Origin of the sequence: Bradyrhizobium murdochi (assembly GCF_000472965.1) — a bacterium.
GTDB lineage: Bacteria > Pseudomonadota > Alphaproteobacteria > Rhizobiales > Xanthobacteraceae > Bradyrhizobium > Bradyrhizobium murdochi.
Genome location: NZ_AXAU01000002.1, coordinates 400,320 through 453,913, shown reverse-complemented (window position 1 = coordinate 453,913; position 53,594 = coordinate 400,320). Strand labels below are relative to the sequence as shown.

Here is a 53,594-nt window from a genome sequence, read left to right as displayed (position 1 = left end):
TCATGATGGATTCAACTCTGCTCGATACTCTCAAGCCACCGCGTTTCGAAACTTCTAAGCCGTTGCTCATCGCCGGCATCAGCGAACGCTGCACGCACGAGAATGGCGGCGCCGGCATTCCGAACCAGTGGGAGCAATTTCACCAGAAAGTCGACGACATTCCGAACCGGGTCGGCAAGGTGGCCTACGGCGTCTGCTGCAATGGCGATGATTCCGGCTTCGATTACATCGCCGGCGTCGAGGTCGCCGACTTCTCCGACCTGCCGCGCGAGTTCGCCCGCGTGCGGATTCCGGAGCAGAAATATGCGGTGTTCACCCACACGGAGCACATCTCGACGATCCGCCGCACCGTCAACACGATCTGGAATCACTGGCTGCCGGCATCAGGCATGAAGGCGGCAGATGCGCCGAGCTTCGAGCGTTACGACGAGAATTTCGACCCCGCCACCGGCAATGGCGGGCTGGAGATCTGGATTCCAGTCAAGGAGTAGCGTCTTCGCAATGCTGCCCTGCGGCGCTTCAATGCCCGTGATTGCTTGGCAAGCCAAACCGACTTTGCCATAACAGCCGCAACGAATTGTTGCGCGTGCGGGGCCGAGCCAGAAATCCGCCTGCAGCCAAAAGCAAGCCGGGAGGATTCATGGCCGATATCCGCGTTCTCGCCACCGATCTGGAGTTTCCGGAAGGCCCGGTTGTCACGCCGGACGGATCGGTGGTGCTGGTCGAAATCCGCGGCAAGCGGCTGACGCGGGTTTATCCTGACGGGCGCAAGGAGGTTGTCGCGCAAATTCCCGGCGGCCCCAATGGCGCAGCGCTCGGCCCCGACGGCAAGATCTACATCTGCAACAATGGCGGCTTTAGCTGGATTCCGACCGGCAAGATGATCATGCCGGGGCCGCAACCCGATGATTATCAGGGCGGCTCGATCCAGCGCGTGGATCTGCAGAGCGGCAAGATCGAGACCGTCGTCGACAGATGCGGTGAGCACGCCCTGCGGGGGCCCAACGATCTCGTGTTCGACAAGCACGGCGGCCTCTGGTTCTCCGATCTCGGCAAGCGCCGCGCCCGCGAGATGGATGTCGGCGGGTTCTATTATCTCAAGCCGGACATGAAGGAGGTCGTCGAGGTCGTGCACGGCGTGCTGCCCGCCAACGGCATTGGCCTGTCGCCGGACGAAAAGACCGTCTACATCGCGGAGACGCCGACCGCGCGGCTGTGGGCCTATGAGATCTCCGAGCCCGGCACTATCAAGCCGCGCGACGTGATCTACCGCGGCGAGCGCGGCAAGCCAATCGCGGGGCTCGGCGGCTACCAGATGTTCGACTCCATGGCGGTGGAAGCAAACGGCAATGTCTGTGTGGCGACGCTGGTGTCGGGCTGCATCTCGGTGATCGCGCCCGACGGCACGCTGGTCGAGCAGGTGCCGACCGGCGACCGCGTCACCACCAATATCGCATTCGGCGGGCCGGAGTTGAAGACGGCGTACATCACGCTGTCGGGGAGGGGTGAGTTGATTGCGATGGATTGGGCGCGGCCGGGACTGGCACTGAATTTCTTGAACAAGTGACGATTGCGCGATAGCGCAATCGTCATTCCGGGGCGATGCGAAGCATCGAACCCGGAATCTCGAGATTCCGGGTCTGGTGCTAGCGCACCATCCCGGAATGACGGGGAGGATGGATCGCGACCGCTCCACAATGACGGCGTGACGACGGAGTTTTTAAATGGCCTTTCTTGAACCAGTAACCCTTCGCGGCGCGCATGCGCGGCTGGAGCCGTTGTCGCACGATCACGTCGACGGCCTGGTGGAAGCGGTAAAAGACGGCGAGCTGTGGAAGCTCTGGTACACCTTCATTCCGACCGCCGAGAACATGAAAACGGAAATCGATCGCCGGCTCGGCCTGCTCGCCGCGGGATCGATGCTGCCGTTCACGGTCTATGATGCCGAGGGCAAAATCGCGGGCATGACGACCTATATGAATGTCGATGCCGCCAACCGCCGCGTCGAGATCGGCTCGACCTGGTACGCCAAGCGCGTGCAGCGCAGCGCGCTCAATACGCAGTGCAAATTGCTGCTGCTGACGCACGCGTTCGAGAAGTTGAATTGCATTGCAGTGGAGTTCCGCACCCATTTCTTCAATCACCAGAGCCGGCGCGGCATCGAGCGCCTGGGCGCCAAGCTGGATGGCATCTTGCGCAGCCATCAGATCGCGCCGAACGGGACATTGCGCGACACCGTGGTTTACAGCATCATTGCCAGCGAATGGCCGACGGTGAAGGCGCATCTCACCTATCAACTCAACGATAAGCCGCGGTAACTAAGCCGCGCCAGAAAAGAGACGATGGAAACGTTCGATTATGTGATTATCGGCGCGGGCTCCGCAGGCAGCGTGCTCGCCAACCGGCTCAGCGAAGATTCTTCCAGCCGCGTCTGCGTGCTCGAAGCGGGTGGCAAGGACTGGCATCCCTATATCCACCTGCCCGCCGGCTTCATCAAGACGTTCCACATGAAGAGCGTCAACTGGGCCTATCAGCAGGAACCGGGGCCGTGGACCGGCGGGCGCAGCATCTACGCGCCGCGCGGCAAGACGCTGGGCGGTTCATCCTCGATCAACGGCCATATCTACAACCGCGGCCAGCGCCAGGATTTCGATACCTGGGCGCAGCTCGGCAATCGCGGCTGGGGCTATCCGGACGTGCTGCCCTATTTCAAGCGGCTGGAGTGCCGCGTCGGCGAATGCGACGAGACCTATCGCGGCCGTGAAGGCAGCCTCACCGTCACCACGATGGACTGGAAGGATCCGCTGTGCGAGGCCTTCATGGAGGGCGCTGTCAGCCTCGGCATCCCCAAAAATCCCGATTACAACGGCGCGATCCAGGAGGGCGTCTCCTATTGCCAGCGCACCATCCAGAACGGTCTGCGCATGAGCGCCGCGAAAGCGTTTTTGCATCCGGCGCGGAAACGGCCGAATGTCGATGTGCGCACGCATGCGCATGTCACCAACCTGATTTTCGAGGGCAAGCGCGCGGTCGGCGTGCGTTATCTCCGGGGCGGCAAGGGCGGCACGCCCGTCGAGGTGCGCGCCAACAAGGAAGTCATTCTTTCCGGCGGCGCCTATAACTCGCCGCAGGTGCTGCAATTGTCCGGCGTCGGCTCGCCCGAACTGCTGCAATCGCACGGCATCGAGGTCCGTCACGCGCTGCCGGGCGTCGGCGAAGGCCTGCAGGATCATTACGCGCCGCGCTCGGTCGCACGCGTCAAGAACATCAAGACCATCAATGAACTCAGGCGCGGCCTGAGCCTGTGGGTCGAGGCGCTGAAATGGGCGACGACGCGGCGCGGGTTGCTGTCGCTGTCGCCGACCATGGTCTATTGCTTCTGGCACTCCGGCGAGACCACCGAAAGCTCCGACCTGCAGCTTACCTTTACGCCGGCGAGCTACAAGGAAGGCGTGCAGGGCCAGCTCGAGGACGAGCCCGGCATGACGGTTGCCTCATGGCAGCAGCGCCCGGAGAGCCGCGGCTTTGTCCGCATCCGCTCGGCCGATCCGTTCGCGCCGCCGATTATCCAGACCAATTATCTGGTGGAAGAGATCGATCGCCGCGTCGTCGTCGCCGGCATGAAGCTGGCGCGCCGGCTGCTCGCGTCCAAGCCGCTCGCGCCATACTACGCCTATGAGGATTTTCCCGGACCAAAGGTGCAGAGCGACGACGAATTCCTGGCCGCCGCCACCGAGCGCGGCACCACCACATTCCATCCCGGCTGCACCTGCCGCATGGGCCCGGCGGATGCCAAATGGGCCGTGGTCGACGACCAGTTGCGCGTGCACGGACTGCAGGGCCTGCGCGTGGTCGACGCCTCGGTCATGCCACGCATGATCTCGGCCAATCTCAACGCCTCGACCTTGATGATCGCCGACAAGGCCTCTGACATGATCCGCGGCAAGACCGCGCTGGAAGCCGTCAGATTCCCGGTGTCGGCCTAGCATTGGCACGAGGAGCATGGCGTTCGCGATCAAGGCCGAGGTTTCCGATCTGCGGCCGAAGACGTTCGCGTTGACAGCGCAAAAGACCATGTATGGCGGCAAGCACATCGCCGAAGGCGACACGGTTTTCGTGTTCGCGAGCGAGAACGAGGGCGGGCAGGGCCTTATCGCGCGCGGCGTTGTTATTTCAGCCGAAGCGATCGCCAGGATGCGCGGCATCACCAGGCAAACACCACGTGTGAGCGTCACCATCAGACGCACCGCGCTCGCGAAGCGGTCGCTGGGGCGGAGCGAGCTCAAGCATTTCACCGAGTGGAAAGACGGCCGGCCCGAGACCGAGCTCAATTTCAAGTTCTATCGTCAGGCAACGAACAAGATCGCCGGCATCTCGGACGAAGCGGCGGCGTTCCTCGACGAATTCTTCTAGGGGCGTGGACTCATAAAGGCGTAGATGTCCGCTTCTGACGGAGAGGCGGAAATCTTACGATCAGTTGGAGTATTACCGCTCGTGACCCCAAAGCGGACTTCTGCGGAGGCTCTTCAGCGGTCCACCAAGGTAACAATTTCTTAATCGTGGCTTAGCGAGAGCACACGAAAAACATGCTCCGTTTACCGGACTTGACTACAAACGTCATTAGCTGGACTGAGGCCGGAACGTCTCCATGTTGCGCTCTTTCGTGATTTTGTCAGTGTACCTAGGCATCGCCTGCGTCAGCACGTTGCCGGCGATAACAGCGTTGAAATTCGGACGAGGACTTTTCAGAAACGGCGCGGTCTTATTTTCGGTGCTGGCGTTCTTGCCTCCGCTATGGTTTTTCTTGGTGCACCTAGTCGTGTTTGGCTGGCTGCTCGAAGATAAATTGTATCCGAAGCTCTTCCTCTTTGAGATCGTGCCGGTAGGTCTGGCATGGCTTTGTGCCTGGATCGCGATCGACAATCAGCGAAAATTTGATCGCGCTCGCGAACGTCCCTCATTGTCTGCAAGATAAGTCCGGTTGCTAAGACCATCCGTTCAACGGCCGATGTCGGCTTCTGGCCCATCTCCGGCATGAACGATCACGATCGGCAACGTCTGCTCTCGCGGGCCGAACGGAAGTGCCGGAGGTGAGCTGTAGGTTCAGCTAATGACCGCCGGTGGACATACCGATCCGATTGGTGTGTGCCCCCCGGGGGGTAGACCGGACATGGCGAAGTAAACCGCCACTTCCCCTCAGCTAACAAAAGGCTGAAATTTTTGAACCCAGCCGGCTCCGCTGGCGTTCGAAAATTACTAGCACGCAACAAATCCCGCACCTCGTGAACACAAAACATTTGACGCGCCGGATTTTCTCTGCGTTTAGATCATGACATTGTCGCGGGTGAAATTGCCTGCACTCTTGAGGACCGTAATGCGCAACGCACGCACACACATCGCAGAGACTGCCGTCCGCGTCCGGCCGCTTATTCGGCTGGCCGATTGGTCGTGCATGTCCGTGATGACGTGGGGCCCGAATTTTCAGCTCGAAGCGGGGCTGATCCGCAAAGCAAGAGTGTAACTCTCGGCGCAGGGCCGCTCCCTCCGCCGAACCGGCAGGAGGGCAAGATGAACGCCCGCAACGACGTCAAGAGACCATCCGATCAGAGCTTGGGCGCGAGGGCTGTGCTGGCAGCGGCTCAACGGCGATTTGCCGCGCGGGTTGATTTTCTCGTGGCTCGCTGGCTCGAGCGCTGCGCCACAAACGCCGAGGCCGCACAACGGTTGTTAAGGACCGATCGGAAGCCCACACGTGAGTTCGGGATGGGCGTGAGCCTTGGTGTTACATCTCCACGTTGGGATGAGTCTCCATGACGGGGGCAGGCGGCGGGGTGGGGATAGCTTCAAGATATGGAGAGAGGCTGCCCGCATGGCAGCCTCCGTTACTCTATTGCCGATCACCTCCGGACTTCCGAGTTTGCCCAAAGCCGAACAACGTGGGCCCGTCGTCAATATCGCCATGGCATCGCCATCGGATGGATTGGCGCGACAATGACGTTCGGCTATTGCACCATCGACCGAATAGGGCGTGAGGTTCCAACGTGTCTCATATCTGCCGCACTGCAGACCTATCCGTCGAACGTGTCTGATCTGCCGCACTGTAGACGTATTCCGACGGTCATGCTCACGGCGGGTCTGAGGGGAACGCGCAGCAGTTTGCTGCCTTGTTTCTTCTAACCTGGAGGAAAAGTACCGTGATGAAGACTGTGATTGTTGTCGGTGCAACGCTTGCCGTGGTGACTGCCGCTGGTGCTGCCGACATTCCGCGCCGACAGCCCGTCTATCAGACGGCCCAAATCGGCAAGATGCCGATTGGCAAGACCCCAATCGGGAAGACCCCAATCGGCAAGACGCCTGTCGCGCCGCCGCGGCCCTATACGCGGTATTGACTTAAGGTCTCGCTGAATCTGACCTTTATCGTCGACAGTTGAAGGGCGAAGCGTGGCAAATCGGCCGAAGGGGTTGGGAATATGCTTGCTTGCGGGATTCACACTCGCTGTCTTGCTCCAGTGCAACATCCAATCAGCTTCGGCACGCGAGATTGACAGTCGCGCTCGCTCGGAACGTTTCATTTCCCAGAAACGGGAGGTCCACAAGCGCACCGCCGCCGCGAGCGCGCTTGTTTCCAGTGAAGCGCCCATTGAATCGAAATCGACGCCACAGTCGACTCGAAAGCCGAGATCGGGATCAGCAAAGGGCCCGTATTACGTTGATTTCAGAGCCAGGACGGCGGCGAGCTGGGGACACGCTTTCGTCTGGTTTGGGAAGACAAGCGAGCGAGCAGTTGAAGTCGCGGGCCTTACCCCTGCGGGAGACACCGCGGCTTATGTACTTGGTCATTTGATGTGGGTGCCGTCCGAAACCGCGGCAAGCTATGGCGATCTTGATCCGCAGTACTTGACCGCTAGCTATCGCGTTTACTTGAATGAGCCGGACGCAAAAAGGGTTTTCGCATACATCAAGAAATTACAGGCGAGTTCACCGGTCTGGAACGCCGAAACAACCAATTGCACTGCGTTCATCGGTGACATCGCGGATTTCATGGGATTGAAAGTTCCTCACCGCTGGCAGCGCCCTGAGGAGTACGTCAACAATCTCAAGGCGATGAATAACGGGCGCCAGATAATCCGCCTGTCCGAGCGCTAAACTAGACAGCCTCAGCCCGGTACAGCGTATCGATCGTCACGACACCGATCGCGCGCGACACGCACGGGCAGATCTTGCGGTTGTCCTGCTTCTGCTGATCGCTGAAGAACACGTCGCGATGGTCGATCTCGCCCTCGACGGCGACGACGTCGAGGGCGCAGACGCCGCATTCGCCGCGCTGACAGTCCGATATCACCTCGAAGCCGGCGCCGTTCAGCGCATCCAGCATCGAGCTGTTTTGCGGCACGATCAATTCGATGTCGGTATCCTTCAGCCGCACGCGGAATTCCGCTGTCGGCTTCAACCCGCTGGAGCCGAAAGTCTCGTAGCGGAGATCGGCGGGCGCGCGGCCTAAGTCATTCCAGGCGCGCCGCGCAGCTTCGAGCATCCGCATCGGCCCGCAGATGACGGCGATGGCGTCGTCCGGCAGTGCACGGAAGGTGGTTTCGAGATCGAGCCGCGCGCCCTCATCGGAGGCGTAGACGTTCAGCCGGTCGCCGAGCAGCGTCGTCAGTTCGCCCAGGAAGGCCGCGTCGCCGCGCGATTTCACGGCATAATGCAGCGGGGCGTCGATATTTCTGCGGCGGAGTGCGGCTGCGATGCCTGTCATCGGCGTGATGCCGATGCCGCCGGCGATCAGGCAATAATTTCGCCGCGTCCAGTCGATCTCAAGCAGCGAGCTTGGGTTGCAGATTTCGATCCGCGCGCCAGCTCGCAAATTCCACATGCCGCGCGAGCCGCCGCGGCTGTCCGGCGCCAGCCGCACCGCGATGCGATAAGTGCCGGCGTCGCTGTTCTCCACCAGCGAATAGGAGCGGCGCGCCGGCTGTCCATCGATCAGCACGGAGACGCCGATATGGCTGCCTGCCGGGTAGGGCGTGACATGACCGCTCTCGGGGCGCAGGCGGAATTCGCGGATCGTCGGCGTCACGTCGCGGATCGATTCGACGGTGCACCAGCTCCACTGCTCGGCAAAACGCATGGGCTATCTCTATTCGACTGGCGATTTCAAAAGGGCGAGCGCGGGCAGCAAATCGAGATGCGTGCGGTTTCGGATCGCGAGCCGCAGGTTGCGCGCGGCGAGGCGGGAATGTTCGCGCATCACGGCTTCGGCGCGCGCGCCCTCGCGGTTCTCGATCGCATCGACCACGATGCGGTGATGATCCTGCCCGATCAGCAGGATCTGGTGCGCTTCGGGAAGCGCCGACTGCGCCATCACGAATGCGCTTGGCGAAGCGAACGGCAGCGCCGAGACGCGGTCGATCTCTCGGATCAGCGGCGCGCTGGCGGACAATTCGTTCAGCAGCGCGTGAAACCGCGCGTTCATCGTCACATAGGCGGAAAAGGCTTCGACCGAAATCGGGTCCTGCCGAACCAGTTGGTCGAGATCGGCAAGGCACTCCTTGAGCGGTTCAAGGCTGCGTGCGCTGACGCCACGCTCGGCCGCAAAGCGCGCGGCGAGGCCCTCCAGCGTGCCGCGCAGTTCGATCGAATCCAGAATGTCGCGCTCGGTGAAGGCTTTCACCATGAAGCCGCCGGACGGGATCGCCTGCAGCAGGCCTTCATCCTCCAGCCGGACCAGCGCCAGCCGTACCGGGGTCCGCGAAACGCCGGTGATGTCGACCGCCTGCAATTCGCTGATGCGCTCGCCCGGGCGCAGCCGCCCGGACAGGATCATGTCGCGCAGCGCGAGCTGCGCCCGCACGGTCTGCGACACGGAACGTTCGGCGTCGCGCTCGCTCATTTCCTCACTCCGCAGCTTGCATGGTCTGCGGTGCGCTCTCGCGCGCCACCATCCGGTCGATCACGCGCCGCGCCCACATCGCGCCGGCATCGATGTTGAGGTTGTAGAAGGTGCGGTCCGGATTCTCGTCCATCGCACGCTGCTGCGCTTCGAGGATGATTTCATCTTCGTGGAAGATGTTTGACACGCCTTCGCGAATTTCGGTGGTCAGCCGCTGCTCCGATGTCCGGTAGTTGCGCACGAAGGCCCAGAAATAATGACAGGTAGTCGCTGTCTCCGGCGTCATGGTGTTGAGCACAAAGCCGTTGACGCCCTGCGAGCGGTCGCCTTCCGGCGCGCCTGTGCCGGCGGGCGCCACGCCGACGTCGATGTTGACGGTGCCTGGCGCCTGGAAATGGATGATCTGCCAGCGGTCGACCGGGCCCGGCTTCTGCAACTGCGCGGCCCAGAACGGCGGCGCGTCGATACCCTTCATCCAGCGCGTCACGGTGACCGTCTTGTCGCCATGGGTGACGTCGAACGGGGCTTCGGCCACGTGATCATTGCCGATGCTGGAGCCGTGCACGAAGGTTTCGTGGGTGAGGTCCATCAGATTATCGACCACGAGGCGGTAATCGCATTTGACGTGAATGGTCTTGCCGTCGCCCGCCCAGGTCGGGTTGTCGTTCCAGTGCATGTCAGGCACCAGCGCAGGGTCAGCGAGTGCCGGATCGCCCATCCACAGCCAGATGAAGCGATGGCGCTCGACCACGGGGTAGGAACGCACGCAGGCGGAAGGATTGATGGTCTCCTGCGAGGGCATGTAGGTGCAGCGGCCCTGCGCATTGAATTTCAGCCCGTGATAGCCGCAGACGACTGTATCGCCGTCGAGCCGTCCCTTCGAGAGCGGCACCAGGCGGTGCCAGCAGGCGTCCTCCAGCGCGCAGACCCGCCCGTTGGACTGGCGGTACATCACGACATGCTTGCCGCAGATCGTGCGCGGAAACAGCGCGCGCCTGATGTCGACGTCCCAGGCGGCGGCGTACCAGGCATTGAGGGGAAATGAGGACGGCATGGCTGCACTCCTTCGGACTGAGTGCAGTTTGTATACATAGGACGCGATCCGATGGCAAATTGGCTCGATTTTGACATATTATAATACCGTAAAAGTATACATAGGTTTTGTGAATTGGTTCATTTCGCCTATCCCGCTTAGGCGCCACCCTTTACCGCGGGTCAAGCGCGCAAGCCGGATGGACATGCTTGCAGGCGTTGTCGGAGCGAATGGCTGCCGCCTCGCACTGGAGGTGGCCGGGCTAAAGCCGCAGCGCCGACTCAGTTTCCAAGCAGCGCTTGGCAATCCGCAGGGAGATCAACAATCACGACAACAGGAGGCGCGATGTCATCTCAAGTATCGGCCCTCAGGCTTTTCGATTTGATCCAGTCGCAACGTGTTACGGCGGTGATCTATGTCGCGGCCAAACTCGGGCTCGCCGAGTTGTTGAGCTACGGACCGCAGACGGTCGGCAAACTCGCCAAGGCAACCGGGGCAGATGAACGAGCGCTTGGCCGCCTGCTCACCGCGCTTTCCACCCTGGGCATCTGTTCGCGTAGCGGCGAAGATCGCTATGCGTTGACGGACATGGGTGCCTGCCTCGATAGCTCCGCGAAGCATTCGGTCAAGGGCTGGGCAATCCTTGAGACCGAACTGATCTCAAAATCCTGGAGCGGAATGCTTGAATCCATCATGACCGGCAAGACCGCAGCGCAACTGCAAGGCATCGATGACAGTTTCGAGCTGATGGGCCGGACGCCGGACATTGTGGACAAGTTCAACGTGGCGATGGTGGAGCTTACCCGTCTTGTCACACCGAATGTCCTTCAGTCCTATGACTTCAGCGGGATACGCCACTTGATGGACGTAGGCGGCGGATCCGGCGAATTGCTCGGCGCCATCGCGCAGCAAAACCGGAAACTGCGCGGAACTGTTTTCGACCTTCCGAGATGTGCCGAGGCCGCGAGCAAGCATCTCAGGCAAATCGGTGTCGATGACCGCGTGGAATTTGTGGCCGGCGATTTCTTCAAGGCCGTGCCGACGATCGCTGATGCGATCATTCTCAAGAGCATCATTCACGACTGGGATGATGCGCGCAGTGTCACGATCCTGCAAAGCTGTCGCAAGGCGCTCCCCGCCGAAGGCAAGCTGCTTCTGGTGGAACGGCTGATGCCGGAGAGGCCATCCATGGCTGACGACGACAAGGAGCAGGCGTTGAGCGATCTGAACATGCTTCGCGGGCCCGGAGGGCTCGAGCGCACCGAGCGACAGTACCGCGAATTGCTCGATCAGAGCGGCTTCGATCTGGTCATGAGCTATCCGGCCGGCCGCTTCAATCTGATTGAGGCGCGTCCTGCCTGAAGAAGCCGGGTGAGGGGATGCAGCCCTCACCCGGTGACCGGCTTCAGCCGTAAACGAATGCCTTGTCCTTGAGGTCGATGGCCGGAAATTCGTCCTTTTCCGCCCAGTAGTCCTGGTTGTGCTGCCATTCCGGCTTGTCGCCGCGCTTGGGCAGCAGGTGCATGCCGCGCATCATGTAGCCGGGATTGAAATTCTCCGGATCGATCCACGGCAATAGGGGCATGTTGTGGTCTTCGGCACGCAATTGCGGCGTCACCTTTTTCGCGCCGGTTTCTTTCATGTGCTTGAGCAGCCGGCAGACGAAGTCGGCAACGAGATCGACGCGCAGCGTCCAGCTCGCGCGGAAATAGCCGAACACCCAGACCAGGTTCGGTACACCGGTGAACATCATGCCGCGATAGGTCACGGTATCGGCGAAGTCGAGCGGCTTGCCATCGATGGCAAACTCGATGTCGCCGGTGGCGCAGAGGTTGAAGCCGGTCGCGGTGATGATGATGTCGGCCTCCAGCTCCTTGCCGGATTTCAAGAGAATGCCCTTTTCGGTGAAGCTCTCGATCTCGTCGGTGACGACGGAGGCCTCGCCGGACTTGATGCCCTGGAACAGGTCTCCATCAGGAATGAAGGCGATGCGCTGCCGCCACGGCCGGTATTTTGGCGTGAAGTGCGTTGCGATGTCGTAGTCTTTGCCGAGATAGGCTTCGACCGCCGACAACAAATCCTTCTTGGCCGCTTCCGGCTCATTGAACGTCTTGCGGGTGAAGGCGTCCTGGTCGAACAGGATTTTCCGTCGTGTGATTTCGTGAATCCAGGTCTCGTCGACCTGTAGTTTCCGCAGCTCCTCGGCGATTTCGATCGCGTTGCGCCCGGTGCGAAAATACGTCGGCGAACGCTGCAGCATGGTGACGTGCGCGCAATCGGGAGCCAGCGCCGGGATCAGCGTCGCTGCGGTAGCGCCCGAGCCGATCACGACGACGCGCTTGTTCTTGTAGTCGAGGTCTTCAGGCCATTTCTGTGGATGGACGATCGGGCCCTTGAACTTGGCCATGTCCTTCCATTCCGGCGTATAGCCCTCGGTGTGGCGATAATAGCCCTGGCACATCCAGAAGAAATTGGTGGTGAAGCGCAGCTGTTCGCCGGTATCGGTGCGCGTGGCCTCGATGGTCCAGAGGTTTTCCTCGTTCGACCATTTCGCTGAGGTGATGGTGTGCCGGTAGCGGATGTGGCGGGCGAGATCGTTCTCCTCGATCACTTCACCCATGTATTTGAGGATTTCGGCGGCGCTCGCGATCGGCGCTGTCGTCCACGGCTTGAAGCGGTAACCGAAGGTGTGGAGGTCGCTGTCGGAGCGGATGCCGGGATAGCGGTGGGTGGTCCAGGTGCCGCCGAAGGTTTTTTGCGCTTCGAGCGCCACGAACGTCGTTCCCGGGCACTGCGTGATGAGGTGATAGGCCGCTCCCACGCCGGAAATGCCGGCACCGGCGATCAGGACGTCGAAATGCTCGGTCGTGCGGGGTGACGTTGCGTCGATCTGGCTTTGAACGTTCATCTTCCCTGTTCTTTTTTCGTTGGTCGTGTTTACGAAAGCAAAACGCCAGAACCTCAGGTTCTGGCGTCGCGGTCGTCAGCGATTACACTTCGCGTCGGCTGAGAAACGCCAGCCGCTCGAACAGGTGCACGTCCTGCTCGTTCTTCAAAAGTGCGCCATGCAGCGGCGGGATCAACTTGCGCGGATCGCGCTCCCGCAGCATCTCCGGGGTAATGTCCTCGTTCAGCAAGAGCTTGAGCCAGTCGAGCAGCTCCGAGGTCGAGGGCTTCTTCTTCAGCCCCGGCACTTCGCGCACCTCGAAGAAGATACGCAAGGCTTCCTCCACCAGACGCTTCTTGATGCCGGGGAAGTGCACGTCGACGATCCGACCCATGGTGTCGCCGTCCGGAAACTTGATGTAGTGGAAGAAGCAGCGGCGCAGGAACGCGTCCGGCAGTTCCTTTTCGTTGTTCGAGGTGATCATCACGATCGGGCGCAGGCTCGCCTTGATGTTCTCGCCGGTCTCGTAGACGAAGAACTCCATGCGATCGAGTTCGAGCAACAGGTCGTTCGGAAACTCGATGTCGGCCTTGTCGATCTCGTCGATCAGGAGTACCGGGCGCTTGTCGTGGGTAAAGGCTTCCCACAATTTGCCGCGCTTGATGTAGTTGGAGATGTCAGAAACGCGGGGGTCGCCGAGCTGGCTGTCGCGCAGGCGCGACACTGCGTCGTATTCGTAAAGGCCCTGCTGCGCCTTGGTGGTCGACTTGATGTGCCAGGTCAGAAGCGGCGCGCCGAGCGCTTTCGCAACTTCTTCCGCCAGCACGGTCTTGCCGGTGCCGGGCTCGCCCTTGATCAGCAGCGGGCGCTCGAGCACGATCGAGGCGTTGACGGCGACCTTGAGGTCGTCGGTGGCGACATAGTCCTTGGTGCCGGTAAATTTCATCTATCCGTTTGCCTTGTTGTTCGTTCGTCAGCCGCTCGCGGCGTGAACAGTAAACGACCGCCGGTCCGGCGGTCGCGATTGCAATCGATGTGCTTATCCTCAGCGTCTGATCAGCGACAGGATCACCAGGATGATCACCGCGCCGATGGTGGCGTTGACGATATCGCGGATCCAGCCTGCGCCGAGGCTGACGCCGAGCTGCGGCAACAGCCAGCTCGCCAGCAGCGCGCCGATGATGCCGATCACGATATTGCCGATCAGCCCGAAGCCTGCGCCGCGCACGATCAACCCGGCAAGCCAGCCCGCAATACCGCCAATGACCAGCGCCGCTACGATTCCCATTGAATTTCCCCTGCTGGAATAAGCCTTTTACAGGTCGATTGTAATTGAAAAACCCACCCGGTCTAGGTCTGACAGCTATGCGCCGGACTTTGACACGCTCTGGCCCTTGACGTGTGCCGCCCGGCGGGCAATCTGTAACCCATGTTCCTGCAATTCTTCACATCGTTGCGCGACGCACAGGTCCCGGTGACGCTGCGCGAATATCTGACGCTGATGGAGGCGCTCGACGCCGACCTCGCCGATCAGACGGTGGAGAATTTCTACTATCTCTCCCGCGCCGCTTTGGTGAAGGACGAGCGCAACCTCGACAAGTTCGACCGCGTCTTCGGCACCGTGTTCAAGGGGCTGGAAAGCCTGCTGGATGCCATGGAGAAGGCAGACATTCCCGCCGAATGGCTGAAGAAGCTCGCGGAAAAATACCTCACCGAGGAAGAGAAGAAGCAGATCGAGGCGATGGGCTGGGACAAGCTCATGGAGACGCTTCGCCAGCGCCTGAAGGAACAGCAGGGCCGTCATCAGGGCGGCAACAAGTGGATCGGCACCGCCGGCACCTCGCCGTTCGGTGCCTATGGCTACAATCCCGAAGGCGTCAGAATCGGGCAGGAGAAGAATCGCAACAACCGCGCGGTGAAGGTGTGGGACAAGCGCGAGTTCAAGGACCTCGACGGCAATGTCGAGCTCGGCATCCGCAACATCAAGATCGCGCTGCGCCGTCTGCGCAAATTCGCCCGCACCGGCGCGCCCGACGAACTCGATTTGGACACCACGATCAGGGAGACCGCCAACCACGGCTATCTCGACGTGCACATGCGCCCCGAGCGCCGCAATGCGGTGAAGGTTTTGGTGTTCTTCGACATCGGTGGCTCGATGGATTCCCATATCGAGCAGGTCGAGGAGCTGTTCTCGGCCGCGAAGTCCGAGTTCAAGCACATGGAATATTTTTACTTCCACAACTGTCTCTATGAAGGCGTGTGGAAGCAGAACAAGCGTCGCTTCACCGACCGCACGCCGACATGGGACGTGCTGCACAAATATCCGCACGACTACAAGGTGGTGTTCGTCGGCGACGCCTCGATGTCACCGTATGAGATCATGGTGCCGGGCGGCTCGGTCGAGCATGTGAACGAGGAAGCCGGCGCGGTCTGGCTGGAGCGCATCACGCGCACCTATCCGCACACGGTGTGGCTCAATCCGGTGGCGCAGAAACACTGGGACTATTCGGAATCCACCACCATCATCCGCCGGCTGCTTTCGGATCGCATGTACCCGATCACGATCGAAGGCCTCGAAGCCGCGATGAAGGAATTGGTGCGGTAGTCGCTGTCATTCCGGGGCGCGAAGCGAACTACGATGTGCAATTGCACATCGGAGAATCTAGAGGTTATTTTGCGGATCGAGATTCCGGGTTCGCGCTGCGCGCGCCCCGGAATGACGGGCCAAGAACAACGAAAGGCGCAATCAATGCCCCAGACCATTCACCGCGGCATCAAATCCCTGATCGACGAAGCCAATGCCGAGATCGAGACTGTCAGCGCCGCTGAGGCCATCAAGGCCGCGCAGGATCCGGGCGTCGTGATCGTCGATATCCGCGATCCCCGCGAGATCGAACGCGAGGGCAAGATTCCCGGCGCGTTCTCCTGCACCCGCGGCATGCTGGAATTCTGGATCGATCCGCAAAGCCCCTATGCCAAGCCGATCTTCCAGGAGGACAAGAAGTTCATCTTCCATTGCGCCGGCGGCATGCGCTCGGCGCTCGCGGCCAAGACCGCGCAGGACATGGGCCTGAAGCCGGTTGCGCATATGGGCGGCGGCTTCGCCGCCTGGCGCGACGCCGGCGGCCCGGTCGAGAAATGGGAGCCGAAGAAGAAGGCTTAAGTTCTCCGCGTCATTCCGGGATGGTCCGAAGGACCAGACCCGGAATCTCGAGATTCTCAGGGGCGCAATCGCGCCCCTGAGTTCACGTTTCGCGTGCCCCGGAATGACAGCAGGGATTTTGCACTATGCCCACCACCACTGACCCGCTCGTCACCACCGAATGGCTCGCCGCGCACCTGAACGATTCCAACGTCAAAATCGTCGACGCCTCGTTCAAGATGCCGGGCGTGATGCCGCTGCCGAAAGATGACTATCTCGCCGCGCATATTCCGGGCGCGGTGTTCTTTGACGTCGATGCGGTGTCCGACCATTCCAATCCGCTGCCGCATATGTTTCCTTCCGCCGAGCAATTCGGCCGCGACGTCGGCGCGCTCGGGATCGGCAATGACGACACGGTCGTGGTCTATGATTCCGGCGGCTGGGTCGCCGCACCCCGGGTGTGGTGGATGTTCCTGTCGTTCGGCAAGGACGTGCGCGTGCTCGATGGCGGCCTGAAGAAGTGGGTCATGGAAGGCCGCAAGGTTGAGAGCGGGCAGGTGACGCCGAAGCCTTCGACGTTCAAGGCGACGTTCGATGCCCGGCGCACGCGCAGCATGCAGCAATTGGTCGAAAACCTCGCGAGCCGCGCCGAGCAGGTGATCGATGCGCGCGCCAATGAACGCTATCAGGGCAAGGTCGCCGAGCCGCGGCCGGGACTTCGCTCCGGGCACATCCCGGGTAGCCTCAGCCTGCCCTACAACAATCTGTTCGACGCCGCGACCGGCACGATGAAGCCGCTCGAAGAGTTGCGGGCGGCGTTCTCAGGCGCCGGCGTGAAGCTTGATGCACCCATCGTCACGAGTTGCGGATCCGGCGTCAGCGCCGCCGTGCTGACGCTGGCGCTCTATCGTCTCGGCGTCGAGAACCCGGCGCTCTATGACGGCTCGTGGACGGAGTGGGGCGCAGCCGATGGCCCGCCGGTCGCAACCGGCCCGGCTTGATCAAGCGCTACCGCGTCGCGCGCGGGGTTGGGGTCTGGAATTGCGCGAACGGATTGGCCTGCAGTTGCTGTTGGGCCAGCGCTGCCTCGCGAGCCAGACGTGCCCGCCGTACCGCAATCCGCTGCCGTTCCCGGGCCTGCTGCGCGGCCCGCTTCTTGACGGCGCTGCGATCGGGCTTCGCTTCCGTGGTCTTGGCTTCCGTGATCTTGGCCGATGTCTTTTCATCGACGATGAGGGCGGGACCGCCGAGCGTCGCGATCCTGGTCACGGCGGCGTTGTCTTCAAGTGAGGGCGCGTCCGTTGCCGGCACCGCGGGAGGCGAGGCGGCAGCGGCGGTGTGCTCCGGCTCAGGGACGGCGACGAGCGTCACTTCCGCACCGGGAGCGGGTGCCTCGGTTTGGACCGCGGAGGCCGGGGCGGCTGGTGTCTCCGCAATCGTGTCCGCCGCCGGCGCTCCCGGCTTGGCGGCTTCCCTGGCGGCTTCCTTGGCAGCTTCCCTGGCGGCTTCGGTCGGCATCAACTCTGCCGGCGTCACTGCAGCCAATTTCTCGGGCTCTGCCGGACTGATGTCTGGAGTCTGCGCGGTCGGTGCCTCCGAGGCTGCTTCCGGAACGGCGGCGGTCGGGACATTGTCGGCCGGGACATTGTCGACCGGCCTCTCCGCGACGGGTGGGTCGACGCGCAGCAACGCTAGGCTCGGCAGCGGGTCATCGTTCGGGCGGGCGAACATCGGTTCGGGCGCCGCCCGTCGCGAGGGAAGATTGGCGAATTCCTCATGCGCAGCCCGCAACAGGGCGGCAGCGCCAAGACCGAAAACCAGGATCGACATCGACAGCACGATCGCGATGAACAAAAAACGAAAGCCGGGAAGCATGGACTCGGGTTCCACCCTCTTTGATCTCTGAGGGTTATTGCTTGCTAAGGGAACGCGGTGACCACTGGGCGGGCCGGACGCGGCGGAGGGTGGGCGCGCGAATCAGGCCGATTTGAGAGTATCTCAATGCCCGGCGGCTTTTTGTTACAAAATCTGCGGTTCGACGTTCGCGCACACCCGCCGACAGCGATTTCCGCCGTCCTGAGGCATCTTTGCCGCAGCTTTGCTGCGATCACACGCACCTTGGCTGCGATCACAAATGACTGGTTTGGGCCGAATTTCGCGGATTTGTCTTGAATGCGCCGCGATCTTCCGTCATCTGCCGTTAACCGTCCGGTGGGGCTTGGGGTCTATACAAAGGCGATGATGAACAACCGCATTTTGACGATTTGTGCCGCCATTGCCGCTGGCATGGCGGGAACTTCGCTCGCCCATGCGCAGAGCTATCCGTCAGCTCCCGGCCAGGTCTATTCGACGGCGCCCGGACCGTACGTGCCCGGTGGCTATGCGGTTGACGAACGACGCCCCGGCGAACCTGATTTCGACGCATTGGAGGACGACGAGGCGCCGAACGCGCCGAGTTCGGCGGCGTTGCCGTCGCCCGGCCCGGTGCTGTCGCCCAGCGATCCCCGCTATGGCCGCCCGGCGCCCGCCCCGGTCTATTCGGACCGCGGCACGCCGATGCCCACGGGCCCCATCCTTTCTCCGGACGACCCGCGCTACGGCCGTCCGGCCGCTGGCCCGGCCTATTCGGACCGTGGCGCAGCGACGCCGACGGGCCCGATCCTTTCGCCCGACGATCCGCGTTACGGCCGCCCGGCCGGTCCGCCGCCGGTGATCTATGCGGACCGTCCGCCCGGTGCGCAGCAGCCGGTCTATTCGGATCGCGGCGATAGCCGCATTCCCGGCGCCGGTATCGTCTATCCGAACGACGACCGCGCCGGCCTGCGCCCGCCGGGGGCCATCGGCGCCGCACCGGCGGCCGCGCCCTCCGCCACTGGCGCGCTCCCGCAGTCGCAGCAACCCGCCGTTGGAGCTGATGGCAAGCCGGTGCAACTGGCCGCGCTGCCGCCGGAAGAGCAGCCGGAAGTCGGCCCTGCGCAGCTTCCGCCGCATCTGCGCCGCCAGGAAGTGGCCTTCACGACCAAGGAGCCCGCGGGCACCATCGTGGTCGATACCGCCAATACCCACCTCTATTACGTCCTCGGTGGCGGACGCGCGATCCGCTACGGCGTCCGCGTCGGCCGCGACGGCTTCACCTGGAACGGCGTGCAGAAGATCAGCCGCAAGGCCGAGTGGCCGGACTGGCATCCGCCGACCGAGATGATCGAGCGCCAGCCCTATCTGCCGCGCTTCATGGCCGGTGGCCCCGGCAATCCGCTCGGCGCACGTGCAATGTATCTGGGTTCGACCATCTACCGCATCCACGGCACCAACCAGCCTTCGACGATCGGCAAGTTCGTATCCTCGGGCTGTATCGGCATGCTGAACGAGGACGTCTCGGACCTGTTCGAGCGCGCCAAGGTCGGTACCCGCGTGGTGGTGATGCCCGGCGGCCCCCCGCCCGCCAATACCGCAAGCGCGTCAGCCGCTCCGCCGCCCGCCGCTGGCGGCCAGGCTGCCGCAGCAGCCCCCCGACCGGCGCAGGCCCAACTGGCGCCCGCTGCCGGTGCGCAGCCGGCGGTAGTGCCACCGCTGCCCGCGCCGGTCACGATTCGGTAAGAGTCTCAGTCACAACGACGTTTCGAAGACGCGCCGACGGCGCGCCTTTTTTGTGTCGATGCGCGCGCGATGCGGCCTGGCCTTTGCGGAACAAGTCCGGATGGGCCTTCAGCCACATTCGCGCGCTTGAATTCACATTTCCTTCGACTACCTGCCGGCCAGAAATTGTGGGGCAGTAGCAGGAGGATTTGCCATGCGGATCTTTGTTGCAGGCGCCACTGGCGCTGTGGGCCGTCCACTAGTTGCCGCCCTGATTGCGGCCGGTCATTCCGTCGTTGGTACGACGCGAACGGCGGCGAAGGCCGCGATCATCCGACGAATGGGCGCGGAACCTGCGATCGCCGATGGGCTCGACGCGCCGGCCATTCGCGCCGCAGTGCTTGCAGCGAAGCCGGATGTCATCATCGATGAGATGACCGATCTCGCCGGGGTCACGGATCTCAGGCATTTCGATCGCGCGTTCGCCACCACCAATCGATTGCGCACGCAGGGCACCGATTTTCTGTTGGCGGCCGCACGCGAGGCCGGCGTGAAGCGTTTCATCGCCCAGAGCTTCTGTGGCTGGACCTACGAACCGATCAAGGCCGAGGCCGATCCGCTCGATTTAGATCCGCCGGAGGAACTGCGCCGCACGCTGGACGCGATTCAATATCTGGAGGACGCCGTCACCAGCTCGGCGAATCTTGAAGGCATCGTCTTGCGATATGGATCGTTCTACGGGCCGGACACGGGAATGCTGTCGCGTGCGATGATCGAACAGGTGCGCCGCCGCCGCGTGCCGCTGATCGGCGGCGGTGGCGGAATGTGGTCGTTCATTCACGTCGATGACGCGGCTGCCGCGACCGTTGCTGCCATCGAGCGCGGCACATCAGGCGAAATCTACAACATCGTCGACGATGAACCGGCGCCGGTCGGCGAATGGCTGCCTGCGCTTGCCACGCTGGTCGGAGCGAGGCCCCCCATTCGCGTGCCGGCCTGGCTTGGCCGGTTGTTCGCCGGCGAGCACCTGGTTTCGATGATGACCGAGGTGCAGGCAAGCTCTAACGCCAAGGCCAGGCGCGAGCTGGGCTGGCAGCCGGCGCATCCGTCGTGGCGTCAGGGATTTGCGGAGGTCGTCAGCGGCGCAACCGCGCAGCACGCAGCTTGAAGGTTCTAGTTCTACTGCGTCATAACTTCTCAACCCCTCATCCTGAGGAGCCCGCGAGAAGCGGGCGTCTCGAAGGATGTAGGCCACAGACGGGGCCTCATGGTTCGAGACGCGCGTTCCGCGCTCCTCACCATGAGGGATTTATGACGCAGTAAAACTAAGCCAGCCGCTGCTTCGGCTCGCCCTTGAACCAGGCATCGATGCCCTCGACCATCTGCTGATAGTGGTTACGAAAGCTGTCTTCGGTGACGTAGCCGAGATGCGGCGTCAGCACCATGTTATCGAGCTTGCGGAAGGGATGGTCGACCGGCAGCGGCTCGACCGAGAACACGTCGATGCCGGCGCCTGCGATCTTCCTTTGCGTCAGCGCTTCCAATAGCGCGCCTTCGTCGACGATCGGCCCGCGCGCGGAGTTGACGAGATAGGCGGTTGGTTTCATCCGCGCGAGGTCATCACGCCCCACGAGCCCGCGCGTGCGTTGGCTCAGCACCACATGGATGGTGACGATGTCGGCGGTCGAGAACAGCTCTTCCTTGCTCACATAAGTGACGCCGACTTCCTTGCATTTTTCAGCCGTCAGGTTCTGGCTCCAGGCGATCACATTCATGCCGAAGGCCTGCGCCAGTTTCGATACTTTGGTGCCGAGCTTGCCGAGGCCGATCACCCCGAGCGTGCGGCCTTCGACCTCCATGCCGACATGGGCCTGCAACGGCTCGCCGGCATGCATTCGGGCGTTCTCGCGGCCGATATTGCGGGTCAGCTCCAGGATCAGACCCATGGTCAGCGGCGCGGTCGGGTCGCGGCCCCATTGCGTGCCGCACAGCACCACCTTGTGGTCCTTGGCGGCCTCCATATCGATGGCGGCATTGCGCAGGCCCGAGGTGATCAGGAGTTTTAGATTGGGCAGACCTGCAAACATGGTGCGCGGGAACGGGGTGCGCTCGCGCATCGCGCAGATGATCTCGAAATCCTTGAGCGCCGCGGCTGCGGCTTCGGCCGTGGCAAACGGCTGGTTGAACACCGTGACGTCGATGCGGTCGGTGACTTTGGGCCAGTCGGCGACCTTAAGCGCCACATTGAGATAATCGTCGAGGATTGCACAGCGCAGCCGCGTCATTTGAGAGGTCCGTTGATGGCGAGGATGACGGCGGCAGACGCCGTCGGGAAGGTCGCCATGGTTGCGCGCAATCAGTAGCGGCGCAAGCGGACTAAACGCAGGGCAGGCTCAAATGCCGGGCAGGCTCAAAAGCCAGGAAATCTCAGCTCAATTGGCCGAGATGCTTGGCACGCCAGGCCGGTCCCGGGCCGCGCATATAGTGCAGTTCCGGGCGGTAAGGGTTGAACGCCTTGGCCACGAACTGGCGCCAGAAAGCGCGGAGCTCTGCCAACGGTTTTGCCAGTCCGGCGCTTACATGAGCCGGGGCGGAAAGGGATGCCGAACCGATCGTAGCCATGACGCGGGCCCTTGTTTTCAAGACGCCTTTTTCGGCGCTGAAAACGAGTTTTCGCCTGATCTATTAAAAGATAGTTTCAATTGTCGGGATCTCGGCGGACATAGTGACGATCCCGTATTGATCCGTGGTGAACGGATGGAAAACGTCCCGCCGCGGTTGCCCTTTGGGGGCCGCGCCGCTACATCAGCGGCAGCAAATTTCCGTAAAATCCAACGATTCCAAGGATCGCGATGGCTCGCCAATTCATCTATTTCATGCAGGGTCTGACCAAGAGCTACCCGACCCGAAAGGTGCTCGATAACATCCATCTGAGCTTCTACCCGGACGCCAAGATCGGCGTGCTCGGCGTCAACGGTTCCGGTAAGTCGACCCTGCTCAAGATTATGGCCGGCCTCGACAAGGAATACACCGGCGAGGCCTGGGTCGCCGAGGGCGCCCGCGTCGGCTACCTCGAGCAGGAGCCGCACCTGGACCCTGCGCTTACCGTCCGCGAAAACGTCATGCAGGGCGTCGCCAAGCAGAAGGCGATCCTCGATCGCTACAACGAGCTGGCGATGAACTATTCGGACGAAACCGCCGACGAGATGACCAAATTGCAGGACGAGATCGAGGCCGCGAGCCTCTGGGATCTCGACAGCAAGGTCGACCAGGCGATGGACGCGCTGCGCTGTCCGCCCGACGATTCCGACGTGACAAAACTCTCCGGCGGCGAGCGCCGCCGCGTCGCGCTGTGCCGTCTGTTGCTGGACCAGCCGGAGCTGCTGCTGCTGGACGAACCGACCAACCACCTCGATGCCGAGTCGGTGTCGTGGCTGGAAGGCCACCTGCGCAATTATCCCGGCGCGATCCTGATCGTGACCCACGACCGCTACTTCCTCGACAATGTCACGGGCTGGATTCTCGAGCTCGACCGCGGCCGCGGCATTCCCTACGAGGGCAATTATTCGTCCTGGCTGGTGCAGAAGCAGAAGCGCCTCGAGCAGGAGGGCCGCGAGGAGGCCGCGCACCAGAAGACGCTGGCCCGCGAGCAGGAATGGATCGCGTCCTCACCGAAGGCACGCCAGGCCAAGTCCAAGGCGCGCTATCAGCGCTATGAGGAATTGCTCAAGCAGGCGAGCGAGAAGCAGACGCAGACTGCGCAGATCACCATTCCCGTGGCCGAGCGCCTCGGCCAGAACGTGGTCGATTTCGAAGGGCTCACCAAGGCGTTCGGCGACCGCGTGCTGATCGAGGATCTCACTTTCAAGCTGCCGCCGGGCGGCATTGTCGGCGTGATCGGCCCCAACGGTGCCGGCAAGACCACGCTGTTCCGCATGATCACCGGGCAGGAAAAGCCGGACAAGGGCACCATCACCGTCGGCGAGAGCGTGCACCTCGGCTACGTCGACCAGTCGCGCGACGACCTCGATGGCAAGAAGACGGTGTGGGAAGAGATTTCCGGCGGCAACGAACTGATCCTGCTCGGCAAGCGCGAGGTCAATTCACGCGGCTATTGCTCGTCGTTCAATTTCAAGGGCGCCGACCAGCAGAAGAAGGTCGGCGCGCTGTCAGGCGGTGAGCGCAACCGCGTGCATCTGGCCAAGATGCTCAAATCAGGCGCCAACGTGCTGCTGCTCGACGAACCGACCAACGACCTCGACGTCGATACGCTGCGCGCGCTGGAAGAGGCGCTGGAGGATTTCGCCGGCTGCGCCGTCATCATCAGCCACGATCGCTGGTTCCTCGACCGTATCGCCACCCACATCCTGTCCTTCGAAGGCGACAGCCATGTCGAATGGTTCGAAGGCAACTTCCAGGATTACGAAAAAGACAAGATGCGCCGGCTCGGCCAGGACAGCATCATTCCGCATCGCGTGAAGTACAAGAAGCTGACGAGGTGAACCAATCGGGCGATTGCATGATTAGTGTCCCGCTTGTGCTGCGGCCAGTTGTCGCTTCACACGGCGGTGACAGTGCGTAGATATAGGCCTTGTTCCGCAATTCCGATCCTGAGCGAGCTATCCCTGATGTCCCTTACCCCCGAAACACCCTTGCCGCCGAAAGGTAAGGGGAAGGCATTGCGTCCTGTTCCGATGCTGATCTTCGGCTCGCGGTGGCTGCAATTGCCGCTTTACGTCGGTCTGATCGTTGCGCAAGGCGTCTATGTCGTGCTGTTTCTGAAGGAGCTGTGGCATCTGTTCGCCCATGCCTTCGATTTCAGCGAGCAGCAGATCATGCTGGCGGTGCTGGGCCTGATCGACGTCGTCATGATCTCGAACCTGCTGGTGATGGTGATCGTCGGCGGTTATGAGACCTTCGTCTCCCGTCTCAACCTGCAGGGCCATCCCGACGAGCCGGAATGGCTCAGCCATGTCAACGCCAGCGTGCTCAAGATCAAGCTGGCGATGGCGATCATCGGCATCTCCTCGATCCATCTCTTGCGCACCTTCATCGAGGCCGGTGCACTGGCGTCGGGAAAAAGCGTCTACACCGAAACCGGAGTGATGTGGCAGACCATCATTCACACGGTCTTCATTCTGTCGGCCATCGGCATTGCCTATGTCGACCGGGTGTCGAACATGGCTATCGACGAAGCAAAGCGCGCCACTTCGCATTGATGGGCAGCCTGTCGATCATCGGATTTTCAGCTTCGCGAACGAGGGCGGCTGCCGCAGTTCTGATAGTGACTGCGGTGACGCTCAGCGCGTCGCAACCGGCGTTCTCCGCCGACGCCGCCTTCACCCAGTTCATCGCCTCGCTATGGCCGGAGGCGCAGGCAGCCGGCGTATCGCGCGCGACGTTTGATCGCGAGACGCAGGGACTGGAGCCCGACTACAAACTGCCCGATCTCTTGCTGCCCGGCCGGCCCCCCACCGGCGCGCCGGCGCAAGCCGAGTTTGTGCAGGTGCCGGCCGACTATCTGAAGGAAGCTTCCATCGCGCGGCTGGCGGTCGAAGGGCAAAAGCTGATGCAGAAGCATCGCGCAGCCCTCACCGAAATCGAAAGGCGCTTCGGCGTTCCCGCAAGCATCGTGCTCGCGATCTGGGGCCGCGAGACCGACTACGGCCGCTACCGGCTGCCTTACGACACGCTGCGCGTGGTCGCGACGCAGGCCTATGTCGGCCGCCGCAAGGACCAGTACCGCACCGAATTCATCCAGGCGCTGAAGCTGCTCGGCGAGGGCGCCGTGGCGCGCAAGGATTTTCGTTCGTCCTGGGCCGGCGCCACCGGCTACACGCAATTTCTACCCTCCGAATATTACAATCACGGTGTCGATCTCGACGGCGACGGCCGGATCGACATCTGGCACTCGGTGCCGGACGCGCTGGCCTCCGCCGCGCGGCAGCTCGTTAACAAGGGCTGGCAGCCGGGCGTGCGCTGGGCCTATGAGGTCAAGGCGCCCGCCAATGTCGATTGCACCATCGGCGTGCCCGAGGTGACGAAGCCGATCGCCGAATGGCTGCGCGCCGGCTTTGTGCCGGTGCGCGGACAAAAGCTGAGTGCGGCCGAACAGGCGCAGCCGGCCTCGCTATTGCAGGTGGAGGGCATCCACGGCCCGTCGTTCCTCACGACGAAGAACTATTTCGTCATCAAGGAATACAATTTCTCCGATCTGTATGTGCTGTTCGTCGGCCATGTCGCCGACCGCATGACGAGCCCGCTGCCGTTCGCAACACCGTGGTCGGCCTCGACGCAGTTGCGCTCCGCCGATGTGGAGGCCATGCAGCGTCATTTGACGCGCATCGGTCTCTACAAGGACAAGCTCGACGGCAAGGCGGGCATGCAGACCCGTGCGGCATTGGGCGCGTATCAGAAGTCGGCGGGCCTCAAGGTCGATTGCTGGCCGAGCGAAGCGGTGCTGCGTTCGATGAGTGGAGGGCGCTGACTACGTCGTAGACATCGTAGCCGGATGAGGGCCGGCGATATCCGGGAGCGGTGCCGGCGTCATCCCCGGACGTCGCTGCCTCACCTCGGCTACAGGACTGGGGCGGTCTCTTCGAAGACCTAGTTGCAGTAAGTTTGATTCCCTATGCGTTGGCACGTACGGCCGTCGCTGAAGTAGGTGAAGTTCCCAATTGTTTGGGAGCTGGTGCCGTCACTGTAGTAGTTGAAATTTCCGATTCTCTGAGAACTTGAGCCATCGCTGTTGTAAATGAAATTTTCTGTGCGCTGGGATGAAGTCCCATCACTCCAATAGGTGAAATTTCCAATCTTCTGGCCTGAGAGACCGTTGTCGCAACTAACGAAGTTACCGATTTGCTGGCAACTATCGGCCTGCGCAGCGGTCGCGACGAATACTAGGGCAACCGAAAACAGAAATCGCATGTCTCAACCCATTGTTGAACGTGGATGAGACCACACGATTCGTTAAATTGGAATACTGGTAACTTCAAACTTGGACACGGGCCTCGGAATACGGACAGTAGCCTACGTCGTCACAAAGAAAAAACCCGGCCGAGATCTCGGCCGGGCTCTTGATCACGCGCGGCTCGCGCGCCGATCGATCAGATCAGTGGCAGACTTCGACGCGGCGATAGCGCCAGTCGTAGCCATCCCAGAAGCGCTCGCGAACCATGCGGCACGCCGGATAGGGCGCCTCTTCCACATACACCGGACCGCCGTAAGCCGGGCGGCTGGAGGCGATTGCACCGCCGATGATCGCGCCGCCGAGCAAGCCGGCTGCAACGCCAGCGGCAACGCCACGCTGTGCGTTCGCGGGCGTCGAGGCAAGCGAACCGGCAATCGTTGCGACCGCGACGAAGGCAGCAAATGTCTTCTTCATGTCTTGGGCTCTCCTGGAGTGACGCCTTCGGGCGCCGGGTTTAGGGGATGACTCACACGCTGTTTCGAACTGCCGCTTCGCTAAAAAAGCGCACATGGGTCAATCGAAAGTAAACGTCTTCAAACGGTCGCCGAAAAAAGCGGTCTTTTTCGGGCCGGAAATCGCATGCACCCCGGAAAAGCACTGGCTTTCCGGGGTGTTGAGCGCAACTTTAATGAAGATGAACGGCTGCTAGTCGCAGACCCTGACGTTGCGGACCCGCCAGCCATAGCCATCCCAGAATCGCTGTCGCTGCCAGAAGCAGGACTCGCCGTAGCCGGGATCGACGACATAGGCCGGGCCACCATAACCGGGCCCATAATAGCCCGGGCCGTAATAGTAGCCGTTCTGCGAAGCAATCGCGCCGCCGACAATAGCGCCGCCGATCAATCCGGCGGCGACGCCCGCCGCAACGCCGCGCTGCGCCTGGGCGGGAGCGGGAACAGCCACGGCCGAAACGGCCAACGTGGCGGCGGCACCGAGCGCCATTAATGTCTTCTTCATGGCCTCACCTTTCTCGTGGAGCAAACGACGTTAAGTTCCGTCCGGGCAAAAGTTCCACATTTCGCTTGAATGATCAATGAACGGCCGTGCAGGGCGGGGCGACGAAACGGGAAGTGAGGCAGGTCACGGTGCGACGATACCGAAATGCTCTACTTTTCCTTGAGAACGCAGGACACGACGACGATGAGCGCGATGGCGGTATTCATGCTAGCGGGCGCTGAGCGGAGGAGGCGATGGCAACGGCGGCGACATGGCGGCGACTGATGCCGGAAACACCGGGAAATCAGCGCCCATTTGATTTACCGCAACACCGTCTTTTAGATTCATTCCAGAAATTCCCCGGCATCAGTTTGGAATTGCTTGAAAATGCGGCTTTTCCTTTTGCATCTCGCAGCTCTCTTCCATATCGATGAGCAGGCATCACCAAGGGTTCTACCGGTTTCATGATCGTCTGTTCCTGCAACGTCCTGAGCGACCACGATGTCCGTAATGCAGTGAATGCAGCTTCGGACCTGCCGCGAAATCCCAAACAGATTTACGGTTGCCTCGGTTGCAGCGCCGAATGCGGGCGCTGCGCACGCACCATCAAGACCATCATCGATGAAGCGCTCGGCGCCTGCGCCAAGGAGTGCTGCGACGGTTGTCCACACACGCGCCAGGCCGCCAATGACGAGCCGGCGCAGGAAGCTGCTCCGGCCTTCGCCCTCGCGGCCTGCTGAAATCCCTCTGAAATCCCCCGATTTCCCCGGTTCCCCACCGCTTTTTTTGCGGAACAGTTGCTCTTGGCTCCAAACTGATTTAGAAACGTTCTAAATACAGTGTCAGGCCGCGTCGGCCTGAGGAAATTGGAGTGGACCCATGCAGGGCGATCCCAAGGTCATCGACTATCTCAACAAGGGCCTGCGCAGCGAGCTCACCGCGATCAATCAGTACTGGCTGCACTATCGGCTGCTGAACAATTGGGGCCTTTTGGAATTTGCCAAGGTCTGGCGCAAGGAATCCATCGAGGAGATGGAGCACGCCGACAAGTTCACCGACCGGATTTTGTTCCTCGACGGCTTTCCCAACATGCAGGTGCTCGATCCGCTCCGCATCGGCCAGAACGTCAAGGAAATCATCGAATGCGATCTCGCAACCGAGATGACCGCGCGCGCGCTCTATCAGGAAGCCGCAACCTTCTGCCATGGCGTCAAGGATTACGTCTCTCGCGACCTGTTCGAGAGCGTGATGAAGGATGAGGAACATCACATCGATTTCCTCGAAACCCAGCTTGACCTGATCCAGCGCATCGGGCTTGAGCTCTACACCCAGAAGCACGTCGGCGGCCTCGAGAACGGGGACTGAGCAAGGACGCGCTATGGCCTACGCCGAGGAAATTGCCCGGCTTGAGCAGGAACTGGCGGAGCTGAGATCGCAATATGTGAATCTCGCCCGTAACGGGCGGGTGGCGACGCGGAGCGTCATTTTCTTGCTTGCCGCGTTGGCTGTTCTCCTCAGCTATCTAATGTGGAAGGATTTTGTGATGGGGGCGTTCGCCCTGATCATGGCGGCGGCATTCGTTGCCCTGGTCTGGCTCACGCCCCCGTGCGTTGCGATGGATCGATGTGGGAACACCCATGGGGGAGTTTGATGTCGGGCCAAGTCAGGCAAAAAAAGTAGAGCAGTGGATCGCTGAGAGGGAAAGCCGCCTGGCCGAGCTTCGATTGGCGGTCAGCTCGGCCGACTCCTCATAACTGCGTCTTGTAGCGCTCGTAGATCTCCGCCTGGCTTTCGCGCTCGCCAAGTCCGGTCTGGTCGTGGATCACCTCGCCGATGCTCGGCATCACCGAGCGTTCGACCTGCGTAGCCGCCCACAGTTTCGAGCGCATCAGCGCCTTGCCGCAGTGGAAATAGGTTTCCCTCACGTCGATATGCAGCACCGCGCGCGGCGGCTTGCCGAATTCGATCATCGACGCCATCAACTCCGGATCGACAGATAGCTTGCCCTTGCCGCCGACGCGCAGCGTCTCGTCGATTCCGGGCACGAAGAAGATCAACTGCACGAAGCCTGATCCCTCGACGATGTTGCGAAAACTGTCGATCCGGTTGTTGCCCGAACGATCCGGCATCAACAAAAGGTTCGGTCCGCCGACATGGACGAAGCCGGGATTGCCGCCGCGCGGCGACGCATCGACGCTGCCGTCCGAGCCTGAAGTCGCTAGCACACAGAACGGCGACATGCCGATGAATTTTTTCGCATGCGCATCGATCTCTGGCCGCGCCTTGGCGATCACGCGCGGCGTGGGAGCGGGATAGATCGTGGCAAGATCAGAGGGGGCAAGATCGGACAAGGGCGGCTCCTTTGCGATTTTCCGTCAGATTATCATCCGCCGGTGCCACCGTCATCTTGAAGAATCTAGACCGCGTCCGCCGGCACGAAGCAGCTAATGATGATGCTGCCGCGGTGATGCACGTACCACACCACGGCTTCGCCGATCGGGTTGCGCTGGTCGCGAATGACCGCGCGCTCGGGCACCTGCATCCATTGGCCCTCGATCGGCACCCAATAGGCGCCGCCGCGAACGTCGTAGCTGGTGCGATGGCCGTCGGAAATATCACAGCAGGGTACGCCGTTCGGTGCGATCACGCTCTTGAACCAGGCGCGGATATCAGGCGGCACGTGGTCGTACTGACCCCTGTCTACCGCAAGCGCTGCGCTGGCCGACATCGAAAGGCAGGCCAGCAGGACCAATGGCGCAAGCCTTCGCATCCGATCCCTCCGCTGCTTGTCCTCGCGACGGCGCAGGACATCGACGATTCGCAATGCAAGGACAATTCAAGCGGAGCCCGCTTGTCGATGCACGCTCAAATAATGAGCGATGAAAGCGAGGCAGATTTGATGCGGTGCGAAATCATGGCTTCTTCTTGTCGCGCGCGCATTGCGCTCCTTCCAAAGGCCCAGGCTTACATTGCTCGTTGCGGCGCGCTCTGCAGCAACTCCTGCAGCTCCTTCTTGTAGAACTTCGCATTGCCTGTCGTGAGATGGCCGCGCGTCTCGCTGGAGGCCGGGATCAGGAACAGTCGACCGTTCTTGACGCGCTTCATCGCCGCCTCGGTGACGCCGGTTTCCGGCGGATTGCGCTCGTCGTCGGCGGCATTGATCAAGAGCAGCGTGGCTTCGATCTTCTCGAGCGAAGGCGCCGGATTGTAATCGTGCGAGGCTTCCCACTGGTAGATGAAGTCGTTGGCATCGGCAGTGATCGCGGTTGCCAGGCGGTCGTCGACCAGCTTGTCAGCTTTCGCCGCCGTCGGCGCCAGCGCCTGATAGGCCAGCGTGCCGCCGCCGGTCGCAATGCCGAAGGCGTTGATGGCGTACTTCATCATGCGCGGCTGGGTGATGTAATTGCCGCGATTGTAATCGGGATCGTTCTTGATGGTCTCCAGCATCATCCGCCGCAGCATCCAGTTGCGCGCCGCCATCTCGGTCGGTTGCGAGGCCATCGGCACCAGCGCGTCCATGAATTTCGGATATTTGCCGCCCCAGATCCAGGTGTGCATGCCGCCCATCGAATTGCCGATCACGAGCCGCAGATGCTTTACGCCGAGACCTTCCGTGACCAGGCGATGCTGCGCGTCGACCATGTCGTCGTAATTGTATTTCGGAAACGCCGTCTTCATGCCGTCCGAAGGCTTTGACGATTTGCCGTGGCCGACGCTGTCCGGAATGATGATGTAGTACTTCGTTGCATCCAGCGGCTGGCCAGGGCCGAACAACTCGCCGCCGAAGGTGGCCGTCAGCATGCTGGCCGCCGAGCCGCCCGAGCCGTGCAACACCAGCACGGGCTGACCGGTCGGCTCGCCGATCGTGGTGTAGTGCAACCGTAGCTCCGGCAGCGTCTCGCCGGTGTGAAATTTGAAATCTTTGGCGATCCAGTCGCCCTGCTTCGGTGTGGGATAGTCGGCTGCGAAAGCAGTGACGGTGGTCAGGGCCAATGCGGCGGCCGAAAAGGCGGCGTGCGAAAAATTCATCATAGTCTCCCCAAAGCTGCGGCTATCTTTGCGAACCGCTTGGCGGGGAACCTAGCACACGGGCTATTTCTCCGTCACGACATCGCCGCACAATGCACCAGAGCATTTCGGTTCTGATTGAATCAGAACCGGGCTCTAGGTTTCTGTTTTGACGCGTTTTCTTGACGCGAACGGATGTCCACCCCGGATCAAGTCCGGGGCAGGCTTTCGCTGGAAAACGCTCTAACCGTCCACCTCGGTTTCCGGCCGGTCGTTGCCGGCGGCGGTTTCCGAGTGCCATCGTCCGTCAGCGGTTTCGTATTCGATCACCTCGGTGCGGCCGGGCACCCGCTGCTCGGCGGCCGCACGCCGGGCGGCTGCCAGCGCCACGGCGCGGTTCGGAAATGGCTCTGAAAACACGCCGTCGACGGTGTAGGCCCAGCCGCCGTCATGTTCGACGATCTTGTAGGTCACACGGGTCATCGGGAACTCGCTGTTCCGGGTACCGACAGGGTGAACGCACCGCTAGATTCATGACAGAATAAGCCACGCTGTCGGATTTTGCACCGGCCGTTCGTCCTTGATCGAAGACCTCTGCAGAAGAGAGAACCATGTGCCGTAACATCAAGACCTTGTTCAATTTCGATCCCCCGGCCACGCACGCGGAGATCCATGCCTCCGCGCTGCAATTCGTGCGCAAGCTCTCCGGCTTCAATTCGCCGTCGCAGGCGAACGCCGAGGCGTTCAACCGCGCGGTTTCCGAGGTCTCCGACAGCGCGCGGCGTCTGCTGGCGTCGTTGCAGACCAACGCACCGCCGCGCGACCGCGAGGTCGAGGCCGAAAAGGCGAGGGAGCGCTCGCGGGCGCGGTTTGGGTAAACCCTGGCGAAGCAAGATCCCCAGCGATCAGACCTCACACCGCCCGATAGCCACCGTCGACCATCACGATCGACCCGGAGACGTAAGCCGACAGATCGGACGCCAGGAAGATCGCGGGGCCGACGATGTCTTCCGCGGTGCCGGGCCGGCCGAGCGGCGTGTGATCCATGAAGGTCTTCACCAGGTCCGGATTGTTGGCGCGGGCGTTGGCGTTCAGTGGCGTTGCGATGAAGCCGGGACCGATTGCATTGACGCGGACGCCTTCCTTGCCGAGTTCGGCGGCGAGCGCTTTGGTGAAACCGAGCACGCCGTGCTTGGAGGCGGTGTAGGCTGGCGAGCTCGGCGTGCGCACATGCACGAAGGATTGGATCGAGCCGATATTGACGATGCGCCCCTTGCTCGCGCGCAAGGGTTCGAGAAAGGCATGCGTCACGTTGAAGACGCCGGTGAGGTTGATCGCGATAATGTCTTCCCAGTCGCTGATCACGGCCTCCGCCGCGCCCAACATGCCGTTGCGGCGGACGATGCCGGCATTGTTGACGAGGATCGAGACCTGGCCGACCTTATCGGCGACCTGCTTGGCCATCGCGACGCAATCCTCGCGCTTGCTGACGTCGAGCGCAAAGCTTTCGGCCATGCCGCCGGCGTCGCGGACTTCCTTTGCCGCTTCTGCCACCGCGTTCTCGTCCCTGTCGAGCAGCACGACCCGCGCGCCCTCCCGTGCATAGCCGCTCGCAATCGCGCGCCCGATGCCGGAGCCTGCGCCGGTGACGACGGCGATGTGATTTTGGAGAAGGGGCATGGCGCGTTTCCTCTTGCTTGGGTTTTGCCGGAGGATAGCAAGCGTGCCCGCGCGCACAAGATGGTAACGTTGCAGTCCGTAGGATGGGTAGAGCGAAAGCGAAACCCATCAATTGGTCCCGATGAACGAAATGATGGGTATCGCTTCGCTCCACCCATCCTACGGAACTGCTATGCGCTACAGCGTGCAGGTGCCCTTCTTGAGCATGTCGTCCTTCACAGCGAGGGCTGCGGCAAATGTCGGGACCGGCTTGCTGACGGTCTTGTAGTTCGACGGGATCGGCTTGGTCGGAATGCTCTGGTCCCAGACCTGGCAGACGCCGGTGCCTTCCCAGCGGATCAGGTGAAAGGCGGCTTCGGCGGGGCTGGTCGCGGCAAGCGCGGTGAAGGCGATCCCGGCGGTGGCAGCAAGGGCGGTAACGCGAAGCATAGGCAGAATACTCCTGTCATGGAAATGCGCAGGCCACGCTCCGCAAGGGGAATTAAGGGAGCGGGGCTCCCGGCCGGGGATGACCGGGCATTCCTTTGTTGTCACTGATGCGTGATTGGTTCAAATGCGGCTTTCGAAAAAAGCCGGCGCGTCATCCTCGCAAAGATGCGGAGCGACGGAATGGGTTAGCGAAATCCTTACGCGCTGCTACAATTTGGCGGTTAGCGACAAGGCCAGGGTTGGATGGAAGGAAGTCAGGCATGATGCAGACAGCAACGTCATGGCGGGTGTCACGCGCGTGCAGCCGCGCAAGGATCGCCCTGACGATGCTATGCGCGGCGGCCGCAGTGTCGTTTGCCTCGGGTGGATCGCCGGCCGCTGCGCCGATCGCCGTGGCTGTCGCAGATTTCGATTATTTCGACACGTCGGGAGAGGTAGTGGACCAGAGCGCGGAGCATCGCGCCCGCGTGGCGTCGTTTGCCGCGTTGCTGCGCGACAATCTCGCGGCGCAGGGCGGTTATCGCGTGGTGCCGATCGAATGCCCCGATCACCCCTGCACGGCCACCAGCATGTCGCAGGACGTCTTCATCGCCGCCGCACGCAAGGCCGGCGCGCGGCTCGTGGTCTATGGCGGTATCCGCAAGATGAGCACGCTGGTGCAATGGGGCGAAATCCAGTTGCTCGACCTCGAAGCCGAGAAACTGTTGATGCGGCGAACGGTGACGTTCCGCGGCGACAACGATGCCGCCTATCGCCATGCCGCCGATTTCGTCGGCAATACGCTGAAGGAATCCATGCCGAAGCCGTGAGGTCATAAGCCCCTCATGGTGAGGAGCGCGAAGCGCGTCTCGAACCATCAGGCCCGATCCGTGGCCTACATCCTTCGAGACGCCCGCTTCTCGTGGGCTCCTCAGGATGAGGGTTCAAGTAGGTGACGCAGTAGAGCAATCCGCCCTAGGCCTTCGCCAGTGAGGCAACAGCTTCGATCTCGATCAGCATTTTCGGGTCGGGCAGCGCCTGCACCACGCAGGTGGTGCGGGCGGGGTAGGGCGCCGGCCCGAACGCCGACGCATACAGCACATTCATCGTGGCGACGTCGGATGCGCGCGTCAGCAGCACGTTGACCTTGACCAGATCGCGAAACGTCGCGCCGGCCTCGTCGAGCACGCGCTTGATATTGACGACGACGAAGCCGAACTGCGCCTCGAAACCATCCGCCAGCGCACCCTTGTCGTCAAAACCCGGAATGCCCGAGATGAACAGCAGGTCGCCGGTGCGTGTGGCAAAGGATAGCGGCGGGGCCTTGACGCCGGCGGGTGGCGCAAAATGCTGGATCGGGGGCATGGGACACCTCGTGGATGGTTCGGTGCCTTGAAGCCTAACGCGCCGCTGCCTCGCTGGAAAGGCAGCGGCGCACGCGCTTCACGACCCGCCGATTGGTTTGAAGGTCCCGCCCGTCAAGGAAATTCACTCGACCCGAAATAGCGGGCTACGGTTGCTGTGACAGTAATGCAGTTCACAGGTCCGCAATTTTTTGTTCGTGCAATCGTGATGAAATTGTGTCGGGCGTACGGCGCGGGTCGGCCCAGAGCGCGTCGCGCAGGGCCTGAATATGCTTTGCCCCTTGCGCCGATCGGCTACAATCCGATAGTTGCGACTCAACCTGCGCCGCAAAGCCCGCCTGACACTTTTCCGATTTGCAAGATCTCCGGAGATACGATCCATGAACATGCCATCCGCCGTTCGCGCCACTGTGCTCGCGTTTGCGGCCTTCGCCAGCGTCACGCTGTCCTCCGCCGCGCATGCCGACGAAGGTTTCGTGCAGCTCACGATCTACAAGGCGGGATGGATCATCGGCGGTTCCGGCGGCAGCGGCGTTCTGAATTTTCACGGGCGACGCTATCCGCTGTCGACCGGCGGGCTCGACTACGGCCTGGTGTTCGGCGGATCGAAGACGGTGCTGCGCGGCCGCGTCAGCAACATCTGGCGCCCCTCCGATGTCGCCGGCGTCTACGGCGCAGCCGGCGCGGGCCTGGCGGTCGGCCGCGGCGCGCGCGCGATCGTGCTCACCAACCAGAAGGGCGCGGTGCTGGAATTGACCGGGCACCAGGTCGGCTTGATGGCGAACGCCGATCTCAGCGGATTAGCGATTACGATGCGGTAGAACTTGTAGGGTGGGCAAAGCGCAGCGTGCCCACCACTTCGATCAGCGTGTTGGATGGTGGGCACGTCGCTTCGCGCCTTTGCCCACCCTACAGCAGAGACGCGGAGCCTTGCGATGAACCGCGATCAGCTTATCACCGCCTACACGGCGCCGGGCCGTCACTATCACAACCTCTCGCACATCGAAGACTGTCTTGCTGCGCTCGCGCGCGTCGACAATCTTTCGGCAGCCGAGCGCGAAATCCTGACCGAGGCGATCTGGTGGCACGATGTCGTTTACGACCCGACCCGCTCGGACAATGACCAGGACGCATGACGTCCAGCACGGTGACCGCCTGGGCGCGATCCTGATCTCGATCGATCTCAGCATCCTCGGCGCCGAGCCCGCGCGCTACGACGCTTATGCTGCCGCGATCCGGCAGGAGTTCATCCACGTGCCGGACGCTGACTATCGCGCCGGCCGCGCCAGGGTGCTCGGCCAGTTCGCCGCCCGGCCGGTGATCTTTCCCGATCCGGCCTTTGCCGCAAGATATGACGGCCAAGCCCGCGAAAATCTCGCGCGCGAACTGGCCGCTTTTCGCTGACGATTACCTGATGATGCTGCTCAACTAACCCCGCTTGCGGGGAGAGGTCGGATCGCATCGTCAGATGCGATCCGGGTGAGGGGGCACAGGTATCTAGGCATTCGCATCCGTGGAGAGAGGCCCCTCACCCCAACCCTCTCAGCGCGAGCTTTGCTCGTCGCGGCCCCGCGAAGAGCGGGGAGAGGGAGAAGAGAGAGCTACCGCGCCGCAGGCATCACCAGGCCGGCGGGCTGCGCCTGGACGCTGGGGCCGCGCATCCGTGCCAAGAGCTCCGCCGTCGGCCAGGAATCCGCCGGCAGGCCGTATTTGATCTGCATCGCCTTCACCGCCGTGCGGCTCAATTGCCCCATCACGCCGTCGACCTTGCCGACATTGTGGCCCGCGCGCACCAGGAGCTGCTGCAGCTCTTTCAGCTCGTTGAGCGGCAGTTGCGCCACCGGCGCCGATGGCTGCCGCATTGGCGGGGCGCCGGCGATGCGGCTGGCGAGATAGGCGGCGGTGGTCGAATAGATCAGCGAGTTGTTCCACTCGGTATAGGCGGCGAAATTCGGATAGGCCAGGAACGCCGGTCCGGTGCGGCCCATCGGCAAGAGCAGCGAGGCCGGCAGGTCGTCATTCGGCAGCGGCCGGCCGTCGGGATAGGTGACGCCGAGCTGCGCGAATTTTGCGCGCGGCAGTTTTGTCGTGAGGTCAGCCTGCTCCCACGGAAAATTTTGCGGCGCGCGCACTTCCTGCAGCCACGGCTCGCCGCGCCGCCATTTCAATCCGTTGGCGATATAGTTTGCGGTCGAGCCGATCACGTCGGACGCGCTGCGCAACAGGTTGCGGCGGCCGTCGCCGTCATAGTCCACCGCGTAGTTGAAGTAGTGCGTCGCCAGGAACTGCGTCTGCCCGAGTTCGCCGGCCCATGCGCCGATCATCTCGCTTGCCGTGAGATCGCCGCGCTCGATGATCTTCAGCGCGGCGATGGTTTCCTTGCTGAACATCTCGGAGCGGCGGCAGTCATAGGCCAGCGACACCAGCGAGCGCAGCGTATGAAGATTGCCTAACTCGGCGCCGAAACTGCTCTCCAGCCCCCAGAACGCAGCGATCACGGCGGGCGGCACGCCATATTCCTTCTCGGCGCGGTTGAACGCGGCCGCATGCATCCGGATTCGCGCCTGCGCATTTTTTGCCGCGCCATCGGACGCCCTGTTCCGCGCGAACTCGGTGAACACCTGGCCGAACACGCGCTGGCCGCGGTCGCGGTTGACGATGCTCTGGTCATAGACGAGGTAGGGCGCCGCTTCGGCCAACGTGCGCTGCGACACGCCCTCTGCTGCGGCCTGCTGTTTGAGGTCGGCCAGGAAGCGCTCGAACGATAGCCCGTTATGGCAGGCCGCGCCGCGGGGTGCGCGCGGAGCGGCGGCAGTGGGCTGTTGACCGGGTGCCGGTGCGACCACAGGTCTCGGTGCGGGACGCACTGGGGCGGGGACTGGTTGGGCGATGGCGAGAGATGAAAGAAGCAGGGACGCCGTGGCAGCAACGAGGGATCTGTGAAGCAGCATCAATGTCACCGGCGAGCAGGAATCGTAGGGTGGGCAGAGCCACCGGGTCGCGCGAATGCGCGCCCGATGACAGGCTTCGCGTGCCCACCATTTCAAATCCGGCCAGTTCAATCAATATGGTGGGCACGGCGCAAATGCGCCTTTGCCCACCCTGCAGCCTGCCGCCTCGGAGCAATCGGCCGTGCAAGCCCCGTCACGCGCATAGGAGCCTGCCGTATCAACCTGATCTCGCAGGCTGTTCCAACCGCTTTTCCCCGTGTAGGCTTGGCCTTTGCCCGACTTTTGAAGGTGAGCCGACAATCACTGGGGCGGGCGGAACGAGGGAGATGGCGGAAGACCATGACGGAACTCCGATACTTGGCGCCTGATACGCTTGACGAAGCGGTCGGTGCATTTGCGAAAGCCGGCAGCGCGGCGCGCATCCTGGCCGGCGGCACCGATCTTCTTGTGCAGATGCGATCCGGCGTGCTGAAGCCCGGCGTGATCGTCGACATCAAGAAAATCCCCGAACTGACGGCAATCGAACAGACCGCCGACGGCGGCTTTCGCATTGGCGCCGCTGTCTCCGGCATGGCGCTCGCCGAACACCGGAATTTCGGCAAGGTCTGGCCCGGCGTGCTCGAAGCGGTCAACCTGATCGGTTCCAAGCAGGTGCAGGGCCGGGCGTCTGCCGGCGGCAATCTCTGCAACGGCTCGCCCGCCGGCGACAGCGTGCCCGCGATGGTCGCGGCCGGTGCCATCGTCACCGTGCAGGGCCCGGATGGCCGCCGCGAGATGAAGGTGGAGGACGTCCCTGCCGGCCCCGGCCGCACCAACTTAAAGCCCGGCGAAATCCTCGTCAGCTTCACGCTGCCGCAGCGCCCACCCGGATCGAGCGATGCTTACTTGCGCATGATCCCGCGCACCGAAATGGACATCGCCGTGGTCGGCTGCGGCGTCAGCCTCACCGTGAAGGACGGCATCGTCACATCAGCCCGCGTCGGCTTGGGGGCGGTGGCGCCGACCGTGCTGCTGGTAGAAGACGCTGCGAAAGCGCTGATTGGCTCAAAGCTCGACGACGCCGCGCTGGCAAAGGCAGCCAGCGCATGCTCCGCCGCCTGCCGCCCGATCGACGACAAGCGCGGCACCATCGCCTATCGCATCAAGGTGGCCGGCGTGCTGCTCAAGCGCACCGCCGCGATCGCTGCTCAACGCGCTACAGGAAAATAATTCATGGCCAAAGTTCACGTCACGACCACCATCAACGGCGAGCCGATGGAATTTCTGTGCGAGCCATCAGATACCATGCTCGACGCGCTGCGCGGGCCGCTGGGCTTGACCGGCTCCAAGGAAGGCTGCGCCTCAGGCGATTGCGGCGCCTGCTCGATCACGATTGACGATCGCCTCGTCTGCTCCTGCCTGATGCTCGCGGTGGAATCCGAGGGTCACGAGATCAGGACCATCGAGGGCCTGGCGCAGGGCGAGCGTCTGCATCCGCTGCAGCAAAAATTCCTGGAAATGGCTGCGCTTCAGTGTGGCATCTGCACGTCGGGCATGCTGGTCGCCTCCGACGCGCTGCTCAAGAAAAATCCGGACCCGAGCGAGGAGGAAGTCCGCTTCTGGCTCGCCGGCAATCTCTGCCGGTGCACCGGCTATGACAAGATCGTCCGCGCGGTGATGGAAACCGCCGCCGAAATGCGCGCGCACTAATTTTCGGGAGACAGCCCATGAACCTCGTCACCAACAACAAATGGATCGGCCAGCGCACCATTCGCCCTGATGGCATGGACAAGGTCACCGGCCGCGCCCAGTTCGCCGCCGACACCACCATGCCCGGAATGATCTGGGGCAAGGTCTTGCGCAGCCCGCATCCGCATGCGCGCATCAGATCGATCGACACGTCGAAAGCGGAGAAGCTGCCGGGCGTCAAGGCCGTCGTCACTTCGAAAGACATCGTCGATTTCCCGATCGAGAAGGGCGCTGTGATGCTCGGCATCCAGGACATGCGCTGGATGTGCCGCAACGTGATGGCGCGCGACAAGGCGCTGTTTCCCGGCCACCCCATCGCGGCCGTCGCCGCGACCACGGAAGCGATCGCCGAGGAAGCCTGCAAGCTGATCGAGGTCGATTACGAGGTGTTGCCGTGGTCGATCGAGATTGACGACGCGCTCAAGCTAGATGCGCCGATCCTGCACGAGTTCAACAAGTTCGACGGCAAGCCGTCCAACATCGTCGGCCGCCTCGAGCACAAGAAGGGCGACATCGCGGAAGGCTTCAAGAAGGCCGACATCGTCATCGAGCGCACCTTCACCACGCGCCCGGTGCACCAGGGCTATATCGAGCCGCATGCCTGCCTGATCTCGGTCGCGCCAGACGGCAAGACCACGATCTGGAGCTCCAGCCAGGGCCAGTTCATGGTGCGCGCGATGACGGCCTATCTCACCGGCATCCCGCAGAGCGACATCCGCGCGATTCCCGCCGAGATCGGCGGCGGCTTTGGCGGCAAGACCATCGTCTATCTCGAACCGCTTGCGACCTTGCTTGCGAAAAAATCCGGCCGTCCGGTGAAGATGGTGATGACGCGCGAGGAGGTGATGCGCGCGACCGGCCCGACCTCAGGCTCGAAGAGCACGGTGAAGATCGGCGCGACCAAGGACGGCAAGATCGTCGCCGCGCACGGCACTTTCTACCTGCAGGCCGGCGCCTTCCCGGGTTCGCCGATCCGCGGCGCCGCGGGCTGCAGCTTCACGCCATACGACATCCCGAACCTGCTCTCGGAAGGCTATGACGTCTGCTCCAACCGCTCCAAGGTCGCGGCCTATCGCGCACCGGGCGCGCCGATCGGCGCCTATGCAGTGGAATGCGTGCTCGACGAAGTCGCAGAAGCCCTGAAGATGGACCCGCTCGACTTCCGCCTGAAGAACGCCGCGAAGGAAGGCACCAAAGCCGCGCACGGCCCGGTCTTCCCGCGCATCGGCTATGTCGAGACCGTGGAAGCAGCAAAAGCCTCCCCGCATTACGCCGCGCCGCTCGGCGACGGAAACGGCAAATTGAGGGGCAGGGGCGTCGCCTCCGGCTTCTGGTTCAACGCCGGCGGCGAATCCTCCGCGCAGGTCAACATCACGGAAGACGGCAACGTCGTCGTCACGACGGGGCATCCTGATATCGGCGGCTCGCGCGCTGGCATCGCCAACATCTGCGCCGAGCTCCTTGGCATTGATTACCGCCGCGTCTCCGTGATCATCGGCGACACCCAGACGGTCGGCTTCTCCAACTTGACCGGCGGCAGCCGCGTGCTGTTTGCGTCTTCGATGGTGGTGACGCAGTCGACTGAAAAGATCATCCAGACCCTGCGCGAGCGCGCGGCCAAGATCTGGGAGATCGATCCCGAAGCGGTGAAGTGGGAGAACGGCGCGGCGCATCCGGCAAGCCCGAACGCCGGCCAGTTCGAGCCGCTGACGCTGGAAGAACTCGCTGAGAAGGCGCCCGCGATGGGCGGCCCCATTGGCGCCGGCGTGCAGCTCAACACCCAAGGCGCGGACGGCGGTTTCGGCACGCATGTCTGCGACGTCGAGGTCGACGTCGATCTCGGCATCGCACGCGTGATCCGCTACACCGCCGTACAGGATGTCGGCCGCGCCATCCACCCCGGTTATGTCGAGGGCCAGCTCCAGGGCGGCGTCGCGCAAGGCATCGGCTGGGCGCTGAACGAGGAATACATCTACACCAAGGAAGGCAAGGTCGATAACCCCGGCTTCCTCGACTATCGCATGCCGGTCTGCTCGGACCTGCCGATGATCGACTGCATCATGGTCGAGATCCCGAATCCGAAACACCCGCAAGGCGTCAAGGGAGTCGGCGAAGTGCCGCTGGTGCCCGTGATGGCCGCGGTGGCCAACGCGATCTACAACGCTCTCGGCAAACGTTTCTACGCGCTGCCGATGTCGCCACCGAAGGTGCTGGAGAAGCTGGAAGCGCCGATGCAAGAGGCGGCGGAGTAGGGACTTGTAGGGTGGGTTAGCCGAAGGCGTAACCCACCGTTCTTGCCACGGACGGCGGAGTACGCTTCGCTGATCCGCCCTACGCACTGTCTGCCGTCATGGGACAAACAAATGACGATCTCGTTTGATCAGGCAAAGGATCTGGCCGAAAGAACTGTGCGGGGCCTTGCTGACGCGAGCAACGATGAGTTCGATATAATTCGTAATGAGGCAATCGACGAAGGATGGCTCTTCTTTTATGACACCAAGGAATTCGCCGAGACCGGCAACTTTTCTTCCCGTCTCGCTGGCAATGGTCCGATATTTGTCGATCGGAGCGGGGTCGTGAAAATAATCTCCAGCGCCACCCCGTGGCAGGTAGCAATCAGAAGTTTGTAACGCGAAGCGCCGCATGCGTCACCCGGACGAGCGACTTGTCGGCCGAAGCTCTACGAGCGTAGGTGGAAGCGATATCTGGGACCTTCATTATCGTTCCCCGCATGCGCTCGTGCGGGCTACTGGTTGGCAACGCCAATGAGTGACGTACTTCCCTTCCGCACCATGGCGTACAACAACGCCTGGGCAAACCACCGGCTGCTCACCGCCTGCACGCGGCTGTCGCAGGATGAATTCACCGCCAAACGAACCGGCTTCTTTCCAAGCCTGCGCGCCACACTCAATCACATCCTGATCATCGACCACTTTTACGTCGACGCGATGGAAGGCGGCACGCTCGGCCCGGCCGCCTTCGCGGATCAGGAGCCTTGCGCAACGGTCGCCGCGCTGAAGGAAGCGCAGGCCGCAGTCGATCAACGTTTGCTCAAGGTCGTTGAAACGCTCGACGGAGCCGGATTGCAGCGCATCGTGTCGGTGCATCGCGGCACCTCCATCCAGCGTGAGCGGATGGACCGTCTGCTTCTGCATCTGTTCCAGCACCAGGTGCACCATCGCGGCCAGGCCCACGCCATGCTCAGCGGCACCTCGGTGAGCCCGCCTCAGCTCGACGAGTTTTTCTCGGCCGGTGAAGCGCCGTTGCGGGCGGCGGAATTTGCGGAGCTGGGTTGGAGCGAGGAGAAGATTTGGGGCGGCTCGGACCCTGCGACGTGAGCTGCGTAGCCCGGATGAGCGAAGCGACATCCGGGGACTCCTTCGAATTCCCGCATGTCGCTGTGCTCGTGCGGGTTACAGGTCTGTCGCTCGGTTCAATTGAAAATCAGCCAGCCTAGCGGGATCAGGACACACAACGTCAAGGTGATCCCGAGCATCAGTCGCCCAAACTTCTCCAGCGATGAAATCTGTGAAGGATCGCGATGCGGCTGGCGATCCAGCCAGCGGCGAAAGAGACCTAGCGGCCAGCCGAACAGCCAACCAAAGACCAGGCCGAGGATATGTGAGACGCCTTCAAGCGCTACCATTGGCAGTCACTCTGTTCTCAGACGATCGAGCAGCCTATTTTGTGTACGATTAACGTCGTGATAAGGGCGTGAGTGAAGGCGAGCCAAGTGGAGACGTAGCCGTGAATGATCAGAATCCATCCACCACTTCCCCCTTCCATTCCATCCGCGCGATCGACTACACCGTCATCTTCGTGCGCGACATGGCGGCGATGCGCCGCTTCTATGAGGGCGTGCTCCGCTTATCCCTGACGCGCGAATTGTCGGCGGGATGGATCGAATACCAGATTGGCGGCAACACGCTCGCGCTGGCGCGGCCTAGCCGGACGGCGAAGGATGCGCCGACGCCGATCGGCAGCGCTTCGCTGCAGCTCGCGTTCAAGGTTGCCGCTGATGACGTCGATCGCTGCGCCGACGAGCTGGTGCGGCACGGCGTCGATCTGCTCGAGCCGCCGACCAACCAGCCGTTCGGCCATCGCACGCTGTTCTTCAGGGATCCCGACGGGAATCTGCTGGAGGTGTATGCGGAGATTTGATGCGGGCTACAAACAGTTTTACCGCCACCTAATTCAGCGTCAGCCACACCAGGTTGCAGTCGGTGTGACAGGTGTTGCAGCGCGCCGGCTGGTTGAAGGTGTTGGCGAGCTGCCATTCCTGCGCTTCATTGCTCCATTGCGCCGTGGCATGGCAGATGATGTCGTCGGAACCGCAGGCGGCGCAGACCGGCGTGGAACGGGCGGCGCGATTGATCACCTTGCGTTCGATCGGCTGCGGCCGGTCGTGGGTGATCCGGTCTTGGGTGACCCGGTCTTGGGCGATTTCGAACGGGTTCATCAGCTTGGCGAGTCGCAACATCGGTCCTGCATCCATATGCGAGTTCTGAGAATCGCTACTCTCAAACTAGCGAATCGGCTTGGCCGTTCCATCGCAAAATTGCGGAATACCCACGTTTTAAATGTGATCGTCACCAGCGGGACACAGAAGCGGGTTTCCGGTGAGAGAAAGCGGTCCATTGATGCATCGCACTGTGCAAATGACGCGAGAGACCCTGTAGAAAGATCGAACCTGTGGACATGTGCACGCAAAACGGCCCGGCAGCGATGCCGGGCCGCGCTGTTGGAGAATTAGTACTTCTGCTTCGTAGTCGATCCGGTGGTCGTTCCGGGTGCGCTTTCCGATGCCCCCTTCGCAGTCGAAGCCTTGCTCTTCTTCATCTTCTGTTCCGACGTCTTCTGCATCTTCTTCTGTGCCGACGAGTACTCAGAGGAAGCCGAGGATTTCATCTTGTCGCTCTGCGCAAACGCCGAGGTTGCGACCAGCAGGGCGGCGGTCACGGCAATCAATGGTTTCAGCATCGATCTCTCCTTCGTGTCATTGGACGAAATGCAACGTCCTGGATGCAGCGATGTTCCAGTTTTTCCCAATGGACCGACCCGCGATGTAATGCTGATGAACAGTCCTTCATCTTCCGGGCAACCACACGATCCCGCGACGGCGATTTTTCGTACGCAGGCGGCGGTGCGGGGCGCTGCGCGTAAGGGAAGGCCGGTTGTTTCGGCTGATACCTGTATGCTCGTGTGCGTTTCTTTAGCGCTTATTGCACACGAGACCGCGGGTGCCAGCCAGCCCGGCCTTCCCTGCGCCCTCTGATTTTCGGGGGCGAAGAATCAAGCAAAGCCCGGGCGCGATGCATCGCAGGAGCGCGCTTACTCGTCATCGCCCGCCAACGGGTCGCGCGAATGCGCGCCCGATGACAGGCTCCGGCGGGCGATCCAGTATTCCAGAGACGGCAGTGATGGAAACGATAGGCTGCGGCGTACTGGATGCCCCGCCTTCGCGGGGCATGACGAGTTGTGGTCGGGCGAGCGCCTCACAACTCCCGTGCATTCGAAAACGCAAACGACGACAGCCGCCGCGTGTTCTCATCCAGGATCAGCGTCCGCGTGATCGGCGGCTCGGCGCGCTGGCTGCAGTTTTCGCGCTCGCAAAGCCGGCAGTTGACGCCGATCGGCGTGCCCTCCGCCTTCTCCAGATCCATCCCGGCGGCGTAGACCAGCTTCGAGGCATGACGGATTTCGCAGCCCAGGCCGATCGCAAAGCGCGGCTGCGGCTGCGGGTGTGGCGCGATCGGCCGGCGCACCATCTGCGCGATGGAAAAGTAGCGCGTGCCGTCGGGGAGTTCGATTACCTGCTTGAGCAGGCGGTCCGGTGTGTCGAAGGTCGAATGCACGTTCCAAAGGGGACAGGTGCCGCCGAACTTCGAGAACGGAAACGTGCCGGACGAAAACCGCTTGGAGACGTTGCCGGCATTGTCGACGCGCAGCAGGAAGAACGGCACGCCGCGCGCGTTCGGCCGCTGCAGCGTGGTGAGGCGGTGGCAGACCTGTTCGAAGCCGGCATTGAAGCGCTGTGCCAGCACGTGCACGTCGTAGTTCAAATTTTCCGCCGCGGTGTGGAACGGCTGATAGGGCATCATGACGGCGGCGGCGAAATAGTTCGCCAGCGTAATCCGGTAGAGCCGCCGCGGGGTGTCGTCGAGGGGACCTGCGCGGTTGACGATGCCGTCGATGGTCGCGCCGTATTCGGCGAGGCCGATCTGCAGCGCGAGTTGGAAGGCGCGGCCCGAGCCGTCGACCAGTTCGGAGATCAAAAGCTGCCGGCGATGGCGGTCGAACCGCCGCAGCGTCTCACGCATGACGTCGACCGGCATGATGCGGGTGACGATCGAATGCTTTTCGCGCAGCCGCGCCGAGAGCGCGGCGAACAGTTCCTCGGCGGAGGCGTGGAGTTCGTCGCGCAAATTTTCCGCGGCCTGTTCGAGCTCCGGAAAATAATTGCGGTTGGCTTCGATCAGGTCCCGCACGCGCTCGATCGGGTTCGCCTCGAAGCGGGCGCCCTCATCGCGGTCGGCCATTTGGGCCGCCACCAGCGTCTCGCCGCGGCGGGCCTCGGTATAGGCGGCGTAGAGGCGCTGCAGCGAATGGGTCACGCCCGGGCAGAGTTCGGCGAGGTCGCGCAGTTCCTGCTTCGGCAGGTCGATCTGGCGGAACAGCGGATCGGAAAAAATCTCATTCAGCTCGGCAAAAAAGCGGTCCTCATCGGCGGTGGCGAGGTCGCGCAGGTCGAGGTCATAGGTTTCGGCCAGCCGCAGCAGGATCTGCGCCGTCACCGGCCGCTGGTTCCGCTCGATCAGGTTGATGTAGCTCGGCGAAATCCCAAGCCCTTCCGCAATCTGGGTCTGCGACAGCCCGAGCTGCTGGCGGATCCGCCGGAACCTCGGCCCGACAAAAAGCTTCTTTCCGGTGTCGTTGGCCATCGCAGAGGTTCCTGAATGTGACAAAATTTACAAAATGACATCTATTACAAGTTCATATGTTACATGACATCACCAATAAAAAACAAGGTGTCTATACGAATTTCTCTTTTTCGCGTTTAGCTCTCAGGACGTTTTGCAATGCACTGTCAAGAATGTCGATTGGAGACAGTGGAAGACAAGGATCACGCACATGAACTACCAGCCACGTGGAATCAGTGACCGGACTATCGAGGGACCGGCTTCCTATCTGAGCGAGATTGGAGCTGCTGAAGCACTCCTGAAGACCCAGCCGACCTGGAATGGCGTCACCGCTGAAGCCGTGGCGCGCATGCGTCTGCAGAACCGTTTCAAGACGGGCCTGGACGTCGCAAGGTACACCGCGGCGCTGATGCGCAGCGATATGGCTGCCTATGACGCCGATCCCACCAAGTACACCCAGTCGCTCGGTTGCTGGCATGGCTTCATCGCGCAGCAGAAGCTGATTTCGGTCAAGAAGCATTTCGGCACGACCGATCGCCGCTATCTGTATCTCTCCGGCTGGATGATCGCCGCGCTTCGCTCCGAGTTTGGACCGCTTCCTGATCAGTCGATGCACGAGAAGACCTCGGTGCCGGCCCTGATCGAAGAGCTCTACACCTTCCTGCGTCAGGCGGATTCCCGTGAGCTCAACGATATCTTCCGTGCGCTCGACGCGGCCCGCAAGGAAGGCGACAAGGCGAAGGAAAAGGCGCTGATCGAAAAGATCGACAACTTCCAGACCCATGTCGTGCCCGTCATCGCCGACATCGACGCCGGCTTCGGCAATGCCGAGGCAACCTACCTGCTCGCCAAGAAGATGATCGAGGCGGGTGCCTGCGCCCTGCAGATCGAAAATCAGGTCTCCGACGAAAAGCAGTGCGGCCACCAGGACGGCAAGGTGACCGTGCCGCACGAGGTGTTCCTGGCGAAGATCCGGGCCTGCCGCCATGCCTTCCTCGAATTGGGTGTCGAAGACGGCATCATCGTGACCCGCACCGACTCGCTGGGTGCTGGTCTCACGCAGCAGATCGCCGTGAGCCACAAGCCCGGCGACCTCGGCGATCAGTACAACAGCTTCCTGGATTGCGAGGAAGTGACAGCCGCCACGGCCCGGAATGGCGATGTCATCATCAACCGCAACGGCAAGATGATGCGTCCGAAGCGGCTTGCCAGCAACCTCTATCAGTTCCGTGCCGGCACTGGCGAAGATCGCTGCGTGCTCGACTGCATCACCTCGCTGCAGAACGGTGCCGACCTGCTGTGGATCGAGACCGAGAAGCCGCATATCGAGCAGATCGCCAGGATGGTTGACCGCATTCGCGAGGTGATTCCGAACGCGAAGCTGGCCTACAACAACTCGCCGTCGTTCAACTGGACGCTCAACTTCCGTTGGCAGGTGTACGACGCGATGAAGGAAGCCGGCAAGGACGTCAGCAAGTACAATCGAGCCGAGCTGATGAAGCCGGAATACGACGATACGCCGCTGGCCATTGAAGCCGACGAGCGCATCCGCACCTTCCAGGCCGATTCAGCAAAGCGTGCTGGCATCTTCCACCATCTGATCACGTTGCCGACCTATCACACGGCAGCTCTTTCGACTGATAATCTCGCGAGGGAGTATTTCGGCGAACAGGGCATGCTGGGCTATGTGAAGAACGTTCAGCGCCAGGAAATCCGTCAGGGTATCGCCTGCGTCAAGCATCAGAACATGGCCGGCTCCGATATCGGCGATGATCACAAGGAATATTTCGCCGGTGAAGCCGCTCTGAAGGCGGGCGGCGCCCACAACACGATGAACCAGTTCGGCTAACGCTGGAATTGATCAGTCCGGGGTCCGGTCAGATTCCGGACTGATCACGCTACTCGGACAACAGGAGACGACAATGACCAAAGGCAGCAATTTCTGGGTGATCGGCGGCGAGTTCGGTTCGATGAACTTCCACAAGCTCGTCGAAGGCTCGGCCCAGGTCAGAGGCCCGTTCAAGACCCGCAAGGAAGCCGAAGAGTGCTGGAAGGAGGTCTCTGAAGAGAGCCGCCATAAAGCCGGCGTGCGCTTCTCGATCGTCGAAGAGCCCTCGCGCGTCTCGGCCTGACCGGCTGCTGCCGACCTATCAGAAGAAACGTCCAAGGACAGGCGGCCCCATCCGGAATTCCGGCTGGGGCCGCTTGCCGTTCAGGGGCAGCCTTTCTTCGCCCTCTCCCGCTTCCGGGGGAGGGGCGGGGTGGGGTGCCGCCACGGGGGATAAAGCCGCAAGCATAACTCATTGAAAACAAACAGCCATTGCGCAAGGCATGGTTACTGCTAGGTTAAGCCCAGGCTAACCCCTGCAGGATAAAGGCGGCTCCCGATGTCAAACGCGCAAAATACCGGCAACGAAGCCCGCGACATGCGACCGACCCGGCTGCGCGATGCGCTTCGCCAGGCCCGGATCGAGGCCGCCGATCGGACCGGCGTCGTGGTCGAACTGCGCGATGCCGAGGTCGCCCGGCTCGAGATCCTGAACGAGGCGCTCGATCCGCTGTTCGCGGAGGTGCCGGAGCAAATCGATTTGTTCGATCGCGGTGTCAGCCAGGGCGAAACGCCGCGGCTGTGGATCGACGTGGTCGCGCATATCGTGATGGGACGCGACAAGCGCATCTACCGATTCGTGCAGGATACGCGCTTCGGCCGCATCGTGCTTGCCGAGTCGCATGATGTGCCCGTCATCGTCGATGCCGTCACCGGCTATGTCGCGCGCCGCATGATCGAGCGGGAGCATGCGATGGTGGCAATGCCCGTGGCCGAGCCTGTTGTGGAAAAGAAGCCGCGCCGCCGCGGCCTGGGCATGTTCGTGCTCGGCTTCGTGCTGGGCGCGGTGGCGCTGTTCGGAGTGGCGCTGTATGCGAGCCTGAAGAGCTTTTAAAGCAGCGTCGCCTGCTTGATCTGCTTGACACGGAAGTCGGCATCGACAGCGCGCACGGTCTGCACGCAGCGCCATTTGCCGCCGTCGCGCGTGATCGAAAACAGGTTGTAGGCAGCGGCCGGATAATGCCGGTGCGCCAGCGCCGATGCCGAGGGCACGCCAACCGCGGGGATCTGGTGGCCGGCGCCTTCAAGCCACATCGTCGAATGGATGTGGTCATGGCCGTGCAGGACCAGTTCCGCACCGCGCCGCTTCAGCACGGCGCGCAGCGCCTTCGAGTCGGTCAGTCGCTTCATCCGCGAACTCGATTCCAGGGGGTGATGGACCAGCAGCACCCGGAATGCCTCGTCCGGCGGCAATTGGGCAAGCTGGCGGTCGAGCGCATCGAGCTGCGCGCGGCCGAGCCGGCCGGTTGCCATCAATGGCAGCGTCGGCACCGCCGAGGAGACCCCTATCAGCACCAGCGGACCGCGCCGGCGCACGAATGGAAACGACGCTCCGTCCGCCGCGGCATCGCCGCGCAGATATTGCTCGAAGTGGCCAGCGAAATGATGCCGCGTCGCCCGCACATAGGCGTCGTGATTGCCGGGAACGACGGTCACCTGTTGCGGCGTGCCGATGCTTTCGAGCCAGGCCTGGGCCGGGGTGAATTCCGCCTCCAGCGCCAGGTTGACGAGATCGCCGGTCACTGCGATGTGGTCCGGCCGCTGCGCGTGCATATCGGCAACCAGTGCATCCAGCACCTCGCGGCGGTGATATTTATGGCGGTTGCGCGTCCAATTGAAATAGCCGAGCGCACGTTTGCCCGCGAGCTCGCGCAGCCGCGCCGCGGGCAGCGGCGGCAGATGCGGGTCCGACAGATGCGCCAGCGTGAAGATATCGGTCATTCGCGCTCCGCCGCAGTCTCTGTGATATAGAGCCGTCGCACCATCATGTCGGCGATATAAGGATCAAACGTGATAGCTGTCCATCCGAGGTTTGCGTGACGGCGCTGCAGCACTTGCGAAAACGTCTGGAGCCGCAACTGCGGCGGGCCTTTCACCTCTATTGGCGGATGGCCCGCGGCATGACGCTCGGGGTTCGCGGCGTCGTGCTCGATGGCGATGACAAGGTGTTCCTGGTCAGGCACGGCTATGTCGCCGGCTGGCACCTGCCGGGCGGCGGGGTCGAGGTCGGCGAAACCTTTCTCGAAGCCTTGCGAAGAGAGCTGGTGGAAGAGGGGCGGATCGAATTGACCGGAGAGCCGGTCCTGCACGGCCTGTTCTTCAACGGCCACGTTTCCCGCCGCGACCATGTCGCGGTCTATGTCGTCAGGCAGTTCCGGCAGGACCGCCTGCCGGAGCCCAACCACGAGATCGTCGAGTGCGGGTTCTATGCGGCAGGGGCGCTGCCGGCGGAGACGACCAGGGGCACGCGGCTCCGGATCGCCGAAGTGCTCGACGGTGCCCCGCGGACTGCGACCTGGCGCTGACGCAGGGCTCGGTTGCTTCGCGGCCCCGCAATGCATAGAAGCGGGGAAACGGGGGCGGGAATCGACATGGGCAGGATGGGGGTCCTGAAGCTACTTTGCGCCATTGGCTTCCTGGCGGTGCTGGCTAGCAACGTCTGGAGCATTTCGCGCTGGAGCGAAAGCCGCGGTGTCTATGACGACATCTGCTATCTGCGGCAGGCGCATCTGTTGCAGAAATACGGTCTGGACGGGTTCAATACCGACATCACACGCGACGACGATGGTTTCCTCTCCGGCAAGCTGAAGGAAATCAGCTTCCCTGACTGGAATGATCCGACGAAAATGCCTTGTCACGTGTGGAATGCGAAGACGAACAAACGCGCCCTGCAATACCCTCCGGGGACCGGATTTGCGTTGGCGTTGTTTCCGAGTGGATTTCAGGTGATACCGCTTTATGTACTAGCCTCGATCGTCGCCGTGGGCTTTTCGCTCCTCGCCTTGATCTATGCGTCCACGTTTTACCAGCTGATGCTGGTTGCCGCGTTCGGCGACAGTGCGATCTATCTGATGATCAACCCGACGAAAGCCAGCTATTCGATGGCGCCGACCATGATAGTATGCGCGCTGGCCGGTTTTCTGACGGCTAAACTATTCACGGGCCAATCGCGGCATCGGCTCGCCCTGCTGGTCCTGGTTGGTTTTCTGATCGGCCTCTCCGTCAATTTCCGTTTGCCGAACCTGTTTCTGGCGGCAGGCTATTGCCTGTGTTTTGCGGGCGCGTTCCTGCTGGCGCGCAGCAAGGAGACTTTCCTGCACGGGCTCGCGTTTGGTGTTTCGTTCCTGATCGGGATTGTGCCGACGCTGATCGCGAATGCGATCAATGCGGGAAGTCCGTTCTCGACCACCTACGGCAGCGTCGATGTCGTGCCGCCTGAACTGAATTCGGGCGTACTGTTGAGCTATCTTGTTGACGTTCAATTCACCTTGCTGGCGATATCGGTCGGCTGGACCGCTTGGTTGTGGTGGTTCGATCGGGGCCGAGCCAGAGGAGTTGCCCTGCTGGTCGCTGCAAACCTCGCCGTGAACCTGATTTTCTTCATGACCCATCCGATCTTTACGCCTTATTATATTATTCCGATCGACATGCTATCGCTCTGGACCCTGCTGTTCGCAACGCTCGATTTGCGCGCGGATAAGTCGGCCTTCCCTCAACCGGCCAGTGCCTGATTGCGGTATAGATGTTCCATGAACAGACTTGATTCTGTGGGCCAGCGATGACCACACCAGCGCTACGGATCGCGGTTCTGGTGCCGTGCTTCAATGAGGAAGCCGCGGTCGCCACCGTGGTCTCGGATTTCCGCAAGGCGTTGCCGACGGCTCAGATTTTCGTCTACGACAACAATTCCAGAGACCGCACCATCGAGGTCGCGCGCGCAGCCGGCGCCATCGTGCGCAGCGAGCGCCGCCAGGGCAAGGGGCATGTGGTGCGGCGCATGTTCGCCGACATCGATGCCGACGTCTATGTACTGGTCGATGGCGACGCCACCTATGATGCGCCGAGCGCGCCGCGCATGATCGATGCGCTGGTCAACGACCACCTCGACATGGTGGTGGGCTTTCGCGTCGACCAATCGGTCGCCGCCTACCGGCCAGGTCACCGCACCGGCAACTGGATGCTGACGAGCTTCCTTTCTTCGGTGTTCGGCCAGGAATTCAAGGATACCCTTTCCGGCTACCGCGTGTTCTCGCGCCGCTTCGTCAAATCCTTTCCGGTGCTGTCCGACGGTTTTGAGATCGAAACCGAGCTCAGCGTTCACGCGCTCGAACTGGCGCTGCCGGTGATGGAAGTCGAGACGCCGTATTACGCCCGGCCCGAGGGATCGTTCAGCAAGCTCAACACCTGGCGCGATGGTTTCCGGATCCTCGGCACCATCCTGAAGTTGTATCGGTCGGAAAAACCGCTGCGGTTCTTCACGGTGATCGGCATCTTTCTGATGCTGGTCTCAATCGGCCTCGCGATCCCGGTGATTGTCACCTATCTCGAAGAAGGCATTGTTCCGCGGTTACCGACGGCGGTGCTGTCGATGGGCCTGATGATCGTGGCGGTGCTGTCGGTCAGCTCGGGGCTGGTGCTGGATACGGTGACGCGCGGCCGCCGCGAGATGAAGCTCCTGGCCTATTTGTCTCAGCCCGCTCGGGTCAGCGATTGAGGCAATTCAGGGATTGCCGTCTTCCAGCGATGGACCGCGCCGTCGCCAGATGCTATCCCGCGCTCCATCATGAGCGAACTCGACGTCACCATCCTGGCCGAAACACCGAAGGACGCCCAGGCGATCGAACGGCTGCACGAGCGCACGTTCGGTCCCGGCCGTTTCGTGCTGAGCGCCTATCGCCTGCGCGAGCATGTCGATCACCTGCTGGACCTCTCGTTCACGGCGCGGATCGGCACGTTGCTGGTCGGCTCGGTGCGCCAGTTGCCGATCTGCATCGGCGACACGCCGGCCCTGATGCTCGGACCGTTGACGGTCGAGCCGCCGTTTCGCAGCCGCGGCGTCGGCCGTATGCTGCTCGATCGTTCGCTGCGGGATGCCAAGGCCAAGGGCCATCGTTTGGTCATTCTGGTCGGCGACGAACCCTATTACAGCCGCGTCGGCTTCAAGGTTATACCGAAGGGACGGGTGACCATGCCGGGCCCCGTAGATTACAGCC

63 protein-coding genes and 1 pseudogene (2 of these 64 cut by a window edge) are annotated in these 53,594 nt (G+C 62.2%); 40 read left to right on the top strand and 24 right to left on the bottom strand.

Going from position 1 to position 53,594, the window contains the following annotated elements; translation table 11 throughout:
• From YUO_RS0109600 to YUO_RS0109560, 8 genes are all read left to right on the top strand, one after another.
• Positions 1-491, top strand: partial view of an AraC family transcriptional regulator gene (locus YUO_RS0109600; protein ID WP_028347053.1) — the 3' portion only. It extends 343 nt beyond the left edge of the window; 491 of the gene's 834 nt are visible here — the last part of the coding sequence; the start codon falls outside the window, past its left edge; its stop codon occupies positions 489-491.
• A gap of 149 nt (positions 492-640) precedes the next feature.
• The gene (locus tag YUO_RS0109595; RefSeq protein WP_028347052.1) at positions 641-1,567 is read left to right on the top strand and encodes an SMP-30/gluconolactonase/LRE family protein; all 927 of its coding nucleotides are present in this window, start codon (positions 641-643) and stop codon (positions 1,565-1,567) included.
• A 157-nt stretch (positions 1,568-1,724) separates the two neighbouring features.
• Positions 1,725-2,318 (top strand): GNAT family N-acetyltransferase, encoded by a 594-nt coding sequence (locus tag YUO_RS0109590; protein WP_028347051.1) that lies wholly within the window; start codon positions 1,725-1,727, stop codon positions 2,316-2,318.
• 24 nt (positions 2,319-2,342) lie between these two features.
• A complete protein-coding gene (locus YUO_RS0109585) occupies positions 2,343-3,986 on the top strand; it encodes a GMC family oxidoreductase (protein WP_028347050.1) in 1,644 nt (547 codons plus the stop codon).
• A 16-nt stretch (positions 3,987-4,002) separates the two neighbouring features.
• Positions 4,003-4,413: a hypothetical protein gene (locus YUO_RS0109580; protein ID WP_028347049.1), complete on the top strand. Its 411-nt coding sequence runs from the start codon at positions 4,003-4,005 to the stop codon at positions 4,411-4,413.
• Between the two features lie 235 nt (positions 4,414-4,648).
• Positions 4,649-4,975 (top strand): hypothetical protein, encoded by a 327-nt coding sequence (locus tag YUO_RS0109575; RefSeq protein WP_156908564.1) that lies wholly within the window; start codon positions 4,649-4,651, stop codon positions 4,973-4,975.
• Between the two features lie 1,222 nt (positions 4,976-6,197).
• Complete coding sequence (locus tag YUO_RS0109565) at positions 6,198-6,389, top strand: hypothetical protein (RefSeq protein WP_035726342.1); 192 nt, start codon at positions 6,198-6,200, stop codon at positions 6,387-6,389.
• 52 nt (positions 6,390-6,441) lie between these two features.
• Positions 6,442-7,146: a hypothetical protein gene (locus YUO_RS0109560; protein ID WP_035726339.1), complete on the top strand. Its 705-nt coding sequence runs from the start codon at positions 6,442-6,444 to the stop codon at positions 7,144-7,146.
• Position 7,147: 1 nt separating this feature from the next.
• Here the strand turns inward: YUO_RS0109560 and YUO_RS0109555 are convergent, their stop codons facing one another.
• Genes YUO_RS0109555 through YUO_RS0109545 form a run of 3 tightly spaced genes read right to left on the bottom strand, consistent with a single transcriptional unit; the run spans position 7,148 to position 9,944 of the window.
• Positions 7,148-8,128: a PDR/VanB family oxidoreductase gene (locus YUO_RS0109555; protein ID WP_028347045.1), complete on the bottom strand. Its 981-nt coding sequence runs from the start codon at positions 8,126-8,128 to the stop codon at positions 7,148-7,150.
• Between the two features lie 9 nt (positions 8,129-8,137).
• The gene (locus tag YUO_RS0109550; protein ID WP_028347044.1) at positions 8,138-8,890 is read right to left on the bottom strand and encodes a GntR family transcriptional regulator; all 753 of its coding nucleotides are present in this window, start codon (positions 8,888-8,890) and stop codon (positions 8,138-8,140) included.
• 4 nt (positions 8,891-8,894) lie between these two features.
• Positions 8,895-9,944: an aromatic ring-hydroxylating dioxygenase subunit alpha gene (locus tag YUO_RS0109545; protein ID WP_028347043.1), complete on the bottom strand. Its 1,050-nt coding sequence runs from the start codon at positions 9,942-9,944 to the stop codon at positions 8,895-8,897.
• Positions 9,945-10,268: 324 nt separating this feature from the next.
• Here YUO_RS0109545 and YUO_RS48905 point away from each other — a divergent pair.
• Both YUO_RS48905 and YUO_RS0109540 read left to right on the top strand, forming a co-directional pair.
• A pseudogene (locus tag YUO_RS48905) lies at positions 10,269-10,514 on the top strand (methyltransferase family protein); the annotation flags it as partial.
• A 102-nt stretch (positions 10,515-10,616) separates the two neighbouring features.
• Complete coding sequence (locus YUO_RS0109540) at positions 10,617-11,285, top strand: methyltransferase (protein WP_235782666.1); 669 nt, start codon at positions 10,617-10,619, stop codon at positions 11,283-11,285.
• A 43-nt stretch (positions 11,286-11,328) separates the two neighbouring features.
• Here YUO_RS0109540 and YUO_RS0109535 read toward each other — a convergent pair whose 3' ends face one another.
• The 3 genes from YUO_RS0109535 to YUO_RS0109525 form a co-directional block, all read right to left on the bottom strand.
• Positions 11,329-12,831 carry a flavin-containing monooxygenase gene (locus tag YUO_RS0109535; RefSeq protein ID WP_028347041.1) on the bottom strand — a complete coding sequence of 501 codons (1,503 nt, stop codon included), beginning with the start codon at positions 12,829-12,831 and terminating at the stop codon, positions 11,329-11,331.
• A gap of 82 nt (positions 12,832-12,913) precedes the next feature.
• Positions 12,914-13,756 (bottom strand): AAA family ATPase, encoded by an 843-nt coding sequence (locus YUO_RS0109530; protein ID WP_028347040.1) that lies wholly within the window; start codon positions 13,754-13,756, stop codon positions 12,914-12,916.
• 99 nt (positions 13,757-13,855) lie between these two features.
• Entirely contained in the window at positions 13,856-14,098 is a 243-nt protein-coding gene (locus tag YUO_RS0109525; protein WP_028347039.1) for a GlsB/YeaQ/YmgE family stress response membrane protein, read from the bottom strand.
• 141 nt (positions 14,099-14,239) lie between these two features.
• On the opposite strand from YUO_RS0109525, the gene YUO_RS0109520 reads away from it, so the two are divergent.
• From YUO_RS0109520 to sseA, 3 genes are all read left to right on the top strand, one after another.
• Complete coding sequence (locus YUO_RS0109520; RefSeq protein WP_028347038.1) at positions 14,240-15,415, top strand: vWA domain-containing protein; 1,176 nt, start codon at positions 14,240-14,242, stop codon at positions 15,413-15,415.
• Between the two features lie 144 nt (positions 15,416-15,559).
• Complete coding sequence (locus tag YUO_RS0109515; protein ID WP_028347037.1) at positions 15,560-15,973, top strand: rhodanese-like domain-containing protein; 414 nt, start codon at positions 15,560-15,562, stop codon at positions 15,971-15,973.
• A 125-nt stretch (positions 15,974-16,098) separates the two neighbouring features.
• Positions 16,099-16,953 (top strand): 3-mercaptopyruvate sulfurtransferase, encoded by an 855-nt coding sequence (gene sseA, locus YUO_RS0109510; RefSeq protein WP_028347036.1) that lies wholly within the window; start codon positions 16,099-16,101, stop codon positions 16,951-16,953.
• Positions 16,954-16,960: 7 nt separating this feature from the next.
• Here the strand turns inward: sseA and YUO_RS43750 are convergent, their stop codons facing one another.
• On the bottom strand, positions 16,961-17,827 hold the full coding sequence (locus YUO_RS43750) for a hypothetical protein (RefSeq protein ID WP_051379345.1): 867 nt from the start codon (positions 17,825-17,827) through the stop codon (positions 16,961-16,963).
• Positions 17,828-18,190: 363 nt separating this feature from the next.
• Between YUO_RS43750 and YUO_RS0109495 the strand changes: the two genes are divergently transcribed.
• Positions 18,191-19,549 (top strand): L,D-transpeptidase, encoded by a 1,359-nt coding sequence (locus YUO_RS0109495; RefSeq protein ID WP_028347035.1) that lies wholly within the window; start codon positions 18,191-18,193, stop codon positions 19,547-19,549.
• Between the two features lie 193 nt (positions 19,550-19,742).
• A complete protein-coding gene (locus YUO_RS0109490; protein WP_028347034.1) occupies positions 19,743-20,696 on the top strand; it encodes an NAD-dependent epimerase/dehydratase family protein in 954 nt (317 codons plus the stop codon).
• A 157-nt stretch (positions 20,697-20,853) separates the two neighbouring features.
• Here YUO_RS0109490 and YUO_RS0109485 read toward each other — a convergent pair whose 3' ends face one another.
• Both YUO_RS0109485 and YUO_RS0109480 read right to left on the bottom strand, forming a co-directional pair.
• On the bottom strand, positions 20,854-21,813 hold the full coding sequence (locus YUO_RS0109485) for a D-2-hydroxyacid dehydrogenase family protein (RefSeq protein WP_028347033.1): 960 nt from the start codon (positions 21,811-21,813) through the stop codon (positions 20,854-20,856).
• 142 nt (positions 21,814-21,955) lie between these two features.
• Positions 21,956-22,150 carry a hypothetical protein gene (locus YUO_RS0109480; protein ID WP_028347032.1) on the bottom strand — a complete coding sequence of 65 codons (195 nt, stop codon included), beginning with the start codon at positions 22,148-22,150 and terminating at the stop codon, positions 21,956-21,958.
• A gap of 230 nt (positions 22,151-22,380) precedes the next feature.
• Between YUO_RS0109480 and ettA the strand changes: the two genes are divergently transcribed.
• The 3 genes from ettA to YUO_RS0109465 all read left to right on the top strand — a co-directional run bounded on the left by ettA (position 22,381) and on the right by YUO_RS0109465 (position 26,015).
• Positions 22,381-24,030, top strand: coding sequence for an energy-dependent translational throttle protein EttA (gene ettA, locus YUO_RS0109475; protein ID WP_028347031.1), 1,650 nt, complete (start codon positions 22,381-22,383; stop codon positions 24,028-24,030).
• Between the two features lie 126 nt (positions 24,031-24,156).
• Positions 24,157-24,747, top strand: coding sequence for a TIGR00645 family protein (locus tag YUO_RS0109470; protein ID WP_028347030.1), 591 nt, complete (start codon positions 24,157-24,159; stop codon positions 24,745-24,747).
• A complete protein-coding gene (locus YUO_RS0109465) occupies positions 24,747-26,015 on the top strand; it encodes a lytic murein transglycosylase (protein ID WP_051379344.1) in 1,269 nt (422 codons plus the stop codon). Before YUO_RS0109470 ends, YUO_RS0109465 begins: the two co-directional genes overlap by 1 nt.
• Positions 26,016-26,639: 624 nt before the next feature.
• Here YUO_RS0109465 and YUO_RS0109460 read toward each other — a convergent pair.
• The gene (locus YUO_RS0109460) at positions 26,640-26,912 is read right to left on the bottom strand and encodes a hypothetical protein (RefSeq protein ID WP_028347028.1); all 273 of its coding nucleotides are present in this window, start codon (positions 26,910-26,912) and stop codon (positions 26,640-26,642) included.
• Positions 26,913-27,143: 231 nt separating this feature from the next.
• A complete protein-coding gene (locus tag YUO_RS0109455) occupies positions 27,144-27,455 on the bottom strand; it encodes a hypothetical protein (protein WP_028347027.1) in 312 nt (103 codons plus the stop codon).
• 233 nt (positions 27,456-27,688) lie between these two features.
• On the opposite strand from YUO_RS0109455, the gene YUO_RS46120 reads away from it, so the two are divergent.
• The 4 genes from YUO_RS46120 (at position 27,689) to YUO_RS0109440 (ending at position 29,085) form a co-directional block, all read left to right on the top strand.
• Positions 27,689-27,868 carry a hypothetical protein gene (locus tag YUO_RS46120; RefSeq protein ID WP_156908563.1) on the top strand — a complete coding sequence of 60 codons (180 nt, stop codon included), beginning with the start codon at positions 27,689-27,691 and terminating at the stop codon, positions 27,866-27,868.
• A 30-nt stretch (positions 27,869-27,898) separates the two neighbouring features.
• Positions 27,899-28,174 (top strand): (2Fe-2S)-binding protein, encoded by a 276-nt coding sequence (locus YUO_RS0109450; RefSeq protein WP_028347026.1) that lies wholly within the window; start codon positions 27,899-27,901, stop codon positions 28,172-28,174.
• A gap of 139 nt (positions 28,175-28,313) precedes the next feature.
• Positions 28,314-28,799 carry a bacterioferritin gene (gene bfr / locus YUO_RS0109445; RefSeq protein ID WP_028347025.1) on the top strand — a complete coding sequence of 162 codons (486 nt, stop codon included), beginning with the start codon at positions 28,314-28,316 and terminating at the stop codon, positions 28,797-28,799.
• 13 nt (positions 28,800-28,812) lie between these two features.
• A complete protein-coding gene (locus tag YUO_RS0109440) occupies positions 28,813-29,085 on the top strand; it encodes a hypothetical protein (protein ID WP_028347024.1) in 273 nt (90 codons plus the stop codon).
• Positions 29,086-29,182: 97 nt separating this feature from the next.
• On the opposite strand, the gene YUO_RS0109435 is transcribed toward YUO_RS0109440, so the two are convergent.
• The 4 genes from YUO_RS0109435 to YUO_RS0109420 all read right to left on the bottom strand — a co-directional run bounded on the left by YUO_RS0109435 (position 29,183) and on the right by YUO_RS0109420 (position 31,925).
• On the bottom strand, positions 29,183-29,785 hold the full coding sequence (locus YUO_RS0109435) for an MSMEG_1061 family FMN-dependent PPOX-type flavoprotein (RefSeq protein WP_028347023.1): 603 nt from the start codon (positions 29,783-29,785) through the stop codon (positions 29,183-29,185).
• 65 nt (positions 29,786-29,850) lie between these two features.
• The gene (locus YUO_RS0109430; RefSeq protein ID WP_028347022.1) at positions 29,851-30,204 is read right to left on the bottom strand and encodes an invasion associated locus B family protein; all 354 of its coding nucleotides are present in this window, start codon (positions 30,202-30,204) and stop codon (positions 29,851-29,853) included.
• Between the two features lie 194 nt (positions 30,205-30,398).
• On the bottom strand, positions 30,399-31,463 hold the full coding sequence (locus tag YUO_RS0109425; protein ID WP_028347021.1) for an alpha/beta fold hydrolase: 1,065 nt from the start codon (positions 31,461-31,463) through the stop codon (positions 30,399-30,401).
• A 222-nt stretch (positions 31,464-31,685) separates the two neighbouring features.
• Positions 31,686-31,925 carry a DUF2188 domain-containing protein gene (locus YUO_RS0109420; protein ID WP_028347020.1) on the bottom strand — a complete coding sequence of 80 codons (240 nt, stop codon included), beginning with the start codon at positions 31,923-31,925 and terminating at the stop codon, positions 31,686-31,688.
• Positions 31,926-32,053: 128 nt separating this feature from the next.
• Between YUO_RS0109420 and YUO_RS0109415 the strand changes: the two genes are divergently transcribed.
• Positions 32,054-32,320, top strand: a complete 267-nt coding sequence (locus YUO_RS0109415; protein WP_028347019.1) for a DUF2277 domain-containing protein — start codon at positions 32,054-32,056, stop codon at positions 32,318-32,320.
• 34 nt (positions 32,321-32,354) lie between these two features.
• Here the strand turns inward: YUO_RS0109415 and YUO_RS0109410 are convergent, their stop codons facing one another.
• Positions 32,355-33,122, bottom strand: coding sequence for an SDR family NAD(P)-dependent oxidoreductase (locus YUO_RS0109410; RefSeq protein ID WP_028347018.1), 768 nt, complete (start codon positions 33,120-33,122; stop codon positions 32,355-32,357).
• 177 nt (positions 33,123-33,299) lie between these two features.
• The gene (locus YUO_RS0109405) at positions 33,300-33,551 is read right to left on the bottom strand and encodes a hypothetical protein (protein WP_028347017.1); all 252 of its coding nucleotides are present in this window, start codon (positions 33,549-33,551) and stop codon (positions 33,300-33,302) included.
• 260 nt (positions 33,552-33,811) lie between these two features.
• Between YUO_RS0109405 and YUO_RS40325 the strand changes: the two genes are divergently transcribed.
• The gene (locus YUO_RS40325) at positions 33,812-34,360 is read left to right on the top strand and encodes a DUF2380 domain-containing protein (RefSeq protein ID WP_198028016.1); all 549 of its coding nucleotides are present in this window, start codon (positions 33,812-33,814) and stop codon (positions 34,358-34,360) included.
• A 145-nt stretch (positions 34,361-34,505) separates the two neighbouring features.
• Here the strand turns inward: YUO_RS40325 and YUO_RS0109395 are convergent, their stop codons facing one another.
• Positions 34,506-34,895: a RidA family protein gene (locus YUO_RS0109395; protein WP_028347016.1), complete on the bottom strand. Its 390-nt coding sequence runs from the start codon at positions 34,893-34,895 to the stop codon at positions 34,506-34,508.
• 379 nt (positions 34,896-35,274) lie between these two features.
• Here YUO_RS0109395 and YUO_RS0109390 point away from each other — a divergent pair, with 379 nt between their 5' ends.
• From YUO_RS0109390 to YUO_RS48640, 3 genes are all read left to right on the top strand, one after another.
• Positions 35,275-35,715: a hypothetical protein gene (locus YUO_RS0109390; protein WP_028347015.1), complete on the top strand. Its 441-nt coding sequence runs from the start codon at positions 35,275-35,277 to the stop codon at positions 35,713-35,715.
• A 114-nt stretch (positions 35,716-35,829) separates the two neighbouring features.
• Complete coding sequence (locus YUO_RS48645; protein WP_347335917.1) at positions 35,830-36,030, top strand: hypothetical protein; 201 nt, start codon at positions 35,830-35,832, stop codon at positions 36,028-36,030.
• Entirely contained in the window at positions 36,014-36,298 is a 285-nt protein-coding gene (locus YUO_RS48640) for an HD domain-containing protein (RefSeq protein WP_347335916.1), read from the top strand. The genes YUO_RS48645 and YUO_RS48640 overlap by 17 nt, the downstream gene beginning before the upstream one ends.
• 197 nt (positions 36,299-36,495) lie before the next feature.
• Here YUO_RS48640 and YUO_RS0109380 read toward each other — a convergent pair whose 3' ends face one another.
• Positions 36,496-37,845 (bottom strand): lytic murein transglycosylase, encoded by a 1,350-nt coding sequence (locus tag YUO_RS0109380; RefSeq protein ID WP_028347014.1) that lies wholly within the window; start codon positions 37,843-37,845, stop codon positions 36,496-36,498.
• 339 nt (positions 37,846-38,184) lie between these two features.
• Between YUO_RS0109380 and YUO_RS0109375 the strand changes: the two genes are divergently transcribed.
• The 5 genes from YUO_RS0109375 to YUO_RS0109355 all read left to right on the top strand — a co-directional run bounded on the left by YUO_RS0109375 (position 38,185) and on the right by YUO_RS0109355 (position 42,911).
• On the top strand, positions 38,185-39,054 hold the full coding sequence (locus YUO_RS0109375; RefSeq protein ID WP_028347013.1) for an FAD binding domain-containing protein: 870 nt from the start codon (positions 38,185-38,187) through the stop codon (positions 39,052-39,054).
• 3 nt (positions 39,055-39,057) lie between these two features.
• Positions 39,058-39,534, top strand: coding sequence for a (2Fe-2S)-binding protein (locus YUO_RS0109370; protein WP_028347012.1), 477 nt, complete (start codon positions 39,058-39,060; stop codon positions 39,532-39,534).
• A 17-nt stretch (positions 39,535-39,551) separates the two neighbouring features.
• Positions 39,552-41,825: a xanthine dehydrogenase family protein molybdopterin-binding subunit gene (locus tag YUO_RS0109365; protein WP_028347011.1), complete on the top strand. Its 2,274-nt coding sequence runs from the start codon at positions 39,552-39,554 to the stop codon at positions 41,823-41,825.
• A gap of 111 nt (positions 41,826-41,936) precedes the next feature.
• A complete protein-coding gene (locus YUO_RS0109360) occupies positions 41,937-42,203 on the top strand; it encodes a YrhB domain-containing protein (protein WP_035726334.1) in 267 nt (88 codons plus the stop codon).
• Positions 42,204-42,338: 135 nt separating this feature from the next.
• A complete protein-coding gene (locus tag YUO_RS0109355; RefSeq protein WP_028347009.1) occupies positions 42,339-42,911 on the top strand; it encodes a DinB family protein in 573 nt (190 codons plus the stop codon).
• Positions 42,912-43,006: 95 nt separating this feature from the next.
• Here the strand turns inward: YUO_RS0109355 and YUO_RS0109350 are convergent, their stop codons facing one another.
• A complete protein-coding gene (locus YUO_RS0109350) occupies positions 43,007-43,219 on the bottom strand; it encodes a hypothetical protein (protein ID WP_028347008.1) in 213 nt (70 codons plus the stop codon).
• Positions 43,220-43,320: 101 nt separating this feature from the next.
• Between YUO_RS0109350 and YUO_RS0109345 the strand changes: the two genes are divergently transcribed.
• Positions 43,321-43,734 (top strand): VOC family protein, encoded by a 414-nt coding sequence (locus YUO_RS0109345; RefSeq protein ID WP_028347007.1) that lies wholly within the window; start codon positions 43,321-43,323, stop codon positions 43,732-43,734.
• 28 nt (positions 43,735-43,762) lie between these two features.
• On the opposite strand, the gene YUO_RS0109340 is transcribed toward YUO_RS0109345, so the two are convergent.
• From YUO_RS0109340 to YUO_RS0109330, 3 genes are all read right to left on the bottom strand, one after another.
• Positions 43,763-44,053, bottom strand: a complete 291-nt coding sequence (locus YUO_RS0109340; protein WP_156908562.1) for a hypothetical protein — start codon at positions 44,051-44,053, stop codon at positions 43,763-43,765.
• A 269-nt stretch (positions 44,054-44,322) separates the two neighbouring features.
• Positions 44,323-44,553, bottom strand: a complete 231-nt coding sequence (locus tag YUO_RS0109335) for a hypothetical protein (protein WP_028347005.1) — start codon at positions 44,551-44,553, stop codon at positions 44,323-44,325.
• Between the two features lie 515 nt (positions 44,554-45,068).
• Positions 45,069-46,514: a helix-turn-helix domain-containing protein gene (locus YUO_RS0109330; protein ID WP_028347004.1), complete on the bottom strand. Its 1,446-nt coding sequence runs from the start codon at positions 46,512-46,514 to the stop codon at positions 45,069-45,071.
• 190 nt (positions 46,515-46,704) lie between these two features.
• On the opposite strand from YUO_RS0109330, the gene YUO_RS0109325 reads away from it, so the two are divergent.
• The 3 genes from YUO_RS0109325 (at position 46,705) to YUO_RS0109315 (ending at position 49,435) form a co-directional block, all read left to right on the top strand.
• Complete coding sequence (locus tag YUO_RS0109325) at positions 46,705-48,342, top strand: isocitrate lyase (RefSeq protein WP_028347003.1); 1,638 nt, start codon at positions 46,705-46,707, stop codon at positions 48,340-48,342.
• A gap of 73 nt (positions 48,343-48,415) precedes the next feature.
• A complete protein-coding gene (locus tag YUO_RS0109320; RefSeq protein WP_028347002.1) occupies positions 48,416-48,625 on the top strand; it encodes a DUF4170 domain-containing protein in 210 nt (69 codons plus the stop codon).
• A 255-nt stretch (positions 48,626-48,880) separates the two neighbouring features.
• On the top strand, positions 48,881-49,435 hold the full coding sequence (locus YUO_RS0109315; protein WP_028347001.1) for a hypothetical protein: 555 nt from the start codon (positions 48,881-48,883) through the stop codon (positions 49,433-49,435).
• On the opposite strand, the gene YUO_RS0109310 is transcribed toward YUO_RS0109315, so the two are convergent.
• Positions 49,432-50,322 carry a metallophosphoesterase family protein gene (locus YUO_RS0109310; RefSeq protein ID WP_028347000.1) on the bottom strand — a complete coding sequence of 297 codons (891 nt, stop codon included), beginning with the start codon at positions 50,320-50,322 and terminating at the stop codon, positions 49,432-49,434. The two genes, YUO_RS0109315 and YUO_RS0109310, sit on opposite strands and share 4 nt — an antisense overlap.
• Before the next feature lie 95 nt (positions 50,323-50,417).
• On the opposite strand from YUO_RS0109310, the gene YUO_RS0109305 reads away from it, so the two are divergent.
• The 4 genes from YUO_RS0109305 to YUO_RS0109290 all read left to right on the top strand — a co-directional run.
• On the top strand, positions 50,418-50,906 hold the full coding sequence (locus tag YUO_RS0109305) for an NUDIX domain-containing protein (protein ID WP_028346999.1): 489 nt from the start codon (positions 50,418-50,420) through the stop codon (positions 50,904-50,906).
• Between the two features lie 66 nt (positions 50,907-50,972).
• On the top strand, positions 50,973-52,112 hold the full coding sequence (locus YUO_RS0109300) for a hypothetical protein (protein ID WP_028346998.1): 1,140 nt from the start codon (positions 50,973-50,975) through the stop codon (positions 52,110-52,112).
• A 47-nt stretch (positions 52,113-52,159) separates the two neighbouring features.
• A complete protein-coding gene (locus YUO_RS0109295) occupies positions 52,160-53,095 on the top strand; it encodes a glycosyltransferase family 2 protein (RefSeq protein ID WP_028346997.1) in 936 nt (311 codons plus the stop codon).
• Positions 53,096-53,164: 69 nt separating this feature from the next.
• A protein-coding gene (locus YUO_RS0109290; RefSeq protein ID WP_028346996.1) for a GNAT family N-acetyltransferase crosses the window boundary here: on the top strand, positions 53,165-53,594 show its 5' portion. The gene runs 83 nt beyond the window's last position; only the first 430 of its 513 coding nucleotides appear in the window; it begins with the start codon at positions 53,165-53,167; its stop codon lies beyond the right edge, outside the window.

Coding starts and splice junctions, on each gene's coding strand:
- YUO_RS0109595 (WP_028347052.1), top strand. CDS start 641: ATGGCCGATATCCGCGTTCTCGCCACCGATCTGGAGTTTCCGGAAGGC.
- YUO_RS0109590 (WP_028347051.1), top strand. CDS start 1,725: ATGGCCTTTCTTGAACCAGTAACCCTTCGCGGCGCGCATGCGCGGCTG.
- YUO_RS0109585 (WP_028347050.1), top strand. CDS start 2,343: ATGGAAACGTTCGATTATGTGATTATCGGCGCGGGCTCCGCAGGCAGC.
- YUO_RS0109580 (WP_028347049.1), top strand. CDS start 4,003: ATGGCGTTCGCGATCAAGGCCGAGGTTTCCGATCTGCGGCCGAAGACG.
- YUO_RS0109575 (WP_156908564.1), top strand. CDS start 4,649: ATGTTGCGCTCTTTCGTGATTTTGTCAGTGTACCTAGGCATCGCCTGC.
- YUO_RS0109565 (WP_035726342.1), top strand. CDS start 6,198: ATGAAGACTGTGATTGTTGTCGGTGCAACGCTTGCCGTGGTGACTGCC.
- YUO_RS0109555 (WP_028347045.1), bottom strand. CDS start 8,128: ATGCGTTTTGCCGAGCAGTGGAGCTGGTGCACCGTCGAATCGATCCGC.
- YUO_RS0109550 (WP_028347044.1), bottom strand. CDS start 8,890: ATGAGCGAGCGCGACGCCGAACGTTCCGTGTCGCAGACCGTGCGGGCG.
- YUO_RS0109545 (WP_028347043.1), bottom strand. CDS start 9,944: ATGCCGTCCTCATTTCCCCTCAATGCCTGGTACGCCGCCGCCTGGGAC.
- YUO_RS0109540 (WP_235782666.1), top strand. CDS start 10,617: ATGACCGGCAAGACCGCAGCGCAACTGCAAGGCATCGATGACAGTTTC.
- YUO_RS0109535 (WP_028347041.1), bottom strand. CDS start 12,831: ATGAACGTTCAAAGCCAGATCGACGCAACGTCACCCCGCACGACCGAG.
- YUO_RS0109530 (WP_028347040.1), bottom strand. CDS start 13,756: ATGAAATTTACCGGCACCAAGGACTATGTCGCCACCGACGACCTCAAG.
- YUO_RS0109525 (WP_028347039.1), bottom strand. CDS start 14,098: ATGGGAATCGTAGCGGCGCTGGTCATTGGCGGTATTGCGGGCTGGCTT.
- YUO_RS0109520 (WP_028347038.1), top strand. CDS start 14,240: ATGTTCCTGCAATTCTTCACATCGTTGCGCGACGCACAGGTCCCGGTG.
- YUO_RS0109515 (WP_028347037.1), top strand. CDS start 15,560: ATGCCCCAGACCATTCACCGCGGCATCAAATCCCTGATCGACGAAGCC.
- sseA (WP_028347036.1), top strand. CDS start 16,099: ATGCCCACCACCACTGACCCGCTCGTCACCACCGAATGGCTCGCCGCG.
- YUO_RS43750 (WP_051379345.1), bottom strand. CDS start 17,827: ATGCTTCCCGGCTTTCGTTTTTTGTTCATCGCGATCGTGCTGTCGATG.
- YUO_RS0109495 (WP_028347035.1), top strand. CDS start 18,191: ATGATGAACAACCGCATTTTGACGATTTGTGCCGCCATTGCCGCTGGC.
- YUO_RS0109490 (WP_028347034.1), top strand. CDS start 19,743: ATGCGGATCTTTGTTGCAGGCGCCACTGGCGCTGTGGGCCGTCCACTA.
- YUO_RS0109485 (WP_028347033.1), bottom strand. CDS start 21,813: ATGACGCGGCTGCGCTGTGCAATCCTCGACGATTATCTCAATGTGGCG.
- YUO_RS0109480 (WP_028347032.1), bottom strand. CDS start 22,150: ATGGCTACGATCGGTTCGGCATCCCTTTCCGCCCCGGCTCATGTAAGC.
- ettA (WP_028347031.1), top strand. CDS start 22,381: ATGGCTCGCCAATTCATCTATTTCATGCAGGGTCTGACCAAGAGCTAC.
- YUO_RS0109470 (WP_028347030.1), top strand. CDS start 24,157: ATGTCCCTTACCCCCGAAACACCCTTGCCGCCGAAAGGTAAGGGGAAG.
- YUO_RS0109465 (WP_051379344.1), top strand. CDS start 24,747: ATGGGCAGCCTGTCGATCATCGGATTTTCAGCTTCGCGAACGAGGGCG.
- YUO_RS0109460 (WP_028347028.1), bottom strand. CDS start 26,912: ATGAAGAAGACATTTGCTGCCTTCGTCGCGGTCGCAACGATTGCCGGT.
- YUO_RS0109455 (WP_028347027.1), bottom strand. CDS start 27,455: ATGAAGAAGACATTAATGGCGCTCGGTGCCGCCGCCACGTTGGCCGTT.
- YUO_RS46120 (WP_156908563.1), top strand. CDS start 27,689: ATGGCAACGGCGGCGACATGGCGGCGACTGATGCCGGAAACACCGGGA.
- YUO_RS0109450 (WP_028347026.1), top strand. CDS start 27,899: ATGATCGTCTGTTCCTGCAACGTCCTGAGCGACCACGATGTCCGTAAT.
- bfr (WP_028347025.1), top strand. CDS start 28,314: ATGCAGGGCGATCCCAAGGTCATCGACTATCTCAACAAGGGCCTGCGC.
- YUO_RS0109440 (WP_028347024.1), top strand. CDS start 28,813: ATGGCCTACGCCGAGGAAATTGCCCGGCTTGAGCAGGAACTGGCGGAG.
- YUO_RS0109430 (WP_028347022.1), bottom strand. CDS start 30,204: ATGCGAAGGCTTGCGCCATTGGTCCTGCTGGCCTGCCTTTCGATGTCG.
- YUO_RS0109425 (WP_028347021.1), bottom strand. CDS start 31,463: ATGAATTTTTCGCACGCCGCCTTTTCGGCCGCCGCATTGGCCCTGACC.
- YUO_RS0109420 (WP_028347020.1), bottom strand. CDS start 31,925: ATGACCCGTGTGACCTACAAGATCGTCGAACATGACGGCGGCTGGGCC.
- YUO_RS0109415 (WP_028347019.1), top strand. CDS start 32,054: ATGTGCCGTAACATCAAGACCTTGTTCAATTTCGATCCCCCGGCCACG.
- YUO_RS0109410 (WP_028347018.1), bottom strand. CDS start 33,122: ATGCCCCTTCTCCAAAATCACATCGCCGTCGTCACCGGCGCAGGCTCC.
- YUO_RS0109405 (WP_028347017.1), bottom strand. CDS start 33,551: ATGCTTCGCGTTACCGCCCTTGCTGCCACCGCCGGGATCGCCTTCACC.
- YUO_RS40325 (WP_198028016.1), top strand. CDS start 33,812: ATGATGCAGACAGCAACGTCATGGCGGGTGTCACGCGCGTGCAGCCGC.
- YUO_RS0109395 (WP_028347016.1), bottom strand. CDS start 34,895: ATGCCCCCGATCCAGCATTTTGCGCCACCCGCCGGCGTCAAGGCCCCG.
- YUO_RS0109390 (WP_028347015.1), top strand. CDS start 35,275: ATGAACATGCCATCCGCCGTTCGCGCCACTGTGCTCGCGTTTGCGGCC.
- YUO_RS48645 (WP_347335917.1), top strand. CDS start 35,830: ATGAACCGCGATCAGCTTATCACCGCCTACACGGCGCCGGGCCGTCAC.
- YUO_RS48640 (WP_347335916.1), top strand. CDS start 36,014: ATGACCAGGACGCATGACGTCCAGCACGGTGACCGCCTGGGCGCGATC.
- YUO_RS0109380 (WP_028347014.1), bottom strand. CDS start 37,845: ATGCTGCTTCACAGATCCCTCGTTGCTGCCACGGCGTCCCTGCTTCTT.
- YUO_RS0109375 (WP_028347013.1), top strand. CDS start 38,185: ATGACGGAACTCCGATACTTGGCGCCTGATACGCTTGACGAAGCGGTC.
- YUO_RS0109370 (WP_028347012.1), top strand. CDS start 39,058: ATGGCCAAAGTTCACGTCACGACCACCATCAACGGCGAGCCGATGGAA.
- YUO_RS0109365 (WP_028347011.1), top strand. CDS start 39,552: ATGAACCTCGTCACCAACAACAAATGGATCGGCCAGCGCACCATTCGC.
- YUO_RS0109360 (WP_035726334.1), top strand. CDS start 41,937: ATGACGATCTCGTTTGATCAGGCAAAGGATCTGGCCGAAAGAACTGTG.
- YUO_RS0109355 (WP_028347009.1), top strand. CDS start 42,339: ATGAGTGACGTACTTCCCTTCCGCACCATGGCGTACAACAACGCCTGG.
- YUO_RS0109350 (WP_028347008.1), bottom strand. CDS start 43,219: ATGGTAGCGCTTGAAGGCGTCTCACATATCCTCGGCCTGGTCTTTGGT.
- YUO_RS0109340 (WP_156908562.1), bottom strand. CDS start 44,053: ATGTTGCGACTCGCCAAGCTGATGAACCCGTTCGAAATCGCCCAAGAC.
- YUO_RS0109335 (WP_028347005.1), bottom strand. CDS start 44,553: ATGCTGAAACCATTGATTGCCGTGACCGCCGCCCTGCTGGTCGCAACC.
- YUO_RS0109330 (WP_028347004.1), bottom strand. CDS start 46,514: ATGGCCAACGACACCGGAAAGAAGCTTTTTGTCGGGCCGAGGTTCCGG.
- YUO_RS0109325 (WP_028347003.1), top strand. CDS start 46,705: ATGAACTACCAGCCACGTGGAATCAGTGACCGGACTATCGAGGGACCG.
- YUO_RS0109320 (WP_028347002.1), top strand. CDS start 48,416: ATGACCAAAGGCAGCAATTTCTGGGTGATCGGCGGCGAGTTCGGTTCG.
- YUO_RS0109315 (WP_028347001.1), top strand. CDS start 48,881: ATGTCAAACGCGCAAAATACCGGCAACGAAGCCCGCGACATGCGACCG.
- YUO_RS0109310 (WP_028347000.1), bottom strand. CDS start 50,322: ATGACCGATATCTTCACGCTGGCGCATCTGTCGGACCCGCATCTGCCG.
- YUO_RS0109300 (WP_028346998.1), top strand. CDS start 50,973: ATGGGCAGGATGGGGGTCCTGAAGCTACTTTGCGCCATTGGCTTCCTG.
- YUO_RS0109295 (WP_028346997.1), top strand. CDS start 52,160: ATGACCACACCAGCGCTACGGATCGCGGTTCTGGTGCCGTGCTTCAAT.